The sequence below is a fragment of the Erwinia sp. MYb375 genome (genome assembly GCF_037479175.1).
GTDB classification, from domain to species: Bacteria; Pseudomonadota; Gammaproteobacteria; order Enterobacterales; family Enterobacteriaceae; genus Erwinia; species Erwinia rhapontici.
This window is the reverse complement of sequence record NZ_JBBGZS010000024.1, coordinates 1-57,671: the sequence shown is the minus strand read 5'-3', so window position 1 is coordinate 57,671 and position 57,671 is coordinate 1. Positions and strand designations below refer to the sequence as shown.

49 protein-coding genes and 3 tRNA genes (1 of these 52 running past the window's edge) are annotated in these 57,671 nt (G+C 54.1%); 38 read left to right on the top strand and 14 right to left on the bottom strand.

Annotated features, from left to right (window positions below; genetic code table 11):
- A protein-coding gene (gene frdA, locus WH279_RS22095; protein ID WP_339458904.1) for a fumarate reductase (quinol) flavoprotein subunit crosses the window boundary here: on the bottom strand, positions 1-469 show its 5' portion. 1,322 nt of this gene lie to the left of the window's left edge; 469 of the gene's 1,791 nt are visible here — the first part of the coding sequence; it begins with the start codon at positions 467-469; its stop codon lies off the left edge, out of view.
- A 315-nt stretch (positions 470-784) separates the two neighbouring features.
- Between frdA and epmA the strand changes: the two genes are divergently transcribed.
- Entirely contained in the window at positions 785-1,762 is a 978-nt protein-coding gene (gene epmA, locus WH279_RS22090; protein WP_200641862.1) for an elongation factor P--(R)-beta-lysine ligase, read from the top strand.
- 64 nt (positions 1,763-1,826) lie between these two features.
- On the opposite strand, the gene mscM is transcribed toward epmA, so the two are convergent.
- From mscM to rsgA, 3 genes are all read right to left on the bottom strand, one after another.
- A complete protein-coding gene (mscM, locus tag WH279_RS22085; RefSeq protein WP_339458901.1) occupies positions 1,827-5,162 on the bottom strand; it encodes a miniconductance mechanosensitive channel MscM in 3,336 nt (1,111 codons plus the stop codon).
- 9 nt (positions 5,163-5,171) lie between these two features.
- Positions 5,172-6,071, bottom strand: a complete 900-nt coding sequence (gene asd / locus WH279_RS22080) for an archaetidylserine decarboxylase (RefSeq protein WP_200641860.1) — start codon at positions 6,069-6,071, stop codon at positions 5,172-5,174.
- Positions 6,072-6,210: 139 nt separating this feature from the next.
- On the bottom strand, positions 6,211-7,269 hold the full coding sequence (rsgA, locus tag WH279_RS22075) for a small ribosomal subunit biogenesis GTPase RsgA (protein ID WP_133842564.1): 1,059 nt from the start codon (positions 7,267-7,269) through the stop codon (positions 6,211-6,213).
- A gap of 119 nt (positions 7,270-7,388) precedes the next feature.
- Here rsgA and orn point away from each other — a divergent pair, with 119 nt between their 5' ends.
- From orn to WH279_RS22055, 4 genes are all read left to right on the top strand, one after another.
- Positions 7,389-7,934 (top strand): oligoribonuclease, encoded by a 546-nt coding sequence (orn, locus tag WH279_RS22070; protein ID WP_133842744.1) that lies wholly within the window; start codon positions 7,389-7,391, stop codon positions 7,932-7,934.
- A gap of 196 nt (positions 7,935-8,130) precedes the next feature.
- Positions 8,131-8,206 (top strand) — tRNA-Gly (locus tag WH279_RS22065).
- A gap of 28 nt (positions 8,207-8,234) precedes the next feature.
- Positions 8,235-8,310: transfer RNA gene (locus tag WH279_RS22060), tRNA-Gly, on the top strand.
- Between the two features lie 262 nt (positions 8,311-8,572).
- Positions 8,573-8,648, top strand: a tRNA-Gly gene (locus tag WH279_RS22055).
- A 315-nt stretch (positions 8,649-8,963) separates the two neighbouring features.
- Here WH279_RS22055 and queG read toward each other — a convergent pair.
- Positions 8,964-10,103, bottom strand: coding sequence for a tRNA epoxyqueuosine(34) reductase QueG (gene queG / locus WH279_RS22050; protein WP_339458896.1), 1,140 nt, complete (start codon positions 10,101-10,103; stop codon positions 8,964-8,966).
- On the opposite strand from queG, the gene nnr reads away from it, so the two are divergent.
- The 14 genes from nnr (at position 10,102) to rlmB (ending at position 26,524) form a co-directional block, all read left to right on the top strand.
- A complete protein-coding gene (nnr, locus tag WH279_RS22045; RefSeq protein ID WP_339458895.1) occupies positions 10,102-11,625 on the top strand; it encodes a bifunctional ADP-dependent NAD(P)H-hydrate dehydratase/NAD(P)H-hydrate epimerase in 1,524 nt (507 codons plus the stop codon). The genes queG and nnr overlap by 2 nt on opposite strands.
- The gene (tsaE, locus tag WH279_RS22040; protein WP_339458893.1) at positions 11,622-12,098 is read left to right on the top strand and encodes a tRNA (adenosine(37)-N6)-threonylcarbamoyltransferase complex ATPase subunit type 1 TsaE; all 477 of its coding nucleotides are present in this window, start codon (positions 11,622-11,624) and stop codon (positions 12,096-12,098) included. The genes nnr and tsaE overlap by 4 nt, the downstream gene beginning before the upstream one ends.
- Complete coding sequence (amiB, locus tag WH279_RS22035) at positions 12,095-13,771, top strand: N-acetylmuramoyl-L-alanine amidase AmiB (protein WP_339458891.1); 1,677 nt, start codon at positions 12,095-12,097, stop codon at positions 13,769-13,771. Before tsaE ends, amiB begins: the two co-directional genes overlap by 4 nt.
- Positions 13,772-13,840: 69 nt before the next feature.
- The gene (gene mutL / locus WH279_RS22030; protein WP_339458890.1) at positions 13,841-15,688 is read left to right on the top strand and encodes a DNA mismatch repair endonuclease MutL; all 1,848 of its coding nucleotides are present in this window, start codon (positions 13,841-13,843) and stop codon (positions 15,686-15,688) included.
- A complete protein-coding gene (gene miaA / locus WH279_RS22025) occupies positions 15,681-16,631 on the top strand; it encodes a tRNA (adenosine(37)-N6)-dimethylallyltransferase MiaA (RefSeq protein ID WP_339458889.1) in 951 nt (316 codons plus the stop codon). The genes mutL and miaA overlap by 8 nt, the downstream gene beginning before the upstream one ends.
- A gap of 102 nt (positions 16,632-16,733) precedes the next feature.
- Positions 16,734-17,045: an RNA chaperone Hfq gene (gene hfq / locus WH279_RS22020; RefSeq protein WP_062745674.1), complete on the top strand. Its 312-nt coding sequence runs from the start codon at positions 16,734-16,736 to the stop codon at positions 17,043-17,045.
- Between the two features lie 230 nt (positions 17,046-17,275).
- The gene (gene hflX, locus WH279_RS22015; RefSeq protein WP_200641854.1) at positions 17,276-18,556 is read left to right on the top strand and encodes a ribosome rescue GTPase HflX; all 1,281 of its coding nucleotides are present in this window, start codon (positions 17,276-17,278) and stop codon (positions 18,554-18,556) included.
- A 68-nt stretch (positions 18,557-18,624) separates the two neighbouring features.
- A complete protein-coding gene (gene hflK / locus WH279_RS22010; protein ID WP_200641853.1) occupies positions 18,625-19,875 on the top strand; it encodes an FtsH protease activity modulator HflK in 1,251 nt (416 codons plus the stop codon).
- Between the two features lie 3 nt (positions 19,876-19,878).
- On the top strand, positions 19,879-20,883 hold the full coding sequence (gene hflC / locus WH279_RS22005; protein WP_133842555.1) for a protease modulator HflC: 1,005 nt from the start codon (positions 19,879-19,881) through the stop codon (positions 20,881-20,883).
- Positions 20,884-20,967: 84 nt separating this feature from the next.
- Positions 20,968-21,168, top strand: coding sequence for a DUF2065 domain-containing protein (locus WH279_RS22000; protein ID WP_133842554.1), 201 nt, complete (start codon positions 20,968-20,970; stop codon positions 21,166-21,168).
- Between the two features lie 133 nt (positions 21,169-21,301).
- Positions 21,302-22,600: an adenylosuccinate synthase gene (locus WH279_RS21995; protein WP_133842553.1), complete on the top strand. Its 1,299-nt coding sequence runs from the start codon at positions 21,302-21,304 to the stop codon at positions 22,598-22,600.
- Positions 22,601-22,786: 186 nt separating this feature from the next.
- Entirely contained in the window at positions 22,787-23,230 is a 444-nt protein-coding gene (gene nsrR, locus WH279_RS21990; RefSeq protein ID WP_133842552.1) for a nitric oxide-sensing transcriptional repressor NsrR, read from the top strand.
- A 16-nt stretch (positions 23,231-23,246) separates the two neighbouring features.
- The gene (gene rnr, locus WH279_RS21985) at positions 23,247-25,691 is read left to right on the top strand and encodes a ribonuclease R (protein WP_133842551.1); all 2,445 of its coding nucleotides are present in this window, start codon (positions 23,247-23,249) and stop codon (positions 25,689-25,691) included.
- A gap of 95 nt (positions 25,692-25,786) precedes the next feature.
- Positions 25,787-26,524 (top strand): 23S rRNA (guanosine(2251)-2'-O)-methyltransferase RlmB, encoded by a 738-nt coding sequence (rlmB, locus tag WH279_RS21980; RefSeq protein WP_062745656.1) that lies wholly within the window; start codon positions 25,787-25,789, stop codon positions 26,522-26,524.
- Positions 26,525-26,569: 45 nt separating this feature from the next.
- Here the strand turns inward: rlmB and bsmA are convergent, their stop codons facing one another.
- Positions 26,570-26,896: a biofilm peroxide resistance protein BsmA gene (gene bsmA, locus WH279_RS21975; RefSeq protein ID WP_159336796.1), complete on the bottom strand. Its 327-nt coding sequence runs from the start codon at positions 26,894-26,896 to the stop codon at positions 26,570-26,572.
- 43 nt (positions 26,897-26,939) lie between these two features.
- On the bottom strand, positions 26,940-28,877 hold the full coding sequence (locus tag WH279_RS21970) for a methyl-accepting chemotaxis protein (protein WP_339458878.1): 1,938 nt from the start codon (positions 28,875-28,877) through the stop codon (positions 26,940-26,942).
- 198 nt (positions 28,878-29,075) lie between these two features.
- Between WH279_RS21970 and yjfP the strand changes: the two genes are divergently transcribed.
- The 5 genes from yjfP to rplI all read left to right on the top strand — a co-directional run bounded on the left by yjfP (position 29,076) and on the right by rplI (position 31,528).
- Positions 29,076-29,825, top strand: a complete 750-nt coding sequence (gene yjfP / locus WH279_RS21965; RefSeq protein WP_339458875.1) for an esterase — start codon at positions 29,076-29,078, stop codon at positions 29,823-29,825.
- A 261-nt stretch (positions 29,826-30,086) separates the two neighbouring features.
- Complete coding sequence (gene rpsF / locus WH279_RS21960) at positions 30,087-30,482, top strand: 30S ribosomal protein S6 (RefSeq protein ID WP_034891402.1); 396 nt, start codon at positions 30,087-30,089, stop codon at positions 30,480-30,482.
- A gap of 5 nt (positions 30,483-30,487) precedes the next feature.
- On the top strand, positions 30,488-30,805 hold the full coding sequence (gene priB / locus WH279_RS21955) for a primosomal replication protein N (RefSeq protein ID WP_159336799.1): 318 nt from the start codon (positions 30,488-30,490) through the stop codon (positions 30,803-30,805).
- A 4-nt stretch (positions 30,806-30,809) separates the two neighbouring features.
- Positions 30,810-31,037, top strand: coding sequence for a 30S ribosomal protein S18 (rpsR, locus tag WH279_RS21950; RefSeq protein WP_062745644.1), 228 nt, complete (start codon positions 30,810-30,812; stop codon positions 31,035-31,037).
- A 38-nt stretch (positions 31,038-31,075) separates the two neighbouring features.
- Entirely contained in the window at positions 31,076-31,528 is a 453-nt protein-coding gene (rplI, locus tag WH279_RS21945) for a 50S ribosomal protein L9 (RefSeq protein WP_133842546.1), read from the top strand.
- 213 nt (positions 31,529-31,741) lie between these two features.
- Here rplI and WH279_RS21940 read toward each other — a convergent pair whose 3' ends face one another.
- Entirely contained in the window at positions 31,742-32,398 is a 657-nt protein-coding gene (locus tag WH279_RS21940) for an OapA family protein (protein ID WP_418903903.1), read from the bottom strand.
- 226 nt (positions 32,399-32,624) lie between these two features.
- On the opposite strand from WH279_RS21940, the gene fklB reads away from it, so the two are divergent.
- Positions 32,625-33,245: an FKBP-type peptidyl-prolyl cis-trans isomerase gene (fklB, locus tag WH279_RS21935; protein WP_133842544.1), complete on the top strand. Its 621-nt coding sequence runs from the start codon at positions 32,625-32,627 to the stop codon at positions 33,243-33,245.
- A 47-nt stretch (positions 33,246-33,292) separates the two neighbouring features.
- On the opposite strand, the gene WH279_RS21930 is transcribed toward fklB, so the two are convergent.
- On the bottom strand, positions 33,293-35,227 hold the full coding sequence (locus WH279_RS21930) for a bifunctional 2',3'-cyclic-nucleotide 2'-phosphodiesterase/3'-nucleotidase (RefSeq protein ID WP_339458869.1): 1,935 nt from the start codon (positions 35,225-35,227) through the stop codon (positions 33,293-33,295).
- A 340-nt stretch (positions 35,228-35,567) separates the two neighbouring features.
- On the opposite strand from WH279_RS21930, the gene cysQ reads away from it, so the two are divergent.
- The gene (cysQ, locus tag WH279_RS21925) at positions 35,568-36,314 is read left to right on the top strand and encodes a 3'(2'),5'-bisphosphate nucleotidase CysQ (protein ID WP_133842542.1); all 747 of its coding nucleotides are present in this window, start codon (positions 35,568-35,570) and stop codon (positions 36,312-36,314) included.
- Positions 36,315-36,386: 72 nt separating this feature from the next.
- Here cysQ and WH279_RS21920 read toward each other — a convergent pair whose 3' ends face one another.
- Positions 36,387-36,944, bottom strand: a complete 558-nt coding sequence (locus WH279_RS21920) for a YtfJ family protein (protein ID WP_159336803.1) — start codon at positions 36,942-36,944, stop codon at positions 36,387-36,389.
- Between the two features lie 316 nt (positions 36,945-37,260).
- On the opposite strand from WH279_RS21920, the gene WH279_RS21915 reads away from it, so the two are divergent.
- Complete coding sequence (locus tag WH279_RS21915; protein WP_133842540.1) at positions 37,261-37,467, top strand: DUF1107 domain-containing protein; 207 nt, start codon at positions 37,261-37,263, stop codon at positions 37,465-37,467.
- Between the two features lie 44 nt (positions 37,468-37,511).
- Here WH279_RS21915 and WH279_RS21910 read toward each other — a convergent pair whose 3' ends face one another.
- The gene (locus tag WH279_RS21910) at positions 37,512-38,843 is read right to left on the bottom strand and encodes a hemolysin family protein (protein ID WP_200641846.1); all 1,332 of its coding nucleotides are present in this window, start codon (positions 38,841-38,843) and stop codon (positions 37,512-37,514) included.
- Between the two features lie 545 nt (positions 38,844-39,388).
- Here WH279_RS21910 and tamA point away from each other — a divergent pair.
- From tamA to WH279_RS21865, 9 genes are all read left to right on the top strand, one after another.
- The gene (tamA, locus tag WH279_RS21905; RefSeq protein WP_418903902.1) at positions 39,389-41,128 is read left to right on the top strand and encodes an autotransporter assembly complex protein TamA; all 1,740 of its coding nucleotides are present in this window, start codon (positions 39,389-39,391) and stop codon (positions 41,126-41,128) included.
- Complete coding sequence (gene tamB / locus WH279_RS21900; RefSeq protein ID WP_339458863.1) at positions 41,125-44,898, top strand: autotransporter assembly complex protein TamB; 3,774 nt, start codon at positions 41,125-41,127, stop codon at positions 44,896-44,898. The genes tamA and tamB overlap by 4 nt, the downstream gene beginning before the upstream one ends.
- Positions 44,899-44,900: 2 nt before the next feature.
- Entirely contained in the window at positions 44,901-45,245 is a 345-nt protein-coding gene (locus WH279_RS21895; protein WP_133842536.1) for a gamma-glutamylcyclotransferase family protein, read from the top strand.
- A 593-nt stretch (positions 45,246-45,838) separates the two neighbouring features.
- Complete coding sequence (locus tag WH279_RS21890) at positions 45,839-46,522, top strand: DUF1120 domain-containing protein (protein WP_339458861.1); 684 nt, start codon at positions 45,839-45,841, stop codon at positions 46,520-46,522.
- Between the two features lie 91 nt (positions 46,523-46,613).
- Positions 46,614-47,315: a fimbria/pilus chaperone family protein gene (locus WH279_RS21885; protein ID WP_339458859.1), complete on the top strand. Its 702-nt coding sequence runs from the start codon at positions 46,614-46,616 to the stop codon at positions 47,313-47,315.
- Positions 47,316-47,390: 75 nt separating this feature from the next.
- Entirely contained in the window at positions 47,391-49,805 is a 2,415-nt protein-coding gene (locus WH279_RS21880) for a fimbria/pilus outer membrane usher protein (protein ID WP_339458857.1), read from the top strand.
- Between the two features lie 49 nt (positions 49,806-49,854).
- Positions 49,855-50,523, top strand: a complete 669-nt coding sequence (locus WH279_RS21875; RefSeq protein ID WP_339458855.1) for a DUF1120 domain-containing protein — start codon at positions 49,855-49,857, stop codon at positions 50,521-50,523.
- Positions 50,523-51,254: a fimbria/pilus chaperone family protein gene (locus tag WH279_RS21870; protein ID WP_339458853.1), complete on the top strand. Its 732-nt coding sequence runs from the start codon at positions 50,523-50,525 to the stop codon at positions 51,252-51,254. Before WH279_RS21875 ends, WH279_RS21870 begins: the two co-directional genes overlap by 1 nt.
- A gap of 37 nt (positions 51,255-51,291) precedes the next feature.
- Entirely contained in the window at positions 51,292-51,861 is a 570-nt protein-coding gene (locus WH279_RS21865) for a hypothetical protein (protein WP_339458851.1), read from the top strand.
- Between the two features lie 90 nt (positions 51,862-51,951).
- On the opposite strand, the gene ppa is transcribed toward WH279_RS21865, so the two are convergent.
- Positions 51,952-52,482, bottom strand: coding sequence for an inorganic diphosphatase (gene ppa, locus WH279_RS21860; RefSeq protein WP_133842529.1), 531 nt, complete (start codon positions 52,480-52,482; stop codon positions 51,952-51,954).
- Positions 52,483-52,637: 155 nt separating this feature from the next.
- Positions 52,638-53,072: a putative T6SS immunity periplasmic lipoprotein gene (locus tag WH279_RS21855; RefSeq protein ID WP_339458848.1), complete on the bottom strand. Its 435-nt coding sequence runs from the start codon at positions 53,070-53,072 to the stop codon at positions 52,638-52,640.
- A 367-nt stretch (positions 53,073-53,439) separates the two neighbouring features.
- Between WH279_RS21855 and WH279_RS21850 the strand changes: the two genes are divergently transcribed.
- Entirely contained in the window at positions 53,440-55,005 is a 1,566-nt protein-coding gene (locus tag WH279_RS21850) for a methyl-accepting chemotaxis protein (protein WP_339458846.1), read from the top strand.
- A 108-nt stretch (positions 55,006-55,113) separates the two neighbouring features.
- On the opposite strand, the gene fbp is transcribed toward WH279_RS21850, so the two are convergent.
- The gene (fbp, locus tag WH279_RS21845; RefSeq protein WP_133842525.1) at positions 55,114-56,112 is read right to left on the bottom strand and encodes a class 1 fructose-bisphosphatase; all 999 of its coding nucleotides are present in this window, start codon (positions 56,110-56,112) and stop codon (positions 55,114-55,116) included.
- A 167-nt stretch (positions 56,113-56,279) separates the two neighbouring features.
- Between fbp and mpl the strand changes: the two genes are divergently transcribed.
- Positions 56,280-57,632 (top strand): UDP-N-acetylmuramate:L-alanyl-gamma-D-glutamyl-meso-diaminopimelate ligase, encoded by a 1,353-nt coding sequence (gene mpl, locus WH279_RS21840; protein WP_339458843.1) that lies wholly within the window; start codon positions 56,280-56,282, stop codon positions 57,630-57,632.
- Positions 57,633-57,671: the final 39 nt, after the last annotated feature.

The following is a 57,671-nucleotide window of genomic DNA, read 5'->3' as shown; positions in this document are numbered from 1 at the left end:
AATGCTCATCAAGGCGTTGAATTTGTGGGTATTTCAGCGAGGTTTGAAACAGAGTATGCAGCATATGGAAGCCGGTTTTATCGGCGGCAAACCAGGTGCGTTCAATCTTCATCCCGCCAAAGCGACGGACGTTGATGGAGCCATCTTCTTTGCGGCTCCACGGGCAGCCCCATAGCTCCATTTGTGCCATTTCCTGCGGGCAGTGCTGAACAAAGTAGTCCACTACGGGTTGTTCACACAGCCAGTCGCCCCCGGCAACGGTATCGTGAAAATGAGAATCGAAACTGTCCTGCTCTTGGGTGACGGCGGCGGCACCGCCTTCGGCGGCCACAGTGTGGCTGCGCATCGGATAGACTTTGGAGATCAGAGCAATCTTCAATCGCGGGTTGGCTTCTGCGGCGGCAATCGCAGCACGCAGCCCGGCTCCACCAGCACCAACAATGACTAAATCGGCATTCAGGGTTTGCACAATTTTCTCCCTTATACCCTGCATACGTCGCGCAACATGTGTGTTGCCTGTTTTTCTGCCACGCGAACCATGGTGGGTATTTTGTGTTTGAGATTTTTCCAGAGGCAAAGCGGGTGGCTCTACCCGACAGTCGCGGCCCAGTATAAGGGGGTTAAAATGGCGCCAATTTGATGTGTTCGGGCATTTCGGCGGGTAAGTGATAAAAAACCCTTCACTTTATGTGGAAAGCGTGTTGCTGGTTTTTTCGACGTAGAATTGTGTGTTGCGGCCCGGACAGGTAGACTTCCTGCCCCTACTGACTTTGGAGTAAAAAAGATGAGCGATTCGGCTAGCTGGCAGCCAAGTGCATCTATCGCCAATTTATTAAAGCGTGCGGCGATCATGGCTGAAATCCGGCGTTTCTTTGCCGATCGTGGCGTACTGGAAGTGGAAACCCCGGCCATGAGCCAGGCGACGGTGACCGATGTCCATCTGTTCCCATTCCAGACCCGGTTTGTTGGCCCAGGCGCCGCTGCCGGTATCGATCTTTATCTGATGACCAGCCCTGAATACCATATGAAGCGTCTGCTGGCCGCAGGCAGTGGGCCGATCTTCCAGCTGTGTCGCAGTTTCCGTAATGAAGAAATGGGGCGCCACCATAATCCCGAATTCACCATGCTGGAATGGTATCGTCCGCACTACGATATGTACCGCCTGATGAACGAGGTGGACGATCTGCTGCAACAGGTGCTGGAGTGTGCCCCGGCCGAGACGCTTTCCTACCAGCAGGCGTTTATTCGTCATCTGGAGATTGACCCGTTGTCTGCTGACAAAGCGCAACTGCGCGAAGCGGCCGAAAAACTGGGCGCTGGCGATCTCGCTCATCGTGAAGAAGATCGCGATACGTTGCTGCAACTGCTGTTTATGCTGGGTGTGGAACCGGAAATCGGTAAAGAGAAACCGGCGTTCGTCTATCACTTCCCGGCCAGTCAGGCGGCGCTGGCAGAGATCAGTACGGAAGATCACCGCGTGGCAGAGCGCTTCGAGGTCTATTTCAAAGGTATTGAGCTGGCGAATGGTTTCCGTGAACTGACCGATAGCCGTGAACAGCGTCTGCGTTTTGAGCAGGATAACCGTAAGCGTGCGGCTGCGGGTCTGCCCGTGCAGCCGATTGATACCAACCTGCTGGACGCGCTGGCGCACGGTATGCCGGAGTGCTCCGGTGTGGCATTAGGTGTTGATCGTATTGTGATGCTGGCACTGAAAGCAGAGCAGCTCAGTGATGTGATCGCGTTTACCGTCGACCGTTGTTAAAGCACAGGGCGGACCGAAAAAGAAGGTCCGCCCCTACAGGATCACGGTCGTCGCGCTGAGGCGATCACAACCCGCCCGATTTATAGTTTCTTGCCACTGGTGCACCGTTGCTGGCCGGGGTTTTACGCCCAATGGTTTCCATACGAACCTGGAACGGTGGGAACGGCATTTCCAGCCCGTGTTCCTGATAGCCACGTAGGATCAACTGATGCAGCTCATGGCGCAGCGGCATACGGTGCCCCATTTCTGCCGCGTGAATTCGCAGCTCAAACAGCTGGATACCCTGCTGTAAATCCACCAGGAATGCTTCCGGCTGCGGTGTATCCAGCACGTAGCTGCAACGTTGCGCGGCCGTCAGCAGGATGTTAGTCACTTCTTCGCTGTTGGCTTCAGCCGGTGCCGGGATCGTCAGCACCACGCGGGTGACGGAGTCGGACAGCGACCAGTTGATAAACTGCTCGGTAATAAAGGCCTTATTCGGCACGATAATCTCTTTGCGATCCCAGTCCGTAATCGTCGTGGCACGGGTGTTAATCCGCGTAATGCTGCCGGTGAGTTCGCGGATCGTGACGGTATCCCCGATGCGGATCGGCTTCTCAAACAGAATGATCAGACCAGAGATAAAGTTGGCGAAGATCTCCTGCAGCCCAAAGCCCAGTCCCACCGTTAAACCGGCGACCAGCCACTGTAATTTCGACCAGTCGATACCAATCAGTGAGAACCCCGCCAGGCCGCCAATCAGGATCAGCAGATATTTCGTCAGGGTGGTTATCGCATAACCGGTCCCTGGCGTCAGGCTGAGGTGTTGCAGCAGCGCCAGCTCCAGCAGGGCAGGCATATTGCGCACCAACTGGGTGGTAATGATCAGCACAAGGATCGCGATCATCACCGATCCGAGCGTGATCGGTTGCAGGCTTTCGACGCCCTGAACGGTGGTGCTGACATCCCACAAGCGGATATTTTCCAGGAAGCCAAAGGCGGAGTGGATTTCCGACCAGAGCACAATCACGGAGACCAGCGCAATCAGCGTCAGGATCGAGCGTACCAGGCGTAATGACTGTGCGCTGATGGCATCAAGGTCGATGACCGGCTCTTCCACATCCACGCTATCGACGGCGGTCTGTTGTGCCGCCACCTCTTCCTCGCCACGCGCACGCTGAGCAAGGATTTCAGCACGGCGCTGACGGGCGCGATCAAAAGCGATGCGTCGCCCCCGGGTGAGCATCCAGCGGCGAATAATATGGTAAATCACCAGCAGCAGTAACCAGATGGCCACCGAGGTTTCCAGACGTGCCAGCAGGGCCTGCGCGGTGGCCAGATAACCGATGCATGAGGCCAGTGCCGCCATCATCGGAATGGCGATCATCGCGTTCCACAGCACGTTATTAATAAAGTTCTCACCGTTGCCCTCTTTGTCGAGGTGTAGCGGGATACCGGCACGCTTCAGGCTGACGGTCACCAGGCTTAACGCGCCACAGATCAGGATAAAACACAGGCGCCCGAGGGTGGCTGAGAATTGACGATCTTCGAGATTATCGAAGGCGATCAGCATCATCATCAGCGGCACGACCAGGCCGATGCACAGCGTGTAGAAACGCATGGCGCGAGCCACGCGAGTTTGTGGCCAGCGGAAATGGACGATAAACAGACCCTGCGGGCGAGCAAAGGTATTACTGACCATAAAGGCCCACAGCAGCGGGACGCTGGCGGTCACACCGTCGCCGATGGCGATGGCGATGGGATAGGGCCAGGCATGTTGTAAACCGTAACCCAGTGCCGCCCATAATACCGGCAGCGGTAGCGCCACCAGAATCGACCAGAACACAGTACGCAGCGTCAGGCTAAAATGATCCTGGGTGACTTTGCCGACCTTGCTGGAAGCGCGTTCAAGGAATTTACGGAAATGGCGGCGCGAGCTGATGCTGAAACCGACCAGCAGCATCGCGCCCAGCAGAGGCAGCACGGTTTCGCGGCTGGTGACCATCATCACCATTGCGCCACCCAGCTGGCCCAGGGTATCCAGCGACAGCAGACGGTGCAGGTCGCGCGCCAGATCGAGCGGGTAGCTGAAATCCACCGGGCTGACATCGGCTGTCCAGAAGAGATAGCGGTGCGTAGCCTCTTTCACTTCATTCAGCGCATCCACCAGCTGACTGTTACCGACTTTTAACTTGGTCACGCCAAGGATCAGGTTATCGCAGCCGGAGAGCAGGGAGGTGAGCAGCTCACGTTGGGTTTTCAGCTGAGCATCCAGAATGCGTCGCTGTTCCGCGGTCAGATTACTGTTGTCATCCTGGCGTAGCTGAAGCAGTGATTTCTGGCGTTCCAGCAGATCTTCGTAATAGAGGCGCTGGACGCGCAGCTGGGCCATTTCGTTGTCCAGCTGCTGGGGTTTTGGCATATCTGGCAGACGTGCCACCTGTGCACGCAGCGCTTCGCCCAGCACATTGGATACGCCCAGCCATTGTGACTGTTCACGAATGGTGCTCAGTGCCTGACGAACCTGAATGGTCTGATTGGCGGCGGTGCGCTGCTGCGACGCCACCAGATCCATACGCTGCGCCTGCTGATTCAGCGCGCTGGACAGTTCGCGGTTAACGCGGAACTGTTCGGTGATGCCTTTGGGCATATCACCGCTGTTTTCTGCCAGCTGTTCGGTGCGGGCCAGCGCCATTTCAGCTTCACGCTGGCGCAGGCTGTTCAGCTGGTTACGTAAATCCTGTAGGTAAGCATCCAGGCTGGCGGCTTTACGCTGATGGACTTCGGCGCGCATACGCGCCAGTTCCTGGCGATTGTTAGCCGATAACTGTGCCAGTTCGAGTTCATCGACCCGGGCTTTTTGTGCCGCAGACTCAGCCTGACGCTGTGCCAGCTGTGCCTGGCCCAGCGGTGTGGTCGGGGCGGGTTGCCCCTGTAAACGGCGTTCGATCTCATTCAGCGCCCGGCGGGCTTCTGTTTGTTGCTGCGGTAACTGGGAAAGTGAATCGCTGATTTCGCGTGCGCGATCCTGCTCCTGCTGAACCTGGCGGCTCTCTTCCAGCAGCTGGCTGCTGACCTGTAAGATCTCCTGATCAAGGTCAGCGGCACTCATGTTGCTGCGCAGGGGCTTACTGCTGTCCGTCAGCGTGACGACCTGCTGACGTAACTCGCGGGAGAGTTTAGGAAAATCGTCAATGACCTGCTGGTAATCCTGCGTGAGGTTGAGCGAGTTTTGACGCTCGTCCAGCCAGGTCAGCGTGGATTGCAGGGCATCGACGATAGCCGTCTGATTCGCCGACGTCTTGTCTGACTTCGCCTCTTCCAGCTGCTGTTTGATCAGCGATGCATCCGGTGCGCTGGCGGCATAAACCGGCTGGAGTAAGCTCCAGCCTAATAAAAAAGTGAGAATCAGACGTAACATGGCAATTCGCTATGGATGGTGGAGGACGTCTTCCGCACTTTCTTTCTGCAGTGCGATGGCCAGCGTGGCGCCAAGACGGGTTTTACTTTCTGCCGCCAGGCTTTCAGCCAGCTTCACTTTGCCTGGTGCGAACAGGTTGATGACGGTAGATCCCAGTTTGAAACGGCCCATTTCCTGGCCTTTCAACAGTACGACAGAACCTTCGGCATCGGCACCTGGCCAGCTCCAGCGTTTGATCACACCTTCACGCGGTGGTGTAACGGTACCGGACCATACGGTTTCAATACTGCCCACGATGGTCGCCCCCACCAGAATCTGCGCCATTGGGCCAAATTCCGTATCAAACAGGCAGATGACGCGTTCATTACGCGCAAACAAGTTGGGAATGTTCTGCGCGGTCAGTGGGTTCACGGAGTAGAGATCGCCCGGAACGTAGATCATTTCACGCAGGATACCATTACACGGCATATGTACACGGTGGTAGTCACGCGGTGCGAGATACGTGGTGACAAACTCGCCGTCACGGAACATATCAGTCATCGCGGCGTTGCCTGCCAGCAGCGCTTCCAGCGAATAGGTATGGCCTTTGGCCTGGAAAATCTGCTCACCTTCAATACGGCCCAGCTGGCTGATAGCACCATCTGCAGGCAGGATCAGCAGGTTCGGGTCCGTTTCAATCGGACGCGCATCGTCACGCAGCGGGCGGACGAAGAAATCGTTAAAGGTGCGATAGCTGGCGGTATCAGGCTTCTGCGCCTCTTTCATATCCACCTTGTAGTACCAGACGAAAGCATCAATCACTGCTTTGGTCAGCCACCCACCGCGCTTGCTGGCACCCCAGCCGGCCAGTTCAGTCAGGGCTTTTTTAGGCAGTAAGTTATTCAGGCCGAGTTTAATACGATCTAACACGTTAGCCTCCTGGCTCAAATCAGACGGGTATAGCGCTTTAAAATAAAAGGGGGCGGATTGTAGCAGCGCCCGGAGGTTTAGGCTATTGCCTGACTCTCAGGGCGGCTGCAGGTGGTTCACGCCACGCGGGCAGGTGCAATCAGTTTTTGTCCGTGGTGAAGCGACGGGTTTTACCCTGCACTTCAGACATGGTTTCCAGAATCAGGTGATAGTTAACGAAACGCGATTCGTTGATCTCACCTTTATCCACCGCTTCGCGAATGGCGCAGCCGGGATCGTTGTCATGTTTACAGTCACGGAATTTGCATCCCCCCAGATAGTCACGGAATTCGACAAATCCTTGCGTGATTTGTTCCGGCTCCAGGTGCCACAAACCAAATTCACGTACGCCAGGGGAGTCAATCACATCACCGCCTTGCGGGAAGTGATAGAGACGGGAGGCGGTGGTGGTGTGCTGGCCCAGGCCTGAGTTATCTGAGACGTCATTGGTGAGGATCTCAGCATGGCTCAGTTCCAGCCCCAAAAGGGCGTTCAGCAGGCTGGATTTCCCCACGCCAGACTGCCCGGCGAAGATGCTGATACGATCGGTCAGTGCCTGCTCCAGTTCAACCAGCCCCTCTTTACGATGGCTGGATACCATCAGCACGTTGTAGCCAATATGACGATAGATATCCATTTGCTCATCGACAAAGGCACGACCTTCATCATCCAGCAAATCGGTTTTATTCAGTACCAGCAACGGCTCAACGCCCAGCGTCTCACAGGCCACCAGATAGCGATCAATGATGTTCAGCGACAGTTCCGGCAAAATAGCCGAGACCACCACAATCTGATTGATGTTGGCCGCAATGGGCTTCACGCCGTCATAGAAATCAGGACGGGTCAGTACCGAGGTTCGTTCATGAACGGCTTCAACAATGCCTTTAACGGTGGCACCGCCTTCAACGCCTGGACGCCAGCGCACACGGTCACCGGTCACCAGCGAACGAATGGTGCGGCGGATGTTACAACGGTGAACGGAACCATCCGCATCTTCTACATCAGCATGCATACCAAAACGGCTGATCACCACGCCATCGCGAACTTCACCGAACAGATTGTCATCTGGCTCAGGTTTATCGGCACGCTGCTTCAGGCGACGATCGTGGTTGGCACTTACGCGACGTTGCTGACCCTTGGATAGTTTGTTTTTAGTCACTGTTCCTCACACCGGTTTTGCATATTTCGCCCTGACAGGGCAAAAGGACTATCATACACGCTACTTAACCCTGCAGCCCTATACTCTGAATCATTCGAGTATACATTGTGAGACGTACTATGACTGCCAATGCCAACAACCTGATTTGGATTGATCTTGAAATGACCGGGCTGGACCCGGAGCAGGACCGTATTATTGAGATTGCCACACTGGTGACCGATGCCGATCTGAATATCCTGGCGGAAGGGCCAGTGCTTGCTGTCCACCAGTCCGATGCCCAACTGGCATTAATGGACGAGTGGAATGTGCGCACGCACACCAACAGCGGTCTGGTTGAGCGTGTTAAAGCCAGCCAGTACGATGAAGAGGCCGCCGTGCAGGCCACCATTGCGTTCCTGAAAGAGTGGGTACCCATCAACAGCTCTCCGATTTGTGGCAACAGTATTGGCCAGGATCGTCGCTTCCTGTTCAAATATATGCCGGAACTGGAAGCCTACTTCCATTATCGTTATCTGGATGTCAGCACGCTGAAAGAGCTGGCGCGTCGTTGGAAACCGGAGATCCTGCCGGGTTTCAAAAAGCAGGGCACCCACCAGGCAATGGACGATATCCGCGAGTCCGTGGCGGAACTGGCCTATTACCGCGAACATTTTATTCAGCTGTGATGTTTTAACGATCCGGATGAAAAAGGGGGAAACCCCGGTAAATGGCTCAAAAATGCCGATTAAATCAGCGTAATGGCGGTTTAATCGGCAGTCGAAAGAAAAAAGAAAAAAAATATGAGTGGCAGGGTTGCGAGGAGAAAGAATTCTCGTATAATGCGCACCCCGTACCGGTGAAGAATTTTCATCGTTACCCAGAGCGGGAATAGCTCAGTTGGTAGAGCACGACCTTGCCAAGGTCGGGGTCGCGAGTTCGAGTCTCGTTTCCCGCTCCAATTTTTAAAGCAGTAAAGCACCACCCAAGCGGGAATAGCTCAGTTGGTAGAGCACGACCTTGCCAAGGTCGGGGTCGCGAGTTCGAGTCTCGTTTCCCGCTCCAAAATTTAGGTTGCAGAGAGGGCATACTGTCTGCAGACCAGTGAGAAAAGAGCCGAAAGGCTCTTTTTTTATGCCTGTATTTATACGCTTTTGTAAACAGATTGATCATCGTGCGATCCACGTGAAATTTTTTTCGCACAAGTCTTGCCAGCATCGGCAAACGGGTCCATAATAGCGACCTCTCCTCCGGAAGGAAGAGTTAAAAGCTAAAACAATCAAGTAGTTATAAGATATTTAGCGCAGAAATTCAGCAGTGCTCCTAAGCGGGAATAGCTCAGTTGGTAGAGCACGACCTTGCCAAGGTCGGGGTCGCGAGTTCGAGTCTCGTTTCCCGCTCCAAATAAAAATCTTTCTCATATAGCCTTCCAAATTATCCACAGCGCTAAGCGCAGTGCGGTAGCCCGTTTTTACATGGGTCAAAAATGTTTTAAACAGACTTATCCACAGCCTATGTTGTTGATCTTCGCACGCGAATAAACAGCTGCTAATTTGCTGTAATGCGTAACTTGCTGTTTTATCTATTATTGTGAATATTTCAAATTGTTATCTGGATCACTTGTGGTTTCTGTGACGGTTGAATGACAACGACTTTTTATTTTTATTCACAGCATGTGGAAAAGATTTCGCGTGGGTAATATTCAGTATGTTGTGCAATTAAGCATCACGCGGTAAACCCTTTTCAATGACGCGCACCAGACGTTTTTGCTGGTTGCTCTGAACGTCAACCCTGTTTTCTTCACGTCGTGCTAACTGGCAGCCAATAGCCCAGTCGATATGCTCATCCAGCATGCTGTTTTCGCCACGTCGTGTTTCCAACGCCGCCAGATGCTGTTCATCCCAGGGAGCGTTGCCCAGCGCCACCGCAATATTACGCAACCAGCGCAGATGACCAATACGTCGGATAGCCGATCCCTCCGTGATGCGCAGAAACTTCGCTTCATCCCAGGCAAAAAGTTCGACCAACGGTGGGGCGTGTAACACCGCACGCGGGCTGAAATCATCTTCATCGGTGAGCTGGCCGTAACGGTTCCACGGACAAATCAGCTGGCAGTCATCGCAACCATAAATACGATTTCCGATTAATGGACGAAACTCTTCCGGGATCGCGCCTTCTAACTCAATCGTGAGGTAGGAGATACAGCGACGGGCATCAACGGTATAGGGTTCGACAATCGCGCCCGTTGGGCAGGTGGTGATGCACGCAACACAGCGCCCGCAGTTTTCTTCTACCGGTTCATCTACCGGTAACGGCAGGTCGATCAGTAATTCACCAAGAAAAAACCACGAACCCGCTTCACGATTGAGGATCAGCGAGTGTTTGCCTGTCCAACCCAGGCCCGCTTTGGCGGCCAGGGGGCGTTCCAGCAGCGGGGCTGAATCGACAAAGGGCCGGAACTGAGCCTCGCTGCAGTGTTCGCGGATCATATCGCCAAGCTTTTTCAGTCGATTACGTAATACTTTGTGGTAATCGCGGCCAAGGGCATAACGGCTGACATAACCGAGGCGGGGATTTTTTAGCGTACTGGCAAAAGCGGCTTTTGCGGGCAGATAATTCATCCGCACGCTGATCACCCGTAACGTGCCGGGAAGCAGTTCATGGGGACGGGCGCGCATCATGCCATGACGCGCCATCCAGTCCATTTCTCCGTGATATTGTTTATCCAGCCAGGCCTGAAGACGCGGCTCTTCCAGCGTTAAGTCGGTATCACAGATACCCACCTGCTGAAAGCCGAGGTCAAGCCCCCACTGTTTAATATCCAGAGCGAGTTGATGGAAATCGAGAGGATGCGACATGAATGACCTGAACCAGCAAAAAGACCCGGTCAGTTTACCCTATTCTGTCTGGCCTGTGGAGGCGATAGCCGGGCTGGAGCGCGAGGGGGCGGACAATCTTGGCATCACCCTGTTCGAATTGATGCAGCGAGCGGGGGAGGCTGCCTTCAGTCTGCTGCGCCAGCAGTGGCCGCATGCGCAACACTGGGTGATTCTGTGCGGACCGGGTAACAACGGCGGTGACGGCTTTGTGGTGGCACGCCTGGCGCAGGCGGCCGGTGTGGAGGTGACGCTTATTGCGGTTGAGAGTGACAGCGTGCTGCCGGAGGAAGCTCGTCAGGCACGTGAAAACTGGCTGGCGGCCGGAGGCGTGATCCACGATGTCTCGTTTGCATGGCCAGAACAGACAGATGTCATTGTTGATGCTCTGCTGGGTACCGGTCTCAATCGCCCTCCTGCTTTTCCCTATGACCGTCTTATTGAGCAGGCAAACCACCATACTGCGCCGGTTTTCTCTCTGGATATTCCTTCCGGGTTAGTGGCTGCTAACGGGACAGTGCCCGGAGTGGTAATAGATGCTGAACATACGCTGACGTTTGTGGTGCTAAAGCCGGGTTTGCTAACGGGTAAGGCGCGTGACCATGTCGGTCAACTGCATTGTCACAGCCTGAATCTTGACACGTGGTTGCAGACCCGGTCTGCGCCCATCGCGCGCTATAATGCTCATCATCTGGCCGCCTGGCTGCCGCCCCGTCGTCCCACCTCGCACAAAGGGGATCACGGGCGACTGCTGGTTATCGGTGGCAATCATGGTACTGCCGGGGCCATCCGAATGACGGCTGAGGCCGCATTACGTTCGGGGTCAGGGCTGGTGCGAGTGCTTACTCACATTGAGAATGTTGGCCCGCTGTTGACTGCACGGCCCGAGCTGATGGTGCAGGAGATGACGGCGAAGACGCTGGATGCAGGTCTGGAATGGGCTGATGTCATTGTGATTGGTCCCGGTCTTGGCCAGGATGAATGGGGTAAGAAAGCCTTGAAAAAGGTAGAAAACACTCAGAAAACGATGCTTTGGGATGCCGATGCGCTTAACCTGCTGGCAATCAGTCCCGATAAACGTCAAAATCGGGTTATTACGCCGCATCCCGGCGAAGCCGCAAGGCTCTTGAACACTAAAGTTAGCGATATTGAGAGTGACCGCTTACTGGCTGTACGGCGCCTGCAAAAGCGTTATGGTGGCGTTGTGGTACTGAAAGGTGCCGGGACGCTCATCGCCAGCGAGCAGGGTGAACTGGCGATTGCTGATGTCGGCAACGCCGGTATGGCCAGCGGGGGAATGGGAGATGTGTTATCTGGTATCATCGGCAGCCTGGCAGGGCAAAAGCTCTCACTGTACGATGCCGCCTGCGCAGGATGCGTAGTGCATGGAGCGGCGGCAGACGCAGTGGCGCAACGTCGCGGTACACGCGGAATGTTAGCCACCGATTTGTTCTCCGAGCTGTATCTGTTTGTCAATCCTGAGATCTCGAATACTAAAGAATGATGACCTGTGTAATTGCGTTGCCCGATGAGGCAGCAACCCTCGCATTGGGTGCCCGCCTGGCCCGCGCCGGTGATGGCGCGGCGACCCTCTATCTCTATGGCGACCTGGGGGCGGGTAAAACCACTTTCAGCCGCGGATTCTTGCAGGCACTCGGCCATCAGGGCAATGTGAAAAGCCCTACCTATACGCTGGTTGAGCCTTATGTGCTGCCAGATCGCCGGGTATATCACTTCGACCTGTATCGCTTGTCTGACCCGGAAGAACTGGAGTTTATGGGAATTCGTGATTACTTTGGCCCTGACAGTTTGTGTCTGGTCGAATGGCCGCAGCAGGGCGCGGGTGTTCTGCCCGAGCCGGATCTGGAACTGCACCTCAGTTATCAGGGGCATGCGCGCGAAGCCTTATTGCGTGCCTGCTCGCCTGCGGGTGAAGTGATGCTGGCGCGGATGACCGCTGAGCAGGGTGGCGCATGATGTTGCGATTGAAAGCCTGGTGTCTGCTGGCGCTGCTCTGCTGCTCATTGAGTTCACTGGCGGCAAATTTATCGGATATTAAAGTCTCGAACGGCAGTAACCAGGCGGAAGTGACCCTGAGCTTTGCCGGTCAGCCCGTCTATGCCTTTTTCCCGCTGCATAACCCGGACCGGGTGGTGCTGGATATTCGCCAGAGCGGGATTGTTCAAGGGCTGCCGCTGAATTTCAGCGGTGAAAATATTGTCAAACGCATTCGCTCCAGTACGGCGAAAGACAGCCAGAGTATCCGGCTGGTCTTTGAGCTCACCCAGCGTGGGAAAACGCGTGCGGTCACCCAGCGTAACGGCAATAATTACAACGTGGTGTTTACCATTACCGGTACGCAGCCTGCCGCACAAACCGCCCGTCCCAATGCGCCAGTCAGCAGTGTCTCCCGTTCACGTCCAGCCAGTCAGCCTGGGAAAAGCCCGTTTGATGCCAATCCGGTGACGTCGGTCAGCAGCGGCAATCAGGTCGCACGCCCGCGCAGCGCGGCCAGCAGCAACGATACGGTGATTGTGGCGATCGATGCCGGTCACGGTGGTCAGGACCCCGGTGCCATTGGCGGCGGTGGCTTGAAAGAGAAAAACGTCACTATTGCGATTGCGCGTAAGCTGAAAGAGCTGCTCAATGCCGACCCGATGTTTAAAGGGGTCATGACCCGCGACGGCGACTACTTTATCTCCGTGATGGGGCGTTCGGATGTGGCGCGTAAACAGAATGCGAATATGCTGGTTTCTATTCATGCTGACGCCGCACCTAACCGCTCAGCCTCCGGGGCATCGGTCTGGGTGCTGTCGAACCGTCGTGCCAATAGTGAAATGGCCGGCTGGCTGGAGCAGCATGAGAAGCAATCAGAACTGCTGGGGGGCGCAGGTGACCTGTTGGCCAACAGCCAGGCCGATCCCTACCTGAGCCAGGCAGTGCTGGACTTACAGTTCGGCCATTCGCAGCGTGTCGGCTACGATGTGGCAGTGAAAGTGATTGCGCAGTTGCAACGCGTAGGCGCACTGCACAAACGCCGGCCGGAACATGCCAGCCTGGGCGTATTGCGCTCGCCGGATATTCCTTCTCTGCTGGTGGAAACCGGCTTTATCAGTAACCCTTCGGAGGAGCGACTGCTTGGCAGTAGCGCTTACCAGCAGAAGATTGCCGAGTCGATTTATAAAGGCCTGCGCAACTACTTCCTGGCGCACCCGCTACAATCGATCCCAAAGGAGGAAAACCGACCGTTGCAAGCCGCAACGGCGGTTGAAGTCGAGGCTAACCCGGCACCAACAGCGACCGAATACACTGGCGCAACGCAGCGCCATGTGGTGAAACGCGGTGAAACGTTATCCGGTATCGCCGCCAGCTACGGTGTCAGCATGTCGACACTGCGCTCCATGAACACCCTGAAAAAAGATGTGGTGTGGGTGGGACAGCGCCTGAAAGTGCCTGCAGGCAGTAAAACTGCCACCGTTGCCAGTGTGGCAAAAAGTAAAAAGCCGGCCCGGCATAAAGTCGTACGTGGCGACTCGCTGACGGCGATTGCGGCGAAATACGGCGTCAGCCCGCAGGCTATCCAGCAGGCGAATAAGATGAAGTCTCAGAATGTGATGCTTGGCCAGACATTAAAAATTCCGGCGTCATAATCTCGTGCGGGGCATACCCCGCCCCTCCCCAGGGGGCAGGCATGCCTTGCCCTTTTCTAAGGATAAATCATGCCCATTCAGGTATTACCGCCACAACTTGCTAATCAGATTGCCGCTGGTGAAGTCGTTGAACGCCCGGCATCGGTGGTGAAAGAGCTGGTGGAAAATAGTCTGGATGCGGGCGCAACGCGCATTGATATCGATATCGAAAAAGGCGGCGCAAAGCTGATCCGCATTCGTGATAACGGTTGCGGCATTACTAAAGATGAGCTGGCGATGGCACTGGCGCGCCACGCCACCAGTAAGATCACGACGCTGGACGATCTTGAGGCGATTATCAGCCTCGGATTTCGTGGCGAGGCGCTGGCCAGTATCAGCTCGGTATCGCGTCTGATCCTGACATCGCGAACGGAAGCGCAGAGCGAAGCCTGGCAAGCCTATGCCGAAGGGCGCGATCAGGCGGTGACCGTCAAACCGGCGGCGCACCCGGTAGGCACCACGCTGGAAGTGCTGGATTTGTTCTATAACACCCCGGCGCGCCGCAAATTCATGCGCACCGAAAAAACCGAATTTACCCACATTGATGAAGTGATCCGGCGTATCGCGCTGGCGCGTTTTGATGTGGCGATCTCCCTCACTCACAATGGCAAGCTGGTGCGTCAGTATCGCGGCGTCAGTGATAGTTCGCAGCGTGAACGCCGTGTGGCGGCCATCTGCGGCACCGCTTTTATGACTCACGCCCTTACCATTGAATGGCAGCACGGCGATCTGAGTTTACGCGGTTGGGTGGCTGACCCGGTGGGGTCAAAAGCGCTGACGGAATTACAATATTGCTATGTTAACGGCCGCATGATGCGTGACCGTTTGATCAATCACGCTATCCGTCAGGCCTATCAGGACAAACTGGGGGAGCAGCATCAGCCTGCTTATGTCCTGTATCTGGAAATTGACCCGCATCAGGTGGATGTCAACGTACATCCGGCGAAGCATGAGGTGCGTTTTCATCAGTCGCGCCTGGTGCATGACTTTATTTATCAAGGCGTGGTGAGTGTATTACAGGAAACCGGTGCTGAAACACTGCCTGAAATGTCCTCTGCCTCTGCCGAACGCTGGCAGCCCGAAAACCGCCAGGCGGCAGGGGGGAATCATTTTGCTGAACCTGCGCCGGCGACGCCACCGCGTGCTGCCCCGGCGGGAAATACCGGGAGCGGCGGCAATAGCTGGCAGCGGCAGGAGCCGCAGTATCAGAAACGTGAAGGTGCCGTCTATCAGCAACTATTGAACACCCCGGCACGCAGTGAAGAGCCGCGCCCCGTGGCGGTCGCCGCAAAAGAAGACAAACCGGCACCGTTGAGCGGGCATGTGCACAGCTTTGGGCGAGTGCTGACGGTGGTACGCGAACAGTATGCGCTGGTTGACGGAACATCGGGTGTGGCATTAATCGCGCTGGCAGTGGCAGAGCGCTGGCTGAAACAGACACAGCTGGAGCCCGGTAGCGAGGGGTTGAAACCTCAGCCGCTATTGATTCCGGTCCGATTGAAGCTGGAGAAGGCAGAGCGCGAGGCAGGTAACCGAAATGCTGCCTTATTGAGCGAGATGGGCATTGACCTGCTGTTTGACGCTCATCATGTGATGTTACGCGCCGTGCCTTTACCATTACGCCAACAAAATTTACAAAACTTGATTCCAGAAATGTTAGGGTATCTGGCCCGGCAGCAAGATGCTTCAGCGAGCCAGACGGCGCAGTGGTTAGCGCGCCAGTCGGTTTCTGAACATCAGCACTGGAATCACTCGCAGGCGATTACCTTGCTGGCTGAAGTCGAACGACTTTGCCCGCAGTTAGTGAAGTCGCCACCTTCTGGATTATTGCAATACATCGATATTGAATCGGCGATGAACGCCCTGAAGCATGAGTGAACAATCCATGGCTGGCCTGCCTAAGGCAATATTTTTGATGGGGCCTACGGCCTCCGGTAAAACCTCTCTGGCAATTGCATTGCGTCAGGCGTTACCGGTAGAGCTGATTAGTGTTGATTCAGCGCTGATCTACCGCGGGATGGATATTGGTACCGCCAAGCCATCCGCAGAAGAACTTGCGCTCGCGCCCCATCATTTGCTGGACATACGCGATCCGTCTGAAGCCTATTCGGCCGCAGAATTTCGGCGCGATGCACTGGCGGAAATGGCGGAAATTACCCGGCGGGGAAATATTCCGTTGCTTGTTGGTGGCACCATGCTCTATTACAAGGCATTACTGGAAGGATTATCGCCGTTGCCCTCGGCCGATCCAGAGGTACGTCAGCGTATAGAGCAGATGGCGAACGAAGAAGGCTGGGAAGCCCTTCATCGCCAGTTATGTGATGTAGATCCCGTTGCTGGAAGTCGTATTCATCCGAATGATCCCCAGAGACTCTCGCGAGCACTGGAAGTTTTTTTTATTTCGGGTAAAACTTTAACGGAACTGACAAAAACGTCGGGCGATCCCCTGCCATATGATGTCTCACAGTTTGCTATCGCACCGGCGAGCCGTGAATTGATTCATCAGCGTATTGAGCAGCGGTATCATCAGATGCTGGCGTCAGGATTTGAAGCGGAAGCTCGGGCGCTTTTTGCCCGAGGTGATTTGCATACGGACATGCCTTCCATTCGTTGTGTTGGTTATCGCCAGATGTGGTCATTTTTATCCGGTGAAATTGATTACGATGACATGGTTTATCGGGGAATTTGCGCAACCCGGCAGTTGGCGAAACGACAAATGACCTGGTTACGCGGCTGGAAGGAAGTTCACTGGCTTGACAGCGAACAGCCTGATGCTGCTTACCAGCGAGTGTTACAGGTTCTTAGTGCGAAGCCTGGGTGATTGTGTACAATTGGTGCATTATCTTGCGCAAATTTTTTACGTCGTATTTCGAACCTTATGGTTCTTAAGTTACAAACAACAAGCATATAAGGAAAAGATAGAATGGCTAAGGGGCAATCATTGCAAGATCCGTTCTTGAACGCACTGCGTCGCGAACGTGTTCCGGTTTCGATTTATTTGGTAAATGGCATCAAACTTCAGGGCCAGATCGAGTCGTTTGATCAATTTGTTATTCTTTTGAAAAACACGGTTAGCCAGATGGTGTACAAGCACGCGATCTCTACCGTTGTTCCGTCCCGTCCGGTCTCCCACCATAGCAACAATGCAGGTGGCGGAAGCAGCAACTATCATCATAGCGGAAGTAACCAGGGGGCAGCTTCTCAGCCTCAGCAAGACAGTGATGACGCTGAATAAGTAGCGTGGCTGTCCCTCCAAGACGGGGAGTCTTTTAATCCCGGTTCCCCGTCCTGGCAATATTTTTATGGCAACGAATCTATCGCCTGGCTTCCTTATTGCGCTTAAGACATTAAGTGAATCCATGCAAAAAACGCCGTTTAGTGAGCTGAACGCGCATTTTGAATCTGGTTTTGACGCAGTATGGCCAACGCGCAGCAGGTTTAACAAAGTATCGAGAGGTTTTCAGTTTGTTTGACCGTTATGATGCCGGTGAGCAGGCCGTACTGGTGCACATCTATTTCTCGCAAGACAGAGATACCGAAGATTTACAGGAGTTTGAAACTCTGGTGTCTTCTGCTGGCGTAGAAGCGCTGCGTGTCGTTACAGGCAGCCGCAAAGCGCCACACCCCAAATATTTTGTCGGTGAAGGAAAGGCTGTAGAAATTGCCGATGCGGTAAAAGAGAGCGGTGCCTCTGTGGTGCTGTTCGATCACGCCTTGAGTCCGGCACAGGAGCGCAACCTGGAAGCCCTGTGTGAGTGCCGCGTCATTGACCGCACCGGACTGATCCTGGATATCTTCGCCCAACGCGCCCGAACCCATGAAGGTAAATTGCAGGTTGAGCTGGCGCAGCTGCGTCACCTTGCCACGCGACTGGTTCGCGGCTGGACGCACCTTGAACGCCAGAAAGGCGGTATTGGTCTGCGTGGGCCGGGTGAAACCCAGTTAGAAACCGACAGGCGTTTACTGCGTAACCGTATTACGCTGATTCTTTCCCGTCTTGAACGCGTCTCTAAGCAGCGCGAGCAGGGCAGGCAGGCCCGTAACAAGGCCGATGTCCCAACCGTCTCACTGGTGGGATACACCAACGCCGGTAAGTCCACATTATTCAACCGTCTGACCACCTCCGAGGTGTATGTGGCTGATCAGCTGTTTGCCACCCTCGACCCGACTTTACGTCGTGTTGATGTGGTTGATGTGGGCGAAGTGGTGCTGGCCGATACCGTGGGCTTTATTCGCCATCTGCCCCATGATCTGGTGGCGGCGTTTAAAGCCACCTTGCAGGAAACCCGTGAGGCGACGCTGTTGCTGCACGTGATTGATGCAGCGGATGCCCGGCTTGATGACAACATCGAAGCGGTCAATGTGGTGTTGGAAGAAATTGAATCCGATGCAATCCCCAGCCTGCTGGTGATGAATAAAATCGATATGCTGGATGATTTCGTTCCGCGTATCGACCGTGATGAAGAAAACCTGCCCATCCGGGTCTGGCTATCAGCTCAGACCGGGGAAGGAATTCCACTGTTATTCCAGGCACTGACTGAGCGCCTGGCCGGTGAAATCGCGCAGTATGATTTACGCCTGCCGCCAGCAGCTGGGCGGTTACGTAGCCGCTTTTACCAGTTGCAGGCGATAGAGAAAGAGTGGAATGAAGACGATGGTAGCGTAGGGTTACATGTGCGCATGCCAATCGTTGACTGGCGTCGCCTGTGCAAACAGGAACCCTCGCTGGTCGATTATATTGTTTAACTGATGTTGCCTGACACGCGTATCCCGGCCTGGGATACCACCGCACACACAATTAATGGAGTATAAACATGGCGTGGAATCAGCCCGGGAATAACGGACAGGACCGCGACCCGTGGGGAAGCAGCAATAACCAAGGCGGCAACTCTGGGGGAAATAAAGGAGGGCGCGATAAGGGGCCTCCTGATTTAGATGATATCTTCCGTAAGCTGAGCAATAAGCTCGGTGGCCTGGGCGGTGGTAAAAAAGGCGGTGACGGCAACGGCAGTGGCCAGCGCAAACCCGGCAATGCCGGACGTTTGGTCGGTATCGTGGCGGTAGCTGCGGTGGTTATCTGGGCCGCCAGCGGTTTCTATACCATCAAAGAGGCCGAGCGCGGCGTGGTAACACGCTTCGGGAAGTTCAGTCATCTGGTCGAACCGGGTCTGAACTGGAAACCGACCTTCGTTGATCAGGTGCGTGCGGTGAACGTGGAGGCGGTGCGTGAGCTGTCGGCTTCCGGCACCATGCTGACCTCTGATGAAAACGTTGTGCGCGTTGAGATGAACGTGCAGTACCGCGTGACCAACCCGGAACGTTATCTGTTTGCGGTGACCAGCGCTGATGACAGCCTGCGTCAGGCAACCGACAGCGCCCTGCGTGGCGTCATCGGCCGTTCAACCATGGACCGTATCCTGACCGAAGGCCGTACCGTGGTGCGTAGCGAAACACAGCGTGAGCTGGAAGAAACCGTGCGTCCGTACGATATGGGTATTACCCTGCTGGACGTCAACTTCCAGACAGCGCGTCCACCGGAAGATGTGAAAGCCTCCTTCGATGACGCCATTGCCGCACGTGAAAACCGTGAGCAGGCTGTTCGCGAAGCAGAAGCTTACGCTAACGACAAACTGCCACGTGCACGTGGTGATGCGCAGGGGATTCTGGAACAGGCTCGTGCCTACAAATCTCGTGTCACACTGGAAGCCCAGGGTGAAGTCGACAGCTTCGCGCGTATTCTGCCGGAGTACAAAGCGGCACCGCAGATTACCCGTGAACGTCTGTATATCGAAACTATGGAGCGCGTATTGGGTCATACCCGTAAGGTGCTGGTTAACGATAAAGGCAGCAATCTGATGGTATTGCCACTGGATCAGCTGATGCGTGGCCAGGGCGGTGCATCTGCCAATGGTCAGGACGGAAGCGGCGGTCTGCTGCGTCTGCCACCGGCATCAGGCAGTAACGAGCGCGCCAGCGGCAGTTCGTCGTTCAGTCCGGACGACATTATGGATCAGCGCCGGGTGAATGCTCAGCGTAACGATACCCAGCGCGAAGGGAGAGAGTAAGCGATGCGTAAGCCATTAATCGTACTATTGATTGTTGTGCTGGTGGTGCTGTACGCGTCACTGTTTGTTGTGCAGGAAGGCCAGCGTGGCATTGTGATGCGCTTTGGCAAAGTTCTGCGCGATTCTGAAAATAAACCGCTGGTCTACGCGCCAGGTCTGCACTTCAAGATCCCGTTCCTGGAATCTGTGAAGTCACTTGATGCGCGTATTCAGACGATGGACAACCAGGCCGATCGCTTCGTCACTAAAGAGAAGAAAGACCTGATCGTTGATTCCTACATCAAATGGCGTGTCAGCGACTTTAGCCGTTACTACCTCGCCACCGGCGGTGGTGATGTCTCTCAGGCCGAAGTGCTGCTGAAACGTAAGTTCAGTGACCGTCTGCGTTCTGAGATTGGTCGTCTGGATGTCAAAGACATCGTGACTGACTCTCGTGGCCGTCTGACGACGGATGTGCGTGATGCGCTGAACACCGGTAGTGCAGGCCAGGATGATGAAGTGGCAACGCCAGCCGCCGATGATGCGATTGCATCTGTAGCGAAACGCGTTGAAAGCGAGACGAACAGCAACGAACCGGCTATCAACCCGAACAGTATGGCGGCGTTGGGTATCCAGGTGGTTGATGTGCGCATCAAGCAGATTAACCTGCCAACGGAAGTGTCTGACGCTATCTATGCACGTATGCGTGCCGAGCGTGAATCTGTTGCCCGTAGCCAGCGTGCTCAGGGTGCAGAAGAAGCCGCGAAGGTCAGAGCTCAGGCAGATTATGAAGTGGAACGTACACTGGCTGAAGCGCGTCGTCAGGCTCTGATTACTCAGGGTGAAGGTGATGCGGAAGTGGCGAAACTGTTTGCTGATTCGTTCAGCCAGGATCCTGACTTCTATGCCTTTATTCGTAGCCTGCGTGCTTACGAAAACAGCTTCAAGAGCAATCAGGATGTCATGGTGCTCAGCCCGGATAGCGACTTCTTCCGCTTTATGAAGAGCCCGTCTACCACGACGCGCTAATCCGCTGATAGTGCACTCTAAGGGCCGGAATTTCCGGCCCTTTTTTTATGTTTCTTTTAATGGCAAAGACAGTGAGTGAACAACATGAACGCGACAGTCTGGATGGCGCTGGGGTTAGTGCTGGTATTTGAGGGATTAGGCCCGATGCTGTATCCGCGCCTCTGGCGGCGGATGATTATCACCATGGCGCGGATGCCGGATGGCCTGCTACGGCGAGTCGGTGGTGGGCTGGTGGTGGCGGGTGCGGTGATCTACTACATGGTGAGCCGGGGTAATGGTGGTTAAGTCTGTTACGCCCTCTGATCCCGCGGCACAACGTGCTGACGGGTAAAAAAGTACGCAATCGTATGCTAAAACTGCTGAAAGAGGGAAATGACGATGGTAGAATCCTTTTTTAAGCAATCGGTGATTTTGAAAAATGGGTAAGAACGTCGTCGTACTGGGCACCCAATGGGGTGACGAAGGTAAAGGTAAGATAGTTGACCTCCTGACAGAACGTGCAAAATACGTTGTGCGCTACCAGGGAGGCCATAACGCTGGCCATACGCTAGTCATCAACGGTGAGAAAACCGTCCTCCACTTAATTCCATCTGGCATCCTGCGTGAGAACGTCACCAGCATCATCGGCAACGGTGTTGTGCTGTCTCCTGCTGCGCTGATGAAAGAGATGAAAGGTCTGGAGGATCGCGGCTTCCCGGTACGCGAGCGTCTGTTCATTTCTGAAGCCTGCCCACTGATCCTTGAGTATCATGTGGCGCTGGACGTTGCACGTGAAAAAGCGCGTGGCGCGAAAGCCATCGGCACCACCGGTCGTGGTATCGGCCCGGCTTATGAAGATAAAGTGGCTCGTCGTGGTCTGCGCGTTGGCGACCTCTTCAACAAAGAAACCTTCGCTGCAAAGCTGAAAGAAGTTATGGAATTCCATAACTTCCAGCTGGTGAACTACTACAAAGTTGAAGCGGTAGACTACGACAAAGTACTGGCGGATACCCTGGCGATTGCCGATATCCTGACTGGCATGGTGGTTGACGTTTCCGAACTGCTGGACGGTGCGCGTAAGCGTGGCGATCTGATCATGTTCGAAGGCGCGCAGGGCACACTGCTGGATATCGACCACGGTACGTATCCGTATGTAACCTCGTCTAACACCACCGCAGGTGGCGTAGCAACGGGTTCAGGCATTGGTCCACGTTACGTTGACTATGTGCTGGGTATCGTGAAAGCGTACTCCACTCGTGTGGGTGCAGGCCCGTTCCCGACTGAACTGTTCGACGAAACCGGCGAGTTCCTGTGCAAGCAGGGGAACGAGTTCGGTGCTACAACGGGCCGTCGTCGTCGTACTGGCTGGCTGGATGCGGTTGCGGTGCGCCGTGCGGTTCAGATCAACTCCCTTTCTGGCTTCTGCATGACCAAACTGGACGTGCTGGATGGCCTGAAAGAAGTGAAAATCTGTGTTGCTTATCGTATGCCAGATGGTCGCGAAGTCACTACCACCCCGCTGGCAGCAGAGGGTTGGGAAGGCATTGAGCCCATCTATGAAACCATGCCAGGCTGGTCGGAGACGACGTTTGGTGTGAAAACGCTGGAAGGTCTGCCGCAGGCAGCGCTTGACTATATCAAGCGCGTTGAAGACGTAACCGGAGTGCCGATTGATATTATTTCTACCGGCCCGGATCGTAGCGAAACCATGATTCTGCGCGACCCGTTTGACGCATAATTCCGTTTCAGGCCGGGCATTGCCCGGCCAGCTTTTATTTAGTACCGGTTTCCTGCCGTTCCCTTCTGCCGTTCTCACCTTAAATAAAATGGCCCGGCTAGCCGTGGCTGGTTTATTATCATTGTTAACCATACAAATTCTTGAGCGGATCACAACTTCATATGCGGTTGTATCTCTGAGGTTACCGTGCAGCTAACCAGTTTCACCGATTACGGTTTACGTGCGCTGATCTATCTCGCTTCGCTACCCGCAGGCCAGATGACCAGTATCAGTGAGGTGACTGACACCTACGGTGTGTCACGTAATCATATGGTCAAAATTATCAATCACCTTAGTCGTGCCGGGTACATTGCAGCAGTGCGTGGCAAAAATGGCGGTATCCGTTTGGGTAAACCCGCCGAAGATATTGTGATTGGTCAGGTGGTACGCGCGCTGGAACCCCTGCAGTTGGTGAACTGTCACAGTGACTTTTGTCACATCACCTCAGCCTGCCGCCTGAAAAAAGCGCTGCATGATGCCGTACAGAGTTTTCTGCACGAGCTTGATCAATACACCCTGGCCGACCTGGTTGAAAACAACAATCCGCTCTACCAAATTTTGCTGAGTGAACGACCTTCACTGAGCAGCTGACAACGGAGGAACCTCGATGTCACACGATCCCTTTCAGGAACGAGAAGCTGAAAAGTACGAAAACCCTATTCCAAGCCGCGAGTTCATTCTTGCCCACCTGGACAAACGTGAAAAACCGGCCAGCCGTGAAGAGCTGGCAGAAGAATTAGCGATAAGCGGAGAAGAGCAGACTGAAGCGCTGCGTCGCCGCCTGCGCGCCATGGAGCGTGACGGGCAGTTAGTGTTTACCCGCCGCCAGTGCTACGCGCTGCCGGAACGCCTGGACCTGTTAAAAGGTAAGGTCATCGGTCACCGCGATGGCTTCGGCTTCTTACGCATTGAAGGCAGCAAAGATGACCTTTATCTCTCTGCCGAACAGATGAAAATGTGCATGCACGGGGACATGATCCTCGCGCAGGCCATGGGCGCTGACCGTAAAGGTCGCCGCGAAGCACGCGTGGTGCGTGTGGTTGAACCGCGTAACGCCCAAATTGTTGGCCGCTACTTCACTGACTCCGGCGTAGGTTTTGTGGTGCCGGATGACAGCCGTCTGAGCTTCGACATCCTGATCCCGGCTGAAGAGCTGATGGGGGCTCGCATGGGCTTTGTGGTGGTGGTGGAGCTGACTCAGCGTCCCACCCGTCGTAGCAAAGCCGTGGGTAAAGTCGTTGAAGTGCTCGGCGATAATATGGGCACCAGCATGGCCGTCGATATGGCGCTGCGCACCCATGATATTCCGCATGAATGGCCGGAAGCGCTGGAAAAACAGATTGCTCATCTGAGCGAAGAAGTGCCGGAAGATGCCAAACAGGGCCGCGTTGATCTGCGCGATCTGCCGCTGGTGACCATCGATGGCGAAGACGCACGTGACTTTGATGACGCCGTTTTCTGTGAACGTAAACGCGGCGGCGGCTGGCGTCTGTGGGTAGCGATCGCCGACGTGAGCTACTACGTGCGTCCTGGCACCCCGCTGGACGATGAAGCGGTTAACCGTGGTACTTCGGTGTACTTCCCGTCTCAGGTGGTGCCAATGCTGCCGGAAGTGCTGTCCAACGGCCTGTGCTCCCTGAACCCGGAAGTGGACCGTCTGTGTATGGTGTGCGAGATGACCATCTCCTCCACCGGTAAGCTGACCGGCTATAAGCACTACGAAGCGGTGATGAACTCCTTCGCGCGTCTGACGTACAACAAAGTGTGGAACATCCTCCAGGGGCATCAGGAACTGCGCCAGCAGTATGAGCCGCTGGTAAAAGACCTCGAAGAGCTGCACCGCATGTACCTGGCGCTGGAAAAATCGCGTGAACAGCGTGGCGGTATCTCGTTTGAAACCGATGAAGCGAAATTTATCTTCAATGCCGATCGTCGTATTGAACGCGTGGAGCAGGTTTCCCGTAACGATGCGCATAAGCTGATTGAAGAGTGCATGATCTTAGCGAACATTGCCTCGGCGCGTTACGTTGAGAAAAACAACGAGCCAGCGCTGTTCCGCGATCACGACCGTCCAGGCGATGAAAGCATCAAGAGCTTCCGCTCCGTGCTGAATGAACTGGGCCTGACGCTGCCGGGTGGCGATAAGCCGCAGCCGGTCGATTACTCAGCGCTGCTGAGCCAGATCGCAGGTCGTCAGGATCACGAAATGCTGCAAACCATGCTGCTGCGTTCGATGAAGCAGGCGGTTTATGACCCGGAAAACCGTGGCCACTTTGGCCTGGCGCTGGCGTCCTACGCGCACTTCACGTCGCCTATCCGTCGTTACCCTGATCTGCTGTTACACCGTGCCATTAAGTATCTGCTGGCGAAAGAAGCAGGCACCTTGCAGGGCAATACCACCCCAACGGGCGGGTTCCACTACGAGATGCCGCAGATGCTGCAACTGGGCCAGCACTGTTCGCTGACTGAGCGCCGCGCGGATGAAGCGACCCGTGATGTTGCGGACTGGCTGAAGTGTGACTTTATGCAGGACCAGGTCGGTGAAACCTTTACCGGGGTGATCTCCAGCGTAACCGGGTTTGGCTTCTTTGTGCGTCTGACCGACCTGTTTATCGACGGTCTGGTTCATGTGTCTACCCTGGATAATGACTACTATCGCTTTGATGCCATAGGTCAGCGTCTGATCGGTGAATCCGGTGGCCGTACCTATCGCCTCGGCGACACGGTGGAAGTGCGTGTTGATGCGGTGCATATGGACGAACGTAAGATCGACTTCGCCCTGATCTCAAGCAGCCGTAAACCGCGTGGCGAAGGGAAAACCGAACGCGAACGCGAAAAACGTGCGGCACCGAAGAACAGCGGCAACCGCCGTCGTGCACCGCGCAAAGGGGCCAACTTTGAGCCGGACAGCGCTTTCCGTCCGGCCAAAGCCGCTGACGGTGCTGCTCCCGCCGCCGCGAAAGAGAAAAAACCGCGTAAGCCATCGGATAAAACCCGTAAAATCGGGGCCGCCACTCGTGCGAAGCGAGCAAAGAAAACCGACGGCGCATAACCGCATCCGGGCGACGCGTGCGTCGCCCCTACAGCGTAGGGGTCAGGCATGCCTGACCCGCACACGCGCAAATAACGAACTACTGAGTCAATGAAATGAGTGAAATTGTTTTTGGTATCCACGCCGTACAGGCGCTGCTCGACAGCGATCCACAGCGTTTCCAGGAAGTGTTTATCCTGAAAGGGCGTGACGATCGCCGTTTGCAGACGCTGGTTAAAGCGCTGGAAGCGCAGGGCATCGTTATTCAGGTCGCGAGCAAGCAGGTACTGGATAGCAAATCAGAAGGCGCTGTTCACCAGGGGATCATTGCCCGTGTGAAACCGGGGCGTCAGTATCAGGAAGGCGATCTGCCGGATCTGCTGGCCAGTCTGGACAGCCCATTCCTGCTGATCCTTGATGGCGTGACCGACCCGCACAACCTCGGCGCCTGCATGCGCAGCGCGGATGCAGCAGGTGTGCATGCGATCATTCTACCAAAAGACCGTTCAGCCCAGCTGAATGCCACGGCGAAAAAAGTCGCCAGCGGCGCGGCAGAACATATTCCGTTGATCCGTGTCACCAACCTGGCGCGCACGATGCGTGTGTTGCAGGAAGCGAACGTGTGGATCGTGGGCACCGCAGGTGAAGCTGACCACACGCTGTACCAAAGCAAAATGACCGGCCCAATGGCGCTGGTGATGGGTGCGGAAGGGGAAGGCATGCGTCGTCTGACGCGTGAGCACTGTGATGAGCTGATTAGCATTCCGATGGCGGGCAGCGTCTCTTCGCTCAACGTCTCGGTTGCAACGGGTGTTTGCCTGTTTGAAGCGGTGCGTCAGCGCAGCGCAAAATAACTGTCCGGGGCGTGTTCACGCCCCGATATTCTCTATGTTCCCCGATTACTTCACGCCACTGTCAGTGATACCCACCCCATAGAAAATCGCACTGGCGTACCACAGACCCGGTGCCACCGTCTCATTGACCAGCAACACTTGATAGTAACGTGCGCCGGCGGCATTGGCTTTCGCTGCCAGTGCCCGCACGGCATCATCCGGGGATCCCCGCACGGTCACGCTGGCACTACCGAGGCGTGGCAAAGTGGCACTTTGCGCACGATTGATCTCTACCGCCTGTGCGCCAGGCGGCGGGGGAGGCTGCGGCGTACTTTTCAGCACGCTACAGCCGCTCAACAACAGGGCAAACAGCAAAGCGGTTATCAGACGCATCGTCATCATCTCAACAAGATACCGGCAATCAGTGTACGCCAGTTTATGACTTGACGTTAAACACCTGCACCAGTTCTTTAAGATGATGTCCCTTACGGCTGAGCTCCTGCGCGGTCTGCTCAGAATGTATCACCCGTTCACTGTTCTGATGCGTGGCCTGGCCGATTTGTGCCATCGCAATATTGACATGAGCGATGCCCGTCGATTGCTCGTGTGAGGCCACGTTAATCTCACTCATTAATGCCTTCACCTGGTCCATGCGCCCGGTAATGTTATCCATCGCCTGGCGGGTTTGTTCGGACAGGTCGTGCCCCTGCACCACTTTACGCAATGAGTCGGCAATCAGATGGTCAATCTCTTTGGCCGCATGCGCACTGCGTTGCGCCAATGCCCGCACTTCGGCAGCGACTACCGCGAAGCCTTTCCCGTTTTCTCCGGCACGTGCCGCTTCTACTGCTGCATTCAGGGCCAGAATATTGGTCTGGAAAGCAATGGACTCGATCACCTGCGTGATATCTGCAATGCCCTGTGATGCCGTCTTGATATCGGACATGGTGACAACCGACTGGCCAACGGTGGCTGAGCCTTTGCTGACGGCCTCCGCCGCTTCACCGACCAGTCGCAGTGCCTGAGTGACATTTCCGGCGTTCTGTTCCACCGTGGCACCAAGCTGCTCCATACTCGCGGATGTTTCCTCAACGCTGCTGGCCTGGCGGGTAATCTGCTCGCTGATGTTACTGCTGCTGGTCACGATAGCTTCGGTTCCGCTGGCAATCTCATCAGCAGCGTGACGTACCTGAGCGACAACGCGTTCCAGCCCGTCGCCGATGCCGTTAATCGCCACGATCAACTGTCCCACTTCGTCCTGGCGGCGGGTGCTCAATGTCGCCAGCAGATTACCGGCCGCATACTCGCGCGCCAGGGTGATCACCTGTTGGAGTGGCTGGCTGAGCCAGCGGCGAGTAATCCAGACGAACAGCACGGCAAACAGCCCCACCAGTGCGGCACCGATCAGCAGAAACAGATTCCGTGTCTGCTGAACAGGTGCCAGCAGGCTGGCCTTGTCAACGTCACCTACCACGACCCAATTCCATTCCGGTAAATATTGCCAGGCGAGGATTCTCTCCTTCCCCTTATCGTCAGTGGTTTCCAGTGTTCCTCGTGGCTGGCTTAACAGCTGCTGCCGGGCCTCGTGCGGTAGATCCGGCATTTTACCTTCAAGGGAGGAGTGGAACAGATAGTGGCCATTCAGTTTCCCCGGTGCACGGTTTAGCACGTAAAAAGATCCACTGTCGCTGAGATGCTTCGCCAGCACTTTCTGGCGTATCACCGCATACTGTTTGGTGATATCCACACCGACAAACAGAATGGCAATCACCCGACCTGCGTCATCACGTACCGGCTGATACTGAGTGATGTAGCGCTTGCCAAATAACAGGGCAACACCGCGAAAAACCTCGCCTTTCTGTATCGGTTGCCAGGCGGGGCTGCTATGGTCAAGCTGGGTGCCGATAGCGCGTTCACCATCCTCTTTACGCAAAGAGGTGGAGATGCGGATAAATTCGTTGTCCTGGGTTCGGACGAAAATGGTGGCGATGGCGCCAGTACGTTCCTGGAAATCATCCACCAGTACCTGATCAAGGTTCAGGGTGCGCAGCCCGGCACGCAGTGTGGGTGTCTGCTGTTCACCGACCGCGATATGCTGTGATTCATCCAGCGAAAAGCGTTTCGGCAGGAAGCTCTGGAATAATCCGGTGTAATTGCTAACTTCTTCACCCAGGGTGGTGTTAAACATACTGGCCATATCGCCAATGCCATCCACCTGGTTATCCATATCGGCCAGCGTCAGGGTATGGACTTGTTTTGCTGCATTGTGGCTCAGTGTCAGGGTTAAAATAATAAACAGTACTGCCACGCTCAAAGAGGTCAGTACTGAAAGTTTTACGCCCAGACTCCATGTCTTGAGAGAGAGACGTTTCATCGTTATGCCTTAAATCGTTAGGGTCTTACACGAGTTAACGGCAGGGGAAGGGTAAAATTTACCCTATAAAAGCAGTGGGAATTCGGCGTGGTATATTGTGATCGATATCACATTAGTGCTCTTTTACTGTTAATCCTTCATGTGGCGCTATGTTCCTGATAAGGGAGAGTGTGGCGCTGAATTTGACAAGGAGATGTAATGATTGAAGTCAACACAGAAATTTTCGCCAATATCGAATGTTTACATGCCTGCCCGGCAGGAAAAATGCATGAACCCCTCCCCACCGTGCTGTTCTATCATGGCTACACCTCGTCAAAAGAGGTTTATTCCTACTTTGCGGTGGCGCTGGCGCAGGCGGGTTTTCGCGCCATTCTGCCCGATGCGGATATGCACGGGGCGCGTTACAACGGTGACGATGAACGTCGATTGACCCATTTTTGGGAGATCCTGCGCAGTAATATTGACGAACTGCCTGGCATTGAACGGGCACTACGTGAACAAAAACTTGTGGACGGCGCGCGGCTGGCGGTAGCCGGGGCCTCGATGGGGGGGATGACTGTGCTGGGTGCACTGGCACGCTACCCGCAGCTGCGCAGCGCAGCCTGTATGATGGGATCAGGCTATTTCAGCCAACTGGCACAGACACTGTTTCCGCCGTTTGTGGCGCGTAGCCCGGACGAGCGAAAAACGCTGGCTGAACGGTTGGCGCCGCTGGCGGAATATGAGGTCAGTCATCAGCTCGAAAAACTGGCTAACCGGCCTCTGCTGGTGTGGCACGGTGAGGCGGATGATGTGGTTCCCGCCGCTGAAAGCGTCAGGCTGGAGAAAGCGCTGCGTGAAAGCGGGCAGAATGCTAACCTGACCTTCCTGACGGAAAAAGGTATTGGGCACCGCATCACACCGCCTGCGCTGACCGCCATGACGGCATTTTTTAAACATCATTTGTAATTTTAGGGATGCGCGAAGAAAAAGACCGCCCCAACCGTAGGGCGGGGGCCTTCTTTTCTGGTTCCCCCGAAATACCCTGCTGAACACCGATCTTTACCTTGTGTTATCCCCTCCCCGCAAGTATGATTACGCGTCAATTTTTCAGCCGCATTCTCAGGTTGTGACCCGGCACTATTTGGTCACGGCTTATAACGTTCCTTGCTTCCATGGGCCGCGGTTGACCCCGACAGGAGGCTGAATAATCCGTAAGGAGCAAATTCGATGCGTCATTACGAAATCGTATTTATGGTTCACCCTGACCAAAGCGAACAGGTTCCTGGCATGATCGAGCGTTACTCTGCAACCATCACTGGTGCAGAAGGTACGATCCACCGCCTGGAAGACTGGGGCCGTCGTCAGCTGGCTTACCCGATCAACAAACTGCACAAAGCCCACTACGTTCTGCTGAACGTTGAAGCTCCGCAGGAAGCGATCGATGAGCTGGAAACTAACTTCCGCTTCAACGACGCCGTTATCCGCAGCATGGTTATGCGCGTTAAGCACGCGGTAACTGAAGCATCTCCGATGGTTAAAGCGAAAGATGAGCGTCGTGATCGTCGCGAAGATTTTGCTAATGAAACCTCTGATGATGCAGATGCTGGGGATTCTGAAGAGTAATTTCCGTGACGGCTAACCGACTAACGCTGTCTGGCACTGTGTGCAAGACGCCAATGCGAAAAGTCAGCCCGTCAGGAATTCCACACTGCCAGTTCGTGCTTGAGCATCGTTCAGAGCAGGTGGAAGCCGGTTTTAACCGGCAAGCCTGGTGCCGTATGCCGGTGATTATCAGCGGCAAAGCCCATCAGGCGATTACTCAAAGTATAACGGTCGGCACGCAGCTAACTGTTCAGGGTTTTATTTGCAGCCATCAAGGGCGCAACGGCCTGAACAAACTCGTACTGCATGCCGAGCAGATTGAATTGATAGATTCTGGAGACTAGCCAAATGGCACGTTATTTCCGTCGTCGCAAGTTCTGCCGTTTCACAGCGGAAGGCGTTCAAGAGATCGATTATAAAGATATCGCAACGCTGAAAAATTATGTCACTGAAAGCGGTAAGATCGTACCGAGCCGTATCACCGGTACTCGCGCAAAATACCAGCGTCAGCTGGCTCGTGCTATCAAGCGCGCGCGTTACCTGTCCCTGCTGCCGTACACTGATCGTCATCAGTAACGGCAACTGTCCATTAACGACTTTAAGAGGATAAGGTAATGCAAGTTATTCTGCTTGATAAAGTAGCAAACCTGGGCAGCCTGGGTGATCAGGTTAACGTTAAAGCGGGCTACGCTCGTAACTTCCTGGTACCACAGGGCAAAGCTGTTCCTGCTACTAAGAAAAACGTTGAATTCTTCGAAGTACGCCGTGCAGAACTGGAAGCCAAACTGGCTGACGTTCTGTCTGCAGCTAATGCACGTGCTGAGAAAATCAATGCACTGGGCACCGTTACCATCGCGTCTAAAGCAGGCGACGAAGGTAAACTGTTCGGTTCCATCGGTACCCGTGACATCGCTGACGCAGTAACTGCGGCTGGCGTTGAAGTGGCTAAGAGCGAAGTTCGTCTGCCGAACGGCGTTCTGCGTACTACCGGTGAGCACGAAGTGGACTTCCAGGTTCACAGCGAAGTCTTCGCTAAACTGACTGTAAACATCGTTGCTGAAGCTTAATCGGCCTTAGTATCGCATGAAAGAACGCCGCCCCTCGGGGCGGCGGTTTTTTTTTTTTTGGCGGGAAAATTGGCTATATTTTTTGCCATTTTTTGCCTGGGCAGTGCTCACAATCCTCACGTACTGCGTGTACGCTCCGGTTGTTACGGGATGTCCGTGCCAAAACGGGCTGCAACAATAACGCCAAATCCACAGGCAATCTTCATCATTAAATCAGTTTGCTTTTAAGAACGTCCCGTCGGGCTGTCGGGTAAACAGTATCTCGCCATTTGCCCCTTCCAGCGTTAATCCCGTCACTATCGCCTGTGCATTCTGGCGGATTTTCACCGTCTGCCCGGCATGTAAGGTGCTGAGGGGTTTGTCATTGCCTTCTACCTGCGCCATCGCAAACACATCATTGACGGGCAGATTATTGTCGCGGAACAACTGCGCCAGCGTCTGACCAGGAGCAATGGTGTATTCACCCCAGGTTCCCTGATCATCCTGCTGCGGCGTAGCAACCGGGGGCGGTGGCGCATCCGTGATTTCAGCCTGTAAAGGCACGTCGGTGGCGGACGAGCCACTCTGCATCGGCGTCACGGCGCGGTGTGGCGTCGGGGCGGGCCACAGGAAGGCCAGCAGGATCACCAGTACAGCGGCAATAATGCCACGACGATGACGCGGCGGCAGTGGGTCCATCCAACGAGCCTGGTCTGGCAGGTGCCAGACACGGTTGAACCATAATGGTAAGCGTGATGTGAGCGATGCATTAGGCATGGCCTCTTCCTCCTGACGCGAACCTCGCGCTATCGGTAAGCTTTTCATCAGCCATTGCTTAACTCTGGCAACAAAAAGCGGCTTTTTCCTTCGCCTGCGGGCAATCTGGCCCATTTAAACCTCTGAATACGTGTGCTGAACCGTTATCCGTCATGCTCAGGATGCAAATCCTGGATAAGGGTAAAGTATAGGCCCAAGAGCCATAGCGGTGCTGAATAGTGAGAGGCGTTATTGTTTCCGTTTCCCAGGGAAAAGTCACCAGGGGAAGATGGGATTTTACGCCTGTTGTCTGCGCTGTTATGCTTCGTCTTCGGTTTTATCAATGATGAAAGGAAAATTCATGACAACCCCTTCTTTTGACAGCGTTGAAGCGCAAGCAAGTTACGGTATCGGTTTACAGGTCGGTCAACAGTTGCAGGAATCTGGTTTGCAGGGTCTGCTGCCGGAAGCACTGCTGGCAGGTCTGCGCGATGCGCTGGAAGGGAATGCCCCGTCCGTTCCTGTTGATGTGGTTCACCGTGCCCTGCGTGAAGTTCACGAGCGCGCTGAAGCGGTCCGTCAGGAGCGTCAGAAGGCCATGGCAGTTGAAGGTCAGAAGTTCCTGGAAGATAACGCGCAGCGTGAAGGCGTCAGCAGCACCGAGACCGGTTTACAGTTCAGCGTTCTGACTCAGGGCGAGGGCGCAATCCCATCCCGTCAGGACCGTGTACGCGTACACTACACCGGTAAACTGATCGACGGCAGCGTGTTCGACAGTTCCGTACAGCGTGGCGAACCGGCTGAGTTCCCGGTAAGTGGCGTGATCCCTGGCTGGATCGAAGCACTGACTCTGATGCCAGTGGGTTCCAAATGGGAACTGGTGATCCCTCACAACCTCGCTTACGGCGAGCGCGGAGCGGGTGCATCCATCCCACCATTCAGCACCCTGGTGTTTGAAGTGGAACTGCTGGAAATTCTGTAAGTCCTGCGGCACGCCCGTCACTGACATGCGTCGGGCGTGCCTCGTTGTTACGGTTTTAACTGATACACCGCAAAACCAATCTCATCCGTTCCCACCTGCTTCATCGGATATTGCCCATGGCTGCGAATAAACGCAGCGGCTTTTTCTCCCGGTGCCGTTTCAAACCGAATATCCAGCGGTGTGCTGCTGTGAATCGGTGCCAGTCGCCAGTTATTATCAGCCTGGGGTTTCACTTCTCCCTGTTCCTTTGTTTGCGCACCAATATACGCCGCCAGCACCGCCCGGTTCTCATCCGGCGAAGCGAAAGCAATCTGTTTATCACCGGTTCCGGCAAATTTCCCGCCATAAGCACGATAGTTATTGGTGGCGATCAGGAAGGTTGCCTTCGGGTCGATCGGTTTACCGTTAAACGTCAGATGGCGAATGCGTGAGGCCTGGTTATTGATCAAGCCGCACTCAGCGTCATAGCGTGCAGGCTGCGTAACGTCAATCTGGTAGTCCACCCCATCAATCACATCAAAGTTATAGGTGCGGAAATCCCAGTTGATCAGTGACTGCGGTTTGCTGCTATGAACATTAATCTGATTGAACTGCCCGGCAGAGCACTCCAGCCACTGTTTCACCTGTTCCCCGGTTGCTTTCACCACCACCAGCGTATTCGGATAAAGATAGAGATCGGCGGCATTACGGAACGTGAGCTGTCCCTTATCCACTTCGACATAGCTGGCCGGATCGTTTTTACGGCCTCCGGCTTTAAACGGCGCAGCGGCGGCCAGTACCGGCAGATGCGCCAGGTCAGGATCACCCTGAATAAAGTGTTCGGTATAGGCGCGCTGCGCGTTATTGACGATCTGAACAGTTGGGTCGTCCTGTACCAGAGACAGATAGCTGGCCATCACATCCGCTGATTTGCCGATAGGCTGGCTGACAAATTCCCGCGTGGCAGCATGATCGGCCGCCAGTACGCTGACCAGCGCCTGATCTTCGGGTGCCAGCGACTGCTTCGCAACTTTGTCATAAACCGGACGCGCTTCAGCGCGTGCGCTGCTCACCTGCCAGCGGCCAGCGTCATTGTTCAGCACCAGATCGACCACGCCCAGGTGATCGCCCCACATGCCAGGCATGACGGCCGGAATGCCGTTCAGCGTTCCCTGGGAGATGTCTGCACCTTTGATATTGGCAAAGTCTGCACTGGGGAACACGGCGTGCGCGTGACCAAACATAATGGCATCAATGCCCGGCACCTGGCTTAAGTAGTAAACCGAGTTTTCAGCCAGTGCGTGATAAGGTTCGCTGGAGAGCCCGGAGTGAGGGATCGCAACAACAATATCCGCTCCCTCCTTGCGCATTTGCGGCACCCATTTCTTCGCCGTTGCTGTGATATCGTCAACGGTCACTTTGCCCGTCAGATTGGTTTTATCCCAGGTCATAATCTGCGGTGGCACAAAGCCGATATAGCCGACCTTCAGGGTATGCGTTTTGCCGTCACGGTCGCGGACATCAACGGATTTAATCAGATAAGGGGTAAACAGCGGCTTCCCGCTTTTGACGTCGATGACATTGGCATTGATATAAGGGAAGCGTGCGCCGTGAATGGCCTTTTTCAGGTAATCGAGGCCATAGTTAAACTCATGATTCCCCAGATTTCCGACGCTATAATCGAGGGTATTCATCGCTTTATACACCGGATGGACATCGCCGTCCTTCAGACCTTTGGCTGCGATATAGTCCCCCAGCGGACTGCCCTGAATCACATCGCCGTTATCGACCAGTACGCTATTGGTCACTTGCTGGCGTGCGCTGGCAATCAGTGAGGCGGTACGGACCAGACCGTATTTTTCGGTCGGCTGATCTTTGTAATAATCGAAATCCATCATATTACTGTGCAGATCGGTTGTTTCCAGGAGGCGAAAATCAACCGTGGCGGCCGTCAGCGAATGGCTGATAAGCAAGGCAGTCAGCGTGAGGCAAGTTTTGAACATGTCTTTTCCCTTTATGTTCCGGATTAAACTTTCGTAACCCTCTCAGAATAGTGTGAAATTGTGTCGTGTCATGACAGTAAATTGTGATGACGATCGCGTATTTAACCCCCCGGAGGGCGTGTGGCACAGTGCAACCCCTGACGAGGGGCAATCTGTCCGAAAATGACAGGAAAGCGTGTTCCCTCACAGCAGGTACGTTATGCTGTTGAAAACAAATGGCTAACCCAGTGCGTTACCCACGGTATAACGACTCACAGAGTGAACTGCTATTCTCAATAGAGAGGCGTTTAGGTTTACACAGCGGTGGCCGTGATAACGTCAGGCAATCAGGAGGTGGACAGTGTTAGAACAAATTTGCCAGATGGCGCGTGAAGCAGGCGATGCCATTATGCGGGTCTATGATGGCGAGGCCCCGCTGGATGTGGCGCATAAATCGGATGACTCACCGGTCACCGCGGCGGATATTGCCGCACACAAAGTGATTGTCGCCGGACTGGCGGCGTTGACGCCGGATATCCCCGTACTGTCAGAAGAAGATCCGGCGGGTTGGGATGTGCGTCAACACTGGCAGCAATACTGGCTGGTTGACCCTCTTGATGGCACCAAAGAATTTATCAAACGTAACGGCGAGTTCACCGTTAACATCGCCCTGATCCAGCAGGGTAAACCGGTGCTGGGCGTGGTGTACGCCCCGGTGCTGAAGGTGATGTATTCTGCTGAGGGCGGCAAAGCCTGGAAAGAAGAGGGGGCTAAAAGGGTGCAGATTCATGTGCAGGATGCGCGTCCGCCGCTGGTGGTCATTAGCCGCTCTCATGCTAAATCTGATGACGAGCTGAAAGAGTATCTGGCACAAATGGGTGAGCACCAGACCACGGCAATTGGGTCATCGTTAAAATTCTGCCTGGTGGCGGAAGGGCAGGCGCAACTCTATCCACGCTTTGGACCGACGAATATCTGGGACACCGGCGCTGGTCACGCCGTCGCGCTGGCAGCCGGTGCTCATGTGACGGACTGGCAGGGGAAAACGCTGGATTACACCCCGCGTGAATCCTTCCTTAATCCGGGCTTCCGCGTATCAATTTATTGATTCACAGGACATCGAAATAAGGGCCGATCGGAAAAAGGTCGGCCCTGACAGACGCTCTTCGTTGTCACGGCGTCAGTGCAACAACTCTCTTAACAACGCTATCACCGTTTTCACTTCATCCTGGGTCAGCGCCCCTTCTTTAACGAAGCGTACCCGCGCGTCTTTATCCAGCACGACAATGGCTGACCCGCCGCCCGCCAGTTGCCAGGCCTGATGCACTGCGCCATTGCTGTCGACGATAAACTGTGACCAGGGGAACTGCTGTTTATTGCTCTCTATGCTGCTGCGCACAAACATACCGGTGCCAGGGATCGCATCGTCAGTATTCACAATGGTGGTGGTCTGGTAATGGTCATGCGGGAATTTGGCGGCCTTAATCGCTTCTATCAGCGCGGCATTTTGTTCTTTTGCTGAGGAGCGCCCGGCAATATGTTGGACCACCCGCACTTTTCCGGCCAGTTGTGCGCTGTTCCAGTTTTTGTAGCTAAACTTCTCCTCTTTGAACAGCAACTCGCCTTTATCTGCAACGCCCACTGCAGCTACGCGCTCGCCGACATGAAGGTTGTGCGCCGCCGTGGTGAAAGGCAGTAGCAGGCAAAGCATCGCCGTGAAAATACGGATTCCTGTCATAGTCGCTCCTGTGAATGTAGTGGTCTGATCAGTAAGTCATCCTACTGAAATAATATGCGTGGATGATGCTGCTGTCGCATCGGGATAACATCTTTGCAACACACCGCACAAATCCCTGAGAATTGAAGGTTTATACTGTGTGGGTACGGTCAGGTAACAGAGAGTTCTGTCATGATGTGTAAACACAGTAAAAAAATTCAATTTTAGGAACATTGGAAGCAAACGATGTTCTATAGTACAGGCACTTTGCGTTTCACAGGTTCGTGCCGAGATTGGTAACGACGAGGCGTAGTTACTCTTCAGGAGTTGAACAAGAATGAAGATCTTCCAGCGATATAACCCACTACAGGTCGCTAAATACGTAAAAACGCTGTTCCGTGGGCGGCTGTATATCAAAGATGTCGGCGCGTTTGAGTTTGATAAAGGCAAGATCCTTATCCCGCGCGTCAAAGATAAGCAGCATTACAGCGTGATGTCGGAAGTTAACCGACAGGTCCTCAGATTACAGACCGAATTTAACTGACAAAAAAAGGCGCTCAAAGCGCCTTTTTTGTGTCTTGCCACCGCTTACGACGCGAGTTCTTCCGGGTCTTTCGGCAGTACGGGTGCTGTCGGTCGTGCATCAATACGCGTCACCAGCAGCTGGTCAATGCGGTAACTGTCGATATCCACCACTTCAAACTTAAAGCCATGGAACTTCACGAAGTCGGTGCGTTTTGGGATCTTACGCAGCATAAACATCATAAACCCACCGATAGTCTCGTAGTTGCCTGACTGCGGGAATTCGTCGATATGCAACACGCGCATAACGTCATCAATAGGCGTGCCGCCCTCAACCAGCCATGAGTTCTCATCACGCGCGACAATCTGCTCTTCCATTCCCTGACCGACCAGATCGCCCATCAACGTCGTCATCACGTCGTTAAGGGTGATAATGCCCACCACCAGCGCATACTCGTTCATGATCACCGCGAAGTCTTCCCCGGCGGCTTTAAAGCTCTCCAGTGCTTCTGACAGCGTTAGCGTATCCGGTACGATCAGTGCCGATCGGATTTGCAGGCCGCTGTTCAGCGTCATGCTCTGATTACCCAGTACGCGCAGCAACAGCTCTTTCGAGTCAACATAGCCGACGATATGGTCAATATCTTCATTACAGACCAGGAACTTCGAGTGCGGATGGCGGGCAATCTTTTCTTTCAGACTGCTTTCATCTTCGTGCAGGTCGAACCACACCACGTTCTCACGTGATGTCATTGAAGAGGGCACCGTACGGGATTCCAGCTCAAAGACGTTTTCAATCAACTCATGCTCTTGCTTACGCAGAACCCCGGCCAGCGCACCGGCTTCGACTACCGCATAGATATCGTCAGAGGTGATGTCGTCTTTACGCACCAGCGGGATTTTAAACAAGCGGAAAAGGATGTTGGCCCCACCGTTAAAGAACCACACCAGCGGGCGGAACAGGAATAGACAGAAGCGCATCGGGTTGATGATTTTGAGCGCCATGGTTTCCGGCGCGATCATGCCCAGACGCTTGGGGAACAGATCGGCAAACAGGATAAACAGGCTGGTGACCAGCGTGAAAGAACAGACAAAGCTGATGCTCTCCGCCATTTCCGGCGTTGTCACACGTTCGAACAGCGTTCGGAAGGCGGGGGAAAACGCGGAATCACCGACAATACCCCCGAGGATCGCCACGGCATTCAGGCCAATCTGCACCACAGTAAAGAACATGCCAGGCGTTTCCTGCATCTTCAGTACGCGTTGTGCGTTGATATTGCCTTCGTCGGCCAGGAGCTTCAGTTTAATTTTGCGGGCAGCCGCCAGCGAGATTTCTGAAAGAGAGAAAAACGAGCTGATCGCAATCAGCAGCATGATGACAAGAAAGCTGTCTAACATAAAACATCCATTAGTTGGCTCGTCTCTGTGGGCAATCAGGAACACAATCGCGCAGACAAAGAAGGCCGGGTTAATCACTTGTCATTTTTGGCCTGGGCAGCGCGCAGTCAGTTTCTTCTGCGATCATCACATCAGGGAGTGAAGCGATTCAGGGCTATCCGTGCCAAAAATGTCTGCGGTTCGGCTGGTGCCGGAGCAGAAGGGTAATCAGGCCGCGGAGCAGTCTGTGGGGAGATTATAGCTGTGGCATCGAGCGCTTACAATTGCGGCAGCGATGTTCTGAGTGAGCAGGTATCACGGAGCAGAAAACGGGTTGAGACTTGTCTGATACTGATACCACGTTACACTCCTTTTACGGCTAATCGCGATCTGTGTTGTAACGTAGCGTGACGTTGCACCGAATTTGCCTTAGGTTCAGGTTGATCGCGCGTCAATAATAAGTAAGGTGATGCGCATGCATTACCTTTGAACTGAACCATTCGCGAACTATTTTTACCAGAGTAAGCCCGGTGGATTGCGGGCTGGCAATAAAAACGGGAGTAAGCGTGCCACGAATTCATGTGTTTTGCATGTCTTGTCTGCTGATCGTCGCGCCTGTTACTCAGGCTGCGAATGTTCGTTTGCAGGTCACAGGGTTATCCGGGGAATTACAGAAGAATGTCAGGGCGCGTTTGTCCACCATTACCAATGATGAAGTCACCTCCGACGGTCGCTTTCGTGCACGCGTCAGCGATGCGGTAAAAGAGGGGCTGAAGGCGCTGGGGTACTACGAACCGCAGATCGATTTTGAATTGCAGCCACCGCCTGCTGGCGGTAAACGTCAGGTGTTACTGGCGAAGGTCACGCCAGGTGAACCGGTGAAAATTGCCGGAGAAACGGTGATCCTGCGTGGCGGTGCCCGTACGGATGAAGACTACCAAAAGCTGGTGCGGGACGGTAAACCCAAACTGGGAACCGTGCTTAATCACAGTGACTACGATAAGTTTAAAAGCTCCCTGAGCAACATGGCGCTGCGTAAAGGCTACTTTGACGGTGATTACCGCAAAAGCCAGCTGGGCGTCTCCGTTGAACGGCGTGAGGCATTCTGGGATCTCGATTATGACAGTGGCCAGCGTTACCGCTTTGGTGAGGTCAGCTTCGCAGGTTCGCAGATCCGCGACGACTACCTGCAAAACCTGGTGCCGTTTAAAAAGGGCGATTACTACAATTCACGTGATTTAGCTGAACTTAACCGACGCTTGTCCGCGACCGGCTGGTTTAACTCGGTTGTCGTTGCCCCTGAATTTGATAAAGGACGCGAGAGCAAGGTGCTGCCGCTGCATGGTGTTGTTTCGCCGCGCACCGAGAACACCATTGAAACCGGCGTGGGTTACTCGACGGACGTCGGCCCGCGCGTCAAAGCAACGTGGAAAAAGCCCTGGGTAAATGATCGCGGGCACAGCTTCAGCACCAGTGCGAACATCTCTGCGCCGGAGCAGCAGTTAGATTTCAGCTATAAAATGCCATTGCGTAAAAACCCGCTGGAGCAGTATTACCTGTTGCAGGGCGGGCTGAAACGCACCGACCTCAACGATACCAAAGCAGACTCCACCACACTTGCGGCCTCACGCTACTGGGACAGTTCCAGCGGCTGGCAGCGCGCCGTCAACCTGCGCTGGAGCCTCGACCACTTTACCCAGGGCAGCGTGACCAACACCACGATGCTGATTTACCCGGGCGTCAGCGTTAACCGTACCCGATCACGGGGGGGCCTGATGCCGACCTGGGGGGATTCACAACGCTACTCGCTGGATGTTTCTGATACTACCTGGGGGTCGGATATCGACTTCGCAGTGATTCAGGCTCAGAACGTCTGGATCCGCACACTGCAGGATAAACACCGCTTTGTGGTGCGTGGCAATCTTGGCTGGATTGAAACCAATGATTTCGAAAAAGTCCCACCGGACCTGCGCTTCTTCGCCGGGGGCGACCGCAGTATTCGTGGCTACAAATATAAAGGCATTTCCCCACGTGATGATGAAGGCAAGCTGACCGGGGCATCCAAACTTGCCACCGGTTCGCTGGAGTACCAGTACAACGTCACGGGGAAATGGTGGGGGGCGGTGTTTGTTGATTCGGGTGAAGCGGTTAACGACATCAAGCAGAGTAATTTCAAAACCGGTGCGGGCTTTGGCGTGCGCTGGCAGTCGCCGGTCGGGCCGATCAAAGTGGACATTGCCCGTCCGATTGGCGATCAAAACGATCGGGATATTCAGTTTTACATTGGGTTGGGGCCTGAACTATGAAGTGGTGGAAAAAGGGCCTGATTGGCATTCTGATTTTTATTGTGCTGCTGTTTGGCGGCGTTGCCTTCTTACTCGGCACCACCACCGGTCTGCATCTGGTGCTGAACGGTGCCGCACGCTGGGTGCCGGGGCTGGATATCCAGCAGGTGAAAGGCGGCTGGCGTGATTTGACCCTGAGCGGCGTGAAGTATGAGATGCCGGGCGTAACGGTCAATGCCGGTGAGTTTCATCTGGCGCTGCGCCTGGGCTGCCTGAAACAGAGCGCGTTTTGCGTTAACGATCTCTCGTTGAAGGACGTTAACGTGGTGGTGGACAGCAAAAAGATGCCCCCTCCGGCCGACCCGCCAGTAGAAGAAGAAACCAGCGCGGGGGATATCAGCACGCCGTACCCGCTCACGCTCAGCAGGCTGGCCCTGCATAACATCAACCTTAAAATCGACGACACCGCCATTTCGCTGGCAGATTTCACCAGCGGGCTGCACTGGCAGGGCCGTGCAATGACGCTGACTCCGACCCATATTCAGGGGCTGCTGATTGCGCTGCCGAAAGCCTTGAACGTCGCCAATGAACAGGTTGTACAACCGAAAGTTCAGCAGCCTGCCGTCAATGAAGCGCCGCTGGGTGAAACGCTGAAAGCGATGTTTGCTAAACCTTTGCTGCCTGACCTGCCCGCGTTTACGTTGCCGCTGGATGTGGATGTGCAGGAAGTGCTCGGTGAGCAGCTGCGCATCACGGGTGATACCGATATTGCGGTAGAGCGCCTGCTGCTGAAGGCGAAAACTGAAAATAATCAGTTCCAGCTGCTGGCGCTGGATGTCGACTCACCCCAGGGGCAGCTTAATGCCCAGGGCCAGGCGACACTGAGCGGTAACTGGCCAGTCAACTTCACCCTCTACAGTCAGCTTAACGTCGATCCGATCAAAGGTGAGAAGATCAAAATGACGCTGGGTGGAGGCCTGCGCGATACGCTGAATCTGGGGCTGAATCTCTCCGGGCCGGTTCGCGCGCAGCTGGATGCCGATACACAACTTGCCGAAGCGGGTTTACCGCTCAATATGACGCTGCAAAGTCCGCAACTGCGTTGGCCGCTGGATGGACAGGCGCAGTATCAGGCCGATAATTTCAACTTCAGCTTTAAAGGCAAAGCCACCGACTACGTGATGTCCCTGAAAGCTGCACTCCAGGGGCAGGACATCCCACCAGCCACGTTGACGCTGGAGGGTAAAGGTAACGTCGAGCAGTTCTCGCTGGATAAACTGCGGCTGGCCGCGTTACAGGGAAATGCCGATCTGACGGCACTGGTGGACTGGAGTAAAGCCATCAGCTGGCGCAGTGATTTGACGATATCCGGGATTAATACGGCAAAACAATATCCGGACTGGCCAGCGAAGCTGGACGGTAAAATCACCACGCGGGGCAGCCTTTACGGCGGCAGCTGGCAGATGCGCGTGCCGGAGCTGAAGCTCAAGGGTAACGTACGTAATAACGCGGTCAGCGCTGACGGAACACTGTACGGCAACAGCTACAATCAGTGGGATATTCCCGGTATTAAGCTGGTGCTGGGGCGTAACAACGTCAATCTGAAAGGATCGCTGGGCGACAAGCTGAACCTGGATGCCGACATTGATGCGCAGCATCTGGATAATGCCCTGCCGGGCCTGGGCGGGGTCGCCAAAGGGACAATCCGTGCCCGTGGCGACCTGACAACGCCACAGCTGCTGGCAGACCTGACCGCGACGGGGCTGCGCTGGCAGGCGATGCGCATTGGTCGTATCAAACTGGAGGGAGACGTTAGTTCAGGCGAACAGATTCAGGGCAAACTGAAACTGCGTGTTGAACAACTGAAGCAGGACGCACTGGCGGTGAATCTGCTGACGCTGGATGCCAGCGGCACGGAAAAACAGCATCAGCTTAAGCTGAACATGCAGGGCGAACCGATTTCCGGCCAGTTAGCGCTCAGCGGGAGTTTCGACCGAGCTGAACAGCGCTGGAAGGGTAACCTGAATAACACCCGCTTTGACACACCGGTGGGGGAATGGCGCTTAACGCGTGCCATCGCGCTGGATTACCTCAATGCGAAACAGACTGTCAGTATCGGCGAGCACTGCTGGCAGAACCCCAATGCCGAGCTGTGCGTACCCACGACGATAGAAGCCGGGCCATCAGGCCATGCGCGCGTGGTGCTTAATCGTTTTAACCTGGCGATGATCAAACCCTTTATGCCAGAAGCCACACAGCTTACCGGGGTGTTCAGCGGCGATGCCGATGTTGCCTGGACTGCCGATGGTGCGCTACCGACGGGACGCGTGTCCCTGAAAGGGAATGACGTGAAAGTGGAACAGGATGTCCAGGGTAATACGCTGCCTGTCGCCTTCAGCACGCTGAACCTGAATGCGGCCCTGACAAACGGTCGCGCTCAACTCGACTGGCTGATTCGCATTGCCAATAATGGTCAGTTGGATGGCAATGTACAGATTGCCGATCCCGAGGGTCGGCGCACCCTGTCCGGTAACGTCAATATCACCAGCCTGTCACTGGCGATGCTCAACCCGGCCCTGATGAAGGGGGAGAAAATCACCGGGGTGCTGAACAGTAACCTGCGCCTGGGCGGTAATCTGCAAAAACCGCAGGTCTTTGGCCAGCTTGGGCTGCGAGGCGTTGACGTGGATGGCAGCTTTATGCCGGTTGACCTCACCACCGCTAACCTGACAATGGCGTTTAATGGCATGAGTTCGACGCTCGAAGGCGTGATTCAGACTTCTCAGGGGCAAATTGCGCTTAACGGCGATGCCGACTGGAATCAGCTCGATGCCTGGCGTGCGCGCATTGCGGCGAAGGGCGATAAAGTGCGTGTGACTGTGCCGCCGATGGTGCGGATGGACGTTTCACCGGATCTGGTGTTTGAAGCCACGCCGGACCTGTTTAATCTGGATGGCCGCGTGGATATTCCCTGGGCGCGCATCACCGTGCAGGAAGTGCCAGAAAGTGCCGTGGGTGTCTCCTCTGATGAGGTGCTGCTGGATAAAGATCTGAAACCTGTTGCACCGAAAACCAGCGGCATTCCGATCAACAGTAATCTTGTTATCCACGTTGGCAACGATGTGCGTCTGAGTGCCTTTGGTCTGAAAGCGAAACTGAACGGCGATCTGAAACTGGCGCAGGATAAACGGGGTCTGGGACTGAATGGCCAGATCAATATCCCTTCTGGTCGCTTTCATGCCTACGGTCAGGACCTGATCGTCCGTAAAGGTGAGCTGCAATTCTCCGGCCCACCGGACCAGCCGTATGTGAATATTGAGGCGATTCGTAACCCGGAAGCCACCGAAGACGACGTGACGGCCGGGGTACGAGTGACCGGACTTGCAGATGAGCCTAAGGTGGAAATCTTCTCCGACCCGGCGAAATCACAGCAGGAAGCGCTCTCTTATCTGCTGCGTGGACAGGGATTAGGGGCTAGCGGCAGCGACAGTGATGCATTAACTTCAGCCCTGGTAGGATTGGGGGTTGCACAAAGTGGTCAGGTTGTGGGTAAAATCGGTGAGACTTTTGGTGTCAGTAATCTGGCGCTGGATACTGCAGGGGTTGGCGACAGCCAGCAAGTGCAGGTCAGCGGCTACGTGCTGCCGGGTCTACAGGTAAAATACGGTGTTGGCATATTTGATTCACTGGCGACGTTAACGCTGCGTTACCGCCTGATGCCCAAACTCTATTTGGAAGCGGTGTCTGGTATTGATCAGGCACTGGATGTGCTCTATCAGTTTGAGTTCTAGCAATGCGAATAATTGTCTATGGTAGCCTGCGGCGTAAGCAAGGTAACAGTCACTGGATGACGAACGGGCAGTGGCTGGGCGATCATCAGATCGACGGCTACGCACTTTACAATCTTGGTCATTACCCGGGAGTCGTGGCGGGTGAAGGGCAGGTCTATTGTGAGGTTTACCGGATTGATGCATCAACACTGGGCGAACTGGATGCGCTCAGAACCAAAGGCGGTGAATACAAGCGTGAGCTGTTAAAAACCCCTTACGGTAGTGCCTGGCTGTACGTTTATCAGCGTGCCGTCACTGGCAAAAAGCGTATCACCAGCGGCGACTGGCTGCTGCGAGATGCAGAGTAGTTGCCGATTTTTCTGTCGTTCACACTAAACAAGCCGCCTTCTTAGAAGGCGGCTTTGATTTTTTATGACGAAAAACAGGCTGTTTAAATCCCAGCGGTTAATCCTTCTTTTATGTCATGTTTTCTTTATACTATTACGCGTTCACTTATAAGAAATAATAAACGCGCATGCTCTAAGTAATATCTTATTTGTTTGTGGTTAGGATTATTCCATTTGCTGGGGGTAGGTATCTTCGTGGTTTTTATTCCTGAATTCAGGCTCTCATGTGGAGTAATGTTTTGTTTAGTTGTTTTTCGTAGTTATATTATTGTCATCTCGAGTTTTTTGTTTATTATGCATCCCCTCGTTGTTGTTTTGTTTCTTTCTTTAATCGTTAATGGATTGCGTTGTTATAAGAGCTAACTGACGTTTTTTAAGTAATTATAATGAGTTAATGAACGATTTTTTAATGTCTTTTCATTTACAGGAAACGGAGCATTCAAAGAATAAACGTGGCGAAAAGCGCATTTTTGCCATTGTTTGTAAAAACGGTCATGTCTGCCAGTATCTGGCTAAGTATTGACCTAAATTATTATTATATAAAGGATTATTAAATGAAAAAGATTACAACTCTTGCCGCATTGATTATTGGTGTTATTGCTTCAGGGCAGGCGCTGGCGGGTGGAAGCGCAACGCTGTCATTGAAAGGAAATATCCTGCCGGGTGGTTGCGAAATCACACTTCCTTCCGCTGCTTTGGAGTGGAAAGATATTGACATTTCGTCTATGAGCCCTAGTAAAATGAATGATTTACCTGTGAAAAATGTAACCCTGAGTGTCAATTGTCAGGCTAAAATGAATTTCGCTATTAAGGCATCGGATAATAATGTAGCTAAACTGCCAGAGGGTATTCAGCAATCGCTTGCAAAAAACTACTTTAGCTTCGGATCAGACGGTGTAGGTGGCCCGGCTGGCGCCTATACCATTAAAGCGTTGGTTAATGGAAGTTCTGCTGATAAAGATAAGGCTTCAGCATTTGTAACCTATAAAGATAGTGCATGGGATCAGAAGCTTACCTCTACAGATTTCGCGTACTTTATCAACACTCGACTCGGCGATAAAGATGCTGTATTGGATATGAGCACCACTTCAGGTATAACAAGTTATCTGCGTTCAAGTGCAAAAAGTAAAGTATTTGCTCTGGAAATTGCACCATCACTGGGCCCTGTTACCGGCCAGGCCTTGGCCGGTAACTTCGATCTTAGCGGCAGTACCACGTTTGAAGTTATTTATATGTAATTGAAGTTTCCACCGGTGTTGTGCTCTTTTTTTATTAATCAGAGCATGATGTCGGTGGTTTTCTTGTAACGTAGATTCACGGATGAATACTATGCTGATTCAATTTTTTCGGTTATTCCTATCGATCATACCTCTGGTGATCATATTTCCTGCCAGCGCTGTCATGCAGCCACAAACTTCGATGGTGCTTATTCAGGAGGATGCGGGCGGTGGCAGTATTAACGTCACTAATACTGATGATAAAGACGCCTTACTCTACGTTAAGGTTATTGACCTACCCGATGATAAATTTCCTCAACTGATCGTCACTCAACCGGTTATGCGCGTGGCGGCAGGCCAGACTCAGCGGGTTCGTTTTGTGCTAACCAGTGACCGCCCGTTAACCACCGAACATATGAAGCGCGTGACCTTCGAAGGTATTCCGATCACCGCCGTAGCAAATCAGGGTATTGCAATCAGTCTGCGGCAGAATTTGCCGGTGATTATCCATCCTGCCGGGCTGGCGGAAAATATCGGCTCCTGGAAAGATTTGCAATGGTCTGTTAAGCAGGGAAAATTGAGGGTCCATAACCCTGGTGCTTGGGTTGTCAGGATGGCTCCGTCCTTCACCTTGCTGCCAGGCAATCAAAAAGTGACTCTCAATAAGAGTTATATCCTGCCGGGTGAAACCTTACCCGTGGTATTTTCTGATGTATTGGCGTTGGCGAGAACCCAGAAGATTCGTATTGATGCCGTTTCTTCGTATGGATATGAAGTGGGTAATGCTGAACTGTCCGTTAGCCACGAGCTTTAACACGTGTCTGGTTCTGAACGCTTTACCTTAAATGCATACTGCCATTGCGCACTTCTTGCGGCGGCTGGCACCCTGATGCCAGCTTACCTCTGCGCGCAGGAAACACCCGAACGTCCTCAGCTATTACTAAAAGCGCAAAACACCTCCACACCCACAGTAGCGCAAGCTTCCGGCGAGTCCGTCACTGCGAAAATCCTTAGAGCGAGAGGGATTGACCCAGCCATACTTAACCTGTTGGATACCCCTGCGCATTTTCCAGCCGGGCCAGGTCTGGTTGATATCAGCGTAAACGGGGAGTTTCGGGGGGCTTTTAACGTGGTATTTAATCAGGATGGCGGGTTGTGCTTTACTCCTGAGTTATTTAGCCAGCTGGGATTAACATTGCCTGGGGACGAGGCTCTGGCGGATACGGAGTGCTTTGACTGGGCAAAACGTGACCCCGCCATCAGCATCCGATTTGAACCCCAAAATCTTGCTGCCAGCCTTGTCGTGCCGGAACAGGCATTGCAGTCGTCACCGGTGGAGATAAGCGGTGAGGCGGGAGGGGTGGGAGCGTTGCTCAATTATAATTATTTCACTTCCCTCAACCGTAATCGTGGAAAAGAGAGCCGTTATAGCTATTTGACGCTGGAAGATGGCTTTAATATTTCCAACTGGATGGTGCGCAGCTGGCAGCAGTTCAATCTGCAGGACGGCGTAGTCAGTACCAATATGAATTCACTGTATGCCGAACGATCCTTTGAACACTGGCAGAAGCGCTTCCAGGTCGGACAAATTGGCGTCAGTAATACGCTTTTTGAACTCGGTGAAATCACGGGTATTCAGATTATCCCTGATGAGGGATTCCAGCAGAATGATGATGCTCAGGGGGTCGTTGAGGGCATTGCCAGCACGCCTCAGGCGCGAGTGGAAGTGCGTCAATACGGCATGTTGATCTACAACACGCTGGTGCCCGCCGGGCCTTTCCGTTTAAATCGCATCCCGCTGAAAAACCTTAACAGCGATCTGGACGTTAGTGTGTTGGAAACTAACGGCCAGCAGCAGCATTTTACCGTACCTGCGAACCGAGTGATTAACGTTAACCCCTCAGGGGGGCAGGGTATTTCTCTGGCCGCGGGCAGGCTTCGTTCTGTTCGGGGAAATGGTGACGGCGCGCCAGCTATTTTGACCATGAACCGCAACTGGAAGCCGTTTAGCCGTTTACTGGCGCAAACGGGCCTGCTGTTATCGGATAGATACCAGTCCGTAGCGCTATCGCTGGGTCACAGGGTCTCGCAGGGGTTACAGCTCGCCGCACAGATCGCGGCAGCAAATGACCGTTATCACGGAGCACGCAGTGCGCGGTTGTTGTTCTCGGCAGATTACCGCCTTTTCGAAGCGCTTTCGGTCAGTGCCAGCGTCAGTAAAAATACACCTGCGTTTGCCGCTATCAGTCAGGCCAGTCTGTCGGAAGCGAATTATTTTCAAAGAGAAAATACCCAGTACACCTTGTCAGCTAACTGGGTGACCCCTAGGATGGGGACTTTCTCAATCAGTCACGCTGAAAGCAGCTTTAACCAGGGGATTGCATCAACCCGGTACAATACGCTGAGTTGGGGCGCTAACATTAAAAAAGTCATGCTGTCGGTGAATTTTTCGCACAGTAAGGGGATGAACAAATCGAACAAGCTGCTATCGGTTAACGCCAATGTTCCTTTGGGCCGACACTACAGTAACACCTATTACCGTAGCTCGAACAACCGCAGTCAGCTGGGCAGTGAGATCAGCGGGCCGGTAAACCGTGATGTGGGTTACAGCCTTTCTACAGAACGGGATTTAAAGCAGCATAGCCAGTCAGTGCAAGGTGGCCTCAACGCCGACCTGCATTACACCACTCTTTCTGTATCAGCTGGAAACAGCGGCAATCACTCCAGCAACTACTCCGTGAGCGGCAGCGGTGGCATCGGCATTATCGGTAAAAATGTGTTGTTCTCACCTATCTCCGTTGGGCAGACCTTTGGCATGATCGCCATGAATGAAAGGCTGGCAAACGTGGCGATCAACACGCCGGGGGGGACAGTCTGGACGGACTGGCGAGGTCTGGCGCTGGCACCTCAGCTTCCGGCGTGGCGGCCCGCTAACCTTGATCTGAATACGGAAACGCTGCCGAAAAAATCGGACGTTAATAACGGCCACCACAGCGTCACACTCGCCCGGGGAAGCGTGAAGCGCATTAATTACACGGTGTTAACCACCCGGCGGGTCCTGTTAGATCTTACCCTGAGCGATGGTACGGCGTTACCGCGTGGCAGTAAGGTCATGGATGAGCAGGGAACGATACTCACGATTGCTATCGATAATGGGCTGGTCTATCTGAATAACTCACCGGAGAAAGCCACGCTGCTGATTGATGTGGCAGGGCGCGATACGCGTTGCAGCTTCACCTACCGTCTGGATGAGCAGCCAGAGGATGGCGGACCCTATCAGAAAATTACCGGTGTATGCATTTAGCCTGGGCGGTTAAAACGGCATAACTCGTATCTTACAAAGGAATTGTGCAATGGAACTGAAAAGAATTCTTTCCGCTATCACGCTGCTGACGGGCATGATACTCAGCACTGCGGTTCCCGCCAGCACCCAGGCCACGTTGCAGATACGAGGTACTATTAAGCCCGCCTCCTGTGATATTCGCTTTGATGGCGGGGGCATACTCGACTGGCAGCAGATTAGCGCTGCCAGCCTCTCATCCTCCAAATCCACCTCGCTGACGACGAAGAACATTAAGCTGAATATCAGCTGTGAAACGCCCACGCTATTTGCCGTACGAGCCAGAGATATCGCTGAGAAAGCCGGGGAAGCGAAAATTGACGGAAAGGCTGCGGAGACCAGTTTCAGTTTGGGGGCTACCGAAGCGGGGAAAAATATCGGTGCGTACCGCATCTATACCCCGGCGGACAGGTCCATGGTAGATGGGCATCCCATGCAAAAACTCACCGTCTCGGCCGATGAAGGGAAAATCTGGGCAGAGGCGAAGGGAAGTGTGCTGTGGAAGTATCAGGGAGAGGAACTTGTGTCTTTCACCTCCGATATGCTGCGCGTGCCAATACCGGCAAAAAATGTGGTCTTTGATATGAATGTCACTCCCTGGATTGTCGCCCTTGATGCCCTTGGAACATCGGATGAAGTGACGATTGCTGGCAGTGCAACCTTTGATATTGTGTATCTCTGATGGCTGTCATCATCCGTCACTGTATATCCTGGTCTGCGGGTAAATACATACTGTGTAGCCTGCTGGCGCTGCTCATCGCACACCCGGCGTGGGCGGTGATGAAACCTGAAACCTCGATGTTAATGATCAACGAAGAAGCAAAAGGTGGGAGCCTGAACGTCACCAATACCGCAGATCACGAGGCGTTGCTGTATGTGAAGATCTACAACCTGCCAGACGATCTTCAGCCTCAGCTGCTGGTGACCCAGCCGGTGACCCGGCTGGCGGCGGGTCAGACGCAGCGGCTACGCTTCTTACTGCATAGCCTGGGGCCGCTCAAGACAGAGCATATGAAGCGGGTGATTCTGGAAGGGATCCCGCTACAAGCGCTGAGCGGCAAGAATACGGTGGGCTTAAGCCTCAGGCAGGACCTCCCGATCATTATTCATCCTGCCGGTCTGCCAATGAAGTCCGACCCCTGGGAAGCATTGAAATTCTCGGAAAGGAGCGGCGTGTTGACCATCGTTAATCCCAGCCGTTACGTGGTGCGACTGTCACAGACCGTTGTGCTGCTGCCCTCAATGAAAAATATCATGCTGAGTAAAAGCTATATTCTTCCTGGCGAAACGCTGACCGTTAAGGGGCAGGATGCCGCTGCTCTGAAAAACAGCAAGCAGATCCAGATCCAGAGTCTGTCAAAATATGGCTATGTCGCGGGTCTGTTTATACAACCGCTGGAGCATCATGGCTAACTTATCTGCTGCATCGCCAGCTTTAACGGGATAACACATGAAGGAACGTAAAATGGACTGCAGGAAACGTTCGCGCCCGCACCGCCGTCAAGGGATGCGTCTGATGGTGGCAAGTTTGCTGCTGTGTTCAGGGCTGGTTCAGGCTGAATGTCGCATCAGCACGGGCACGGGGATGCTGGATTATGGCCAGATAAATACCCAGATCACACGAGGCCCTGATGGGAAACATCACCTGACGTCGCGTGTAGCCGTATTCAGGGTGGAGTGCGATGAACCCCGGAAAATTCGACTGGCCTTCAGTGACAGTAGCGGCAGTCAGCGGCAGTTCGCCTTTGGTCGCGACGGTGAACTTGAGGTAGATATTTCTGCGCTGATGCTGGACGATCGTGCGACGGCTTACCGCGATCTCTCTTCACTCTCGGGGCAAAAGAGTGACGTGAGCCGACAAGCAGGCACGCTGCTGCCAGGAAGTGAGATCGAGATTGTCGACGCGGGGCGCCATTTAAACTTTATTGTGACGTTGCATCCTGTGTTCACGGACCAGCTCTTTGCTCTACAGGATGACTATCGGCCGGGGAACGACATGACGGTATCGATTATCGAATAGCGGAGAAGCGGGATAAAAAAAACACCGCCGTGGCGGTGTTTTTCGGCGTCAGTGGCAGAGCATTTTCACTGGCGCGGGTCTACCGGAAGATTATTTCTTCGCAGCGCGCTCGAAGGAGGAAACGATTTCCGCTTTAGCGGCTTCTACGCCTTCCCAGCCGTCAACCTTAACCCATTTGCCTTTTTCCAGCGCTTTATACTGCTCGAAGAAGTGGGTGATCTGGCCGCGCAGCAGTTCTGGCAGGTCGTTCACATCCTGGATGTGCTCGTACTCTTTGCTCAGTTTGCTGTGTGGAACCGCAACAACTTTGGCATCTTCGCCAGATTCGTCGGTCATTTTCAGCACGCCAACCGGACGGCAGCGGATCACAGAGCCAGGCTGTAACGGGTACGGTGTTGGCACCAGGACGTCAACCGGGTCGCCATCCAGGGACAGGGTGTGGTTGATGTAACCGTAGTTGCACGGATAGAACATCGCTGTCGCCATGAAACGGTCAACGAACAGTGCGCCAGTCTCTTTGTCGACTTCGTATTTGATCGGAGAGGCATTTGCCGGGATCTCGATGACGACATAGATATCGTCTGGCAGGTCTTTACCCGCTGGTACCAGGTTCAAGCTCATTATGAATTCCTTCAATCATCTTAGGTTGAGTGCCGGGTATTATAGCCAGGTCATCTTCAAAGTACCTTCCTTTTTCCGCCTTTCAGATTGCTCCGTGCCGGGGCATCAATGACAGTGAAATGCTGCGCTATGCGATGCCCGGCTCACGATGATGGCTAATCATCCACGTCGGGCTGGGGTATGGAATATTCACTCGGTGCAAAGGGGTGTGGCTCACCGTTGACCATGTTGAATTCAGAGACAATATAACGGCGTCTCATCTTCTTAGTGGGTGAGCGTAAAGCGATATCAACCCGCCTGGCACCTGAGTTCGGGAACTTGTAATACGTTTCAGGAATGCAGAGCTGATCATTAGCAATTTTTAAAGCGGGGAATTCTCTGTTGAAGCCAGACATCTCCGGTGCACGACTCTCTCTGATAACCAGATAATGAGCATAATAGTCGCTGGCATTTTTAATATGGAAACACACTCCGGCATTTGTCAGGGACACCTGTCCGAGCTCATTGGGGGGGCTGTAATGGCCCATCCACCCGCAGCCGGTAAGAAGCGAGGCAATCAGGGCGGGAAACAGCACTTTTTTTATTGTCATCACAGGCTCCACGGAAAGGCTCGCAGCGTATATTTATAATGTTTTAGTCACTCATCATCGGATAGCTCATCACAGTGAGTACATCGCCTGCCAGGGGATTAATTTGGTTTATTCATCATTGTTAAATCATTTCTCTGGTTTTACATGGATCTAATCCATCATCGTCTGTATTTTCCTTCACAGTCATTTTCCTTCCAATGTTTACCCACAACAAAAGCGTTGAAATGCCCTTAATTCACGCTTACGGGTTTCCTGTTTTGGATCAATTTAATCATTGTTATGGTTAAAGCTGAGTAATGTTATTGCCGATAACATGGTCGATTTAGGGACCAGGAATGACCAGGCTTAACACTATCGGGAAATGATCATGCTTAAGAGAATCTCAATACGTACGGGTTTATTGGCGTTACTTGCCATGATGACGCTGCTGCTTTTAGTGGTGAGTGTCATGGGCATTATCGCGATTCAAAAGGGAAACCGCTCACTGGATGTGATCAACCGCATTCAGGGCATTGAGTTGAACGCGCTGTATATGAGCAACGGCAATCTATTGCGCACCCGCGCCACTGCGGCGCTGGCCATACGCAAAATGGAAATCGGCCTGCCGGACGAAGCGGAAAAAATAGCCACACGTTCCGCCAGTTACGTGGTTTTATCGCAACAGGAGCTGAAACGATTCATTGATGCCGGAACCGTCACTGAACACGGCCGAATTCTGGCGGAAGCCGTAGTGGCAACCCATGAAGATTACCTGGTTAATGGCATCACGCCAATGATGGCGGCGCTGCAAAAACAGAGCATAGATGATTACTACAGCGTTCTGGAAGGAAACCTCTCCGACCTTGCAGGTAAATTCTCTGCCGCAGTATCGGCATTTGGTGCTTATGCCGACGACGTCAGCGCAACACAGATGGCTCAGGCCGCGCGTAACCAAACCATGATGACCGTTCTGATCCTGGTGAGCGGCGCGCTGACACTGCTGCTGGTGGCGCTCGCATGGGTGATTTTGCGCATACTCCTGCTGAAGCCGCTGGATCAGGCTATCAGGCATCTTGAGTATGTGGCGGGTGGCGATCTGACTCAGCCCGTACCGGAAAGCGGTGATAATGAACTGGGCCGTTTAAATGCCGCACTGGGAACGATGCAGCAGTCGCTACAGCATTCGGTTGGCCTGGTGCGCGATGCCAGTCTGCAAATTGATATCGGCAGCCGCGAACTCGCCTCGGGCAACCTCAATCTCTCCCAGCGTACTGAAGAGTCTGCGGCATCGCTGGAACAGACGGCGGCGAGCATGGAGCAGTTAACCGCCACGGTGAAGCAGAATGCAGATAACGCCCAACAGGCACATCTGCTGGCACGTGCTGTTTCTGATACCGCCGATCGCGGCGCAGAAGTGGTGTGTTACGTGATGGAGAAAATGGGGGAAATCTCTAACAGCTCGCAGCGTATTGGCGACATTCTGGGTGTGATTGACGGCATCGCCTTCCAGACGAATATCCTGGCGCTGAACGCCTCTGTTGAAGCAGCACGCGCAGGTGAGCAGGGCCGTGGCTTTGCTGTTGTTGCTACCGAGGTACGTAATCTGGCCCAGCGCAGTGCAACGGCGGCGAAAGAGATCCGTACGCTGATTAGCGAGTCGCAGATTCGCGTCAACGAAGGCTCTGATATGGCGACCAAAGCCGGTGAAACCATGGATGAAATCTCGACGGAAGTCATGCGAGTCACCACGTTGATGAAAGAGATTTCCAGCGCATCGCAGGAACAGAGTCACGGTATTGAACAGGTGAATCAGGCAGTGACGCAGATGGATGAAGTCGCACAGCAGAATGCCGCGCTGGTGGAAGAAGCGGCCGCCGCAACGCAGTCGCTGGAAGAGCAGTCTCAGCAGCTGGTGCGAACCATGGCGGTGTTTAAGGTGACGCAGGCGGCATAAATCGTTGGGGCGGGTGCTTTTCTGGTCGCTTCCCCAAAAGAAAGGGCGGACCGAAAAAGAAGGTCCGCCCCTACGCGTTGGTCAGTCGGAATCGGTAAACGTTACCGTTTAGTTATCCGGGAATTCGCGCAGGAAACGTTCGGTATCATCAACCATATGGTCATTGCCGACGAAGAACGGTGAGCGTTCATGCAGGCTTTCTGGCACCAGGTCCAGAATACGGTTCTTGCCGTCAGAGGCTTTACCGCCAGCCTGTTCCGCCAGAAACGCCATCGGGTTGCACTCATACAGCAGGCGCAGCTTGCCTTTAGGGTGGCTGGCGGTGCTTGGGTAGAGGTAGATCCCGCCTTTCAGCAGGTTACGGTGGAAATCTGCCACCAGCGAGCCGATATAGCGTGAGGTATAAGGACGTTGGGTCGCGACATCCTCTTCCTGACAGAATTTCAGGTATTTTTTCACACCCTGCGGGAAGCGGATGTAGTTACCTTCATTGATGGAATAGGTGTAGCCCTTTTCCGGGAAGGTCATACGTTCCGCGCTCAGGCAGAACACACCCAGTGACGGGTCGTACGTAAAGGCATGTACGCCACAGCCGGTGGTATAAACCAGCATGGTGGAGGAGCCGTAAACCACGTAACCGGCGGCAACCTGCTGGCTACCAGGCTGCAGGAAGTCTTCTTCGGTCACTGGCGTACCCGGAGGGGTAAGACGACGGTAAATTGAGAAAATGGTGCCGACAGAAACGTTGACATCAATGTTTGAGGAGCCGTCGAGAGGATCCATCAGTACCACGTACTTGCCGTTTTCCGCGCCTTCAAAGATCACGAACTCATCTTCTTCTTCTGACGCGATACCTGCAACAATGCCACGGGCCTTCAGTGCGGCTTTGAGTTTTTCATTGGCAAACAGATCGAGCTTCATCTGTTCTTCGCCCTGAATATTTTCAGCGCCGCTGGCACCCAGAATATCGACCAGGCCAGCTTTGTTAATGTCGCGGTGGATAATCTTAGCGCCCAGTTTGATCGCGGAGATCAAAGCGGTCAGTTCACCTGTTGCGTGCGGAAAGTCGTGTTGCTTCTCGACGATAAATTCGCCTAACGTTTTCATAACACAATCCCTGAATCTGCGGTTGAGTAGCAGCTTGATTCACAAACTGCCAACGTATGCGTACGCAGTTTAGCCGATTGAACGCTAAAGAACATAGGGCAAATCCGTTTCTTCCGCACGATGGGGGCGTTACACTAAGGCCGAACATTTTACGAAACGGACCTTTTATGCGTATTCATATCCTCGGTATCTGCGGCACCTTTATGGGTGGACTGGCGATGCTGGCCCGCGCGCTCGGCCATGAAGTGACCGGCTCTGATGCTAACGTTTACCCGCCAATGAGCACGCTGTTAGAGAAGCAGGGCATTGATTTAATTCAGGGTTATGATGCTTCTCAGCTCGATCCTGCACCGGACCTGGTGATCATCGGTAACGCGATGACCCGGGGTAATCCCTGTGTGGAAGCGGTGCTGGAGCGCAATATTCCTTATCTCTCTGGCCCACAGTGGCTGCATGACTTCGTCCTGCGCGACCGCTGGGTGATTGCGGTCGCCGGAACCCACGGGAAAACCACCACAGCGGGCATGGCAGCGTGGATTTTACAGGCCTGCGGCTATGAACCGGGATTCGTCATCGGTGGTGTGCCTGGAAATTTCGAGGTTTCTGCGAATTTAGGAAAAAGCCCATTCTTTGTCATTGAGGCGGATGAGTACGACTGCGCGTTCTTCGACAAGCGCTCGAAGTTCGTTCATTACTGCCCGCGTACCCTGATTCTGAACAACCTCGAATTTGATCATGCCGATATTTTTGACGATCTGCGTGCTATTCAGAAACAGTTCCATCATCTGGTCCGCATCGTGCCTGGCCAGGGAAAAATTATCCTGCCAGAGCATGATGCTAACCTGAAACAGGTGATCGCGATGGGCTGCTGGAGCGAACAGGAAACCGTGGGTGATAACGGCCACTGGCAGGCGAAAAAACTGTCCCCGGATGCCTCACACTGGGAAGTGCTGCTGGACGGCGAGCGTGTGGCGGAAGTGAACTGGTCGCTGGTGGGTGAGCACAACATGCATAACGGCATGATGGCCATTGCCGCGGCACGTCATGTTGGCGTGAAGCCCGAAGATGCGGGGCGTGCGCTGAATGACTTTATCAATGCCCGTCGTCGTCTGGAGCTGCGTGGGGAGAGTAACGGCATTAAGGTCTACGATGACTTTGCCCATCACCCAACGGCTATCCTCGCGACGCTGGCGGCGCTGCGCGGCAAAGTCGGCGGCACAGCGCGCATTCTGGCGGTGCTGGGACCCCGGTCGAATACCATGAAAATGGGCATCAGCAAGGACGATTTAGCCCCGGCACTGGGACGTGCTGATGAAGTGTTTCTTTATCAGCCGCACCACATTCCGTGGCAGGTGGCCGACGTGGCCGAGGCCTGCATTCAGCCGGCGCAGTGGAGTGCGGATCTCGATACACTGATAGAAATGATCGCCAAAAAGGCCCAGCCGGGCGATACCATCCTGGTGATGAGTAATGGCGGTTTTGGTGGGATTCATCAGAAATTGTTAGATCGGTTGGCGTAATTTGCATCGGGCGTGCCCGCCCCCTACGTGTAGGGGGCG

What these genes read in the sequence shown, in the direction of transcription:
- WH279_RS21855 (WP_339458848.1), bottom strand. Translation starts at nt 53,072, where the DNA reads ATGACAATAAAAAAAGTGCTGTTTCCCGCCCTGATTGCCTCGCTTCTT.
- ppa (WP_133842529.1), bottom strand. Translation starts at nt 52,482, where the DNA reads ATGAGCTTGAACCTGGTACCAGCGGGTAAAGACCTGCCAGACGATATC.
- WH279_RS21870 (WP_339458853.1), top strand. Translation starts at nt 50,523, where the DNA reads ATGGCTGTCATCATCCGTCACTGTATATCCTGGTCTGCGGGTAAATAC.
- rplI (WP_133842546.1), top strand. Translation starts at nt 31,076, where the DNA reads ATGCAAGTTATTCTGCTTGATAAAGTAGCAAACCTGGGCAGCCTGGGT.
- WH279_RS21875 (WP_339458855.1), top strand. Translation starts at nt 49,855, where the DNA reads ATGGAACTGAAAAGAATTCTTTCCGCTATCACGCTGCTGACGGGCATG.
- rnr (WP_133842551.1), top strand. Translation starts at nt 23,247, where the DNA reads ATGTCACACGATCCCTTTCAGGAACGAGAAGCTGAAAAGTACGAAAAC.
- mscM (WP_339458901.1), bottom strand. Translation starts at nt 5,162, where the DNA reads ATGTTACGTCTGATTCTCACTTTTTTATTAGGCTGGAGCTTACTCCAG.
- WH279_RS21930 (WP_339458869.1), bottom strand. Translation starts at nt 35,227, where the DNA reads ATGTTCAAAACTTGCCTCACGCTGACTGCCTTGCTTATCAGCCATTCG.
- mpl (WP_339458843.1), top strand. Translation starts at nt 56,280, where the DNA reads ATGCGTATTCATATCCTCGGTATCTGCGGCACCTTTATGGGTGGACTG.
- WH279_RS21940 (WP_418903903.1), bottom strand. Translation starts at nt 32,398, where the DNA reads ATGGGCCAGATTGCCCGCAGGCGAAGGAAAAAGCCGCTTTTTGTTGCC.
- miaA (WP_339458889.1), top strand. Translation starts at nt 15,681, where the DNA reads ATGAGTGAACAATCCATGGCTGGCCTGCCTAAGGCAATATTTTTGATG.
- WH279_RS21880 (WP_339458857.1), top strand. Translation starts at nt 47,391, where the DNA reads ATGCCAGCTTACCTCTGCGCGCAGGAAACACCCGAACGTCCTCAGCTA.
- amiB (WP_339458891.1), top strand. Translation starts at nt 12,095, where the DNA reads ATGATGTTGCGATTGAAAGCCTGGTGTCTGCTGGCGCTGCTCTGCTGC.
- WH279_RS21920 (WP_159336803.1), bottom strand. Translation starts at nt 36,944, where the DNA reads ATGACAGGAATCCGTATTTTCACGGCGATGCTTTGCCTGCTACTGCCT.
- WH279_RS21890 (WP_339458861.1), top strand. Translation starts at nt 45,839, where the DNA reads ATGAAAAAGATTACAACTCTTGCCGCATTGATTATTGGTGTTATTGCT.
- WH279_RS21910 (WP_200641846.1), bottom strand. Translation starts at nt 38,843, where the DNA reads ATGTTAGACAGCTTTCTTGTCATCATGCTGCTGATTGCGATCAGCTCG.
- yjfP (WP_339458875.1), top strand. Translation starts at nt 29,076, where the DNA reads ATGATTGAAGTCAACACAGAAATTTTCGCCAATATCGAATGTTTACAT.
- WH279_RS21970 (WP_339458878.1), bottom strand. Translation starts at nt 28,877, where the DNA reads ATGAAACGTCTCTCTCTCAAGACATGGAGTCTGGGCGTAAAACTTTCA.
- WH279_RS21850 (WP_339458846.1), top strand. Translation starts at nt 53,440, where the DNA reads ATGCTTAAGAGAATCTCAATACGTACGGGTTTATTGGCGTTACTTGCC.
- fklB (WP_133842544.1), top strand. Translation starts at nt 32,625, where the DNA reads ATGACAACCCCTTCTTTTGACAGCGTTGAAGCGCAAGCAAGTTACGGT.
- hfq (WP_062745674.1), top strand. Translation starts at nt 16,734, where the DNA reads ATGGCTAAGGGGCAATCATTGCAAGATCCGTTCTTGAACGCACTGCGT.
- WH279_RS21915 (WP_133842540.1), top strand. Translation starts at nt 37,261, where the DNA reads ATGAAGATCTTCCAGCGATATAACCCACTACAGGTCGCTAAATACGTA.
- orn (WP_133842744.1), top strand. Translation starts at nt 7,389, where the DNA reads ATGACTGCCAATGCCAACAACCTGATTTGGATTGATCTTGAAATGACC.
- WH279_RS22000 (WP_133842554.1), top strand. Translation starts at nt 20,968, where the DNA reads ATGAACGCGACAGTCTGGATGGCGCTGGGGTTAGTGCTGGTATTTGAG.
- WH279_RS21895 (WP_133842536.1), top strand. Translation starts at nt 44,901, where the DNA reads ATGCGAATAATTGTCTATGGTAGCCTGCGGCGTAAGCAAGGTAACAGT.
- WH279_RS21885 (WP_339458859.1), top strand. Translation starts at nt 46,614, where the DNA reads ATGCTGATTCAATTTTTTCGGTTATTCCTATCGATCATACCTCTGGTG.
- hflK (WP_200641853.1), top strand. Translation starts at nt 18,625, where the DNA reads ATGGCGTGGAATCAGCCCGGGAATAACGGACAGGACCGCGACCCGTGG.
- fbp (WP_133842525.1), bottom strand. Translation starts at nt 56,112, where the DNA reads ATGAAAACGTTAGGCGAATTTATCGTCGAGAAGCAACACGACTTTCCG.
- WH279_RS21865 (WP_339458851.1), top strand. Translation starts at nt 51,292, where the DNA reads ATGAAGGAACGTAAAATGGACTGCAGGAAACGTTCGCGCCCGCACCGC.
- rlmB (WP_062745656.1), top strand. Translation starts at nt 25,787, where the DNA reads ATGAGTGAAATTGTTTTTGGTATCCACGCCGTACAGGCGCTGCTCGAC.
- bsmA (WP_159336796.1), bottom strand. Translation starts at nt 26,896, where the DNA reads ATGCGTCTGATAACCGCTTTGCTGTTTGCCCTGTTGTTGAGCGGCTGT.
- tamB (WP_339458863.1), top strand. Translation starts at nt 41,125, where the DNA reads ATGAAGTGGTGGAAAAAGGGCCTGATTGGCATTCTGATTTTTATTGTG.
- WH279_RS21995 (WP_133842553.1), top strand. Translation starts at nt 21,302, where the DNA reads ATGGGTAAGAACGTCGTCGTACTGGGCACCCAATGGGGTGACGAAGGT.
- epmA (WP_200641862.1), top strand. Translation starts at nt 785, where the DNA reads ATGAGCGATTCGGCTAGCTGGCAGCCAAGTGCATCTATCGCCAATTTA.
- rpsR (WP_062745644.1), top strand. Translation starts at nt 30,810, where the DNA reads ATGGCACGTTATTTCCGTCGTCGCAAGTTCTGCCGTTTCACAGCGGAA.
- nnr (WP_339458895.1), top strand. Translation starts at nt 10,102, where the DNA reads ATGAATGACCTGAACCAGCAAAAAGACCCGGTCAGTTTACCCTATTCT.
- hflC (WP_133842555.1), top strand. Translation starts at nt 19,879, where the DNA reads ATGCGTAAGCCATTAATCGTACTATTGATTGTTGTGCTGGTGGTGCTG.
- rpsF (WP_034891402.1), top strand. Translation starts at nt 30,087, where the DNA reads ATGCGTCATTACGAAATCGTATTTATGGTTCACCCTGACCAAAGCGAA.
- queG (WP_339458896.1), bottom strand. Translation starts at nt 10,103, where the DNA reads ATGTCGCATCCTCTCGATTTCCATCAACTCGCTCTGGATATTAAACAG.
- tsaE (WP_339458893.1), top strand. Translation starts at nt 11,622, where the DNA reads ATGATGACCTGTGTAATTGCGTTGCCCGATGAGGCAGCAACCCTCGCA.
- mutL (WP_339458890.1), top strand. Translation starts at nt 13,841, where the DNA reads ATGCCCATTCAGGTATTACCGCCACAACTTGCTAATCAGATTGCCGCT.